A 56,932-nucleotide genomic window follows, 5' to 3' on the forward strand; every position below is an offset into this window, starting at 1 on the left:
GTATCCCTACCCTGTTGCTATTTAAAGACGGCGCAGTCGCTGCAACCAAGGTAGGCGCTCTTTCTAAAACTCAACTGAAAGAGTTCCTAGACGCCAATCTATAATTGCGATGGCGTTCACTATCCGTGTGTAACCCCGTGTTGCACACGGTTTTTATTGGTTGTTTACTAGACGATATCAACTTTTGGTGCTAAGTTTAGCGCACTTAAGCAATTCAGCATCAATGCTGCTTGACTCCGACTTTCAACCCATCCTCAGGGTTGTTCAATTTCCCTAACTCAACACGAATCCTCGATTGTGACAAACAAGAAACCCACCACAATGAACTTAACTGAATTGAAGAAACTGCAAGTCTCCGACCTGGTTACGCTAGGCGAAGAGATGGGGCTAGAAAACCTCGCTCGAATGAGAAAGCAAGATATGATCTTCGCCATTCTGAAGCAGCACGCGAAGAGCGGTGAAGACATTTTCGGTGACGGTGTTCTCGAAATTCTTCAAGATGGTTTTGGTTTCCTCCGCAGCGCTGACAGTTCTTACCTCGCTGGTCCTGACGACATCTACGTCTCTCCTAGTCAAATTCGCCGTTTCAACCTTCGCACTGGTGACAGTATTTCAGGCAAGATTCGCCCACCGAAAGATGGCGAGCGCTATTTTGCGTTGTTGAAAGTAAACCAAGTGAACTTTGACCGACCAGAGAACGCGCGCAATAAGATTCTGTTTGAGAACTTGACGCCACTGCACGCCAACGAGCGTATGGTGATGGAGCGTGGTAATGGTTCAACTGAGGATATCACTGCACGTGTGTTGGATTTGGCTTCGCCAATCGGTAAGGGTCAACGTGGTCTGATTGTGGCACCGCCAAAAGCGGGTAAAACCATGTTGCTACAAAACATCGCACAGAGCATTACCTACAACCACCCTGAGTGTGAGTTGATGGTTCTGCTGATTGATGAGCGTCCTGAGGAAGTGACTGAGATGCAACGCCTAGTCAAAGGTGAAGTGGTTGCATCAACCTTTGATGAGCCAGCAAGCCGTCACGTACAGGTTGCTGAAATGGTGATTGAGAAGGCCAAGCGTCTGGTTGAACACAAAAAAGACGTGGTGATTCTACTCGACTCCATTACCCGTTTGGCACGTGCTTACAACACAGTGGTACCAAGCTCAGGCAAGGTATTGACTGGTGGTGTGGATGCCAATGCCCTACATCGTCCAAAACGTTTCTTTGGTGCGGCGCGTAATGTTGAGGAAGGTGGTAGCTTGACCATCATCGCAACCGCATTGGTGGATACGGGTTCGAAGATGGATGAAGTGATCTACGAAGAGTTCAAGGGTACCGGTAACATGGAACTGCACTTGTCTCGTAAGATTGCTGAAAAACGCGTATTCCCAGCGATTGATTTCAACCGCTCAGGCACCCGTCGTGAAGAGCTGTTGACCAAGCCTGATGAACTTCAGAAGATGTGGATTCTTCGTAAGATTGTTCATCCAATGGGCGAAACTGAAAGCATGGAATTCCTCATCGATAAATTGGCCATGACCAAAACCAATGATGAATTCTTTGACGCAATGCGCCGCTCTTAAGTTGCCATTGCGATAGAATAAAAAGACGCCAATTTGGCGTCTTTTTATTATTTTTGCTGATTGTAAAAGATTCAATCAGCGCAGTGACCTTATCTGCAGGGAGGTGGATAAGAATGCATCGGCTGATTTGCCTATGCTGTTGCTGTTTATTGTGGTGGCCGCGGGTATGGGCCTATCAGCTGGATGAGGTTCAGCTGAACCACTATCAGCAACAAGCTCAAATGGCCTTCGCGCCTTTAAAATCCTTACTACAGGATCATGATTTTGATCGCTTAGAGCATCGTCTGCGCGGTTTTGACCGGCCGACAGAAGAGGCTCTGCGCCTGTCTTTGGTGCAAAGTATTCAGCCTGAACAGTTGAATGCAGCCTTGGTTACTTGGCTGGCTAATCAGCCCAATGTGCAGGTGATGGTGAGCGAGCAAGGTGATGGTTACGTGTTGCGTCATTTGGCATTTGACTATGCCGCGCCGCGACAATATTTATTGTCGCTGTGGTTTAAAAATGGCCAGCAGCAGCGGTTATACCAAGATATCGAAAATAACGGCCTCAGTTTATCGCTCTTTCTGATGGATGTGGAACGACGTCATTATCAGCAGCGTCGCGATAACTTGATTGCGGTAATTCCCAGCCTGTCACATCTCGCGATTCAACATTTCCGCCAGCAGTTTCTCGACCAAGGTAGCCTTATTTGGCTGCCGGATAATGGCGTGCTGTCTGCGTTGGCGCAGCGCACCGGCGATCCGGCACTCTATCATCTATTGTGGCGTCGCCGCGCCGATCATTACAGTTTAGCGGCGCTCAATGCGCTGGCGCAGCAATCCAATCAGCAATGGCAAATTCAGCAGTTATTGGTCGCCGCTGAAAATCAGGGACTGAGAAAAGCCGCGATTATGCAGCTGGCTCAGTTACAACATTTGGCACCCGCATCGACCGCGCAGTTGTTATCACAGATTAGTACCGCGCATGGTGAAGACGTCGCGGTGCTGATGCAGCAAGCGGGCCATCAGCAGTGGTTGGCTGAGCAACTGACCAAAAGTCAGGGGATGGCGCGTAAACATCTACTGAATGCATTGAATCACCCTATTCCCTGAGGGTGTTCTTACACGGTTCGGTGGTTATAATGATTGTCATTCCCTCAGCAATGGACGCCTTTTATGGTATTTACCGACCTGCGCGATTTTATCCAATACCTTGAACAGCAAGGTGAGTTGGTGCGTGTCACCACCCCTGTCGATCCCCATTTAATGATCACTGAAATTTGCGATCGCACGCTGCGCGCGCAAGGGCCGGCATTGCTTTTTGAAAATCCCATCGGCTATGAGATGCCGATTTTGGCCAACCTCTATGGCACACCAAAGCGTGTGGCTTTGGGCATGGGACAAACAGAGGTCTCAGCGCTGCGCCAAGTGGGTGAATGGCTGTCGTATTTGAAAGAGCCTGAGCCGCCACGCGGTTTAAAAGATGCTTTTGAAAAATTGCCGCTGCTGAAACAAGTACTCAATATGCCGGTGAAAAAAGTGCGCAAGCCGGCCTGCCAAGAGGTGGTTTTAACTGGTGATGCGGTTGATCTCGATAAAATTCCAGTGATGAAGTGCTGGCCCGACGATGTCGCCCCCTTGCTTACTTGGGGTTTAACCATTACCCGTGGGCCACTGAAAAAACGCCAGAACTTGGGGATCTACCGCCAGCAAAAACTGGGTAAAAATAAGATCATTATGCGCTGGTTGGCACACCGCGGCGGTGCCATTGATCTGCGTGAGTGGATGGAAGCGCATCCCGGTGAGAAATTCCCTGTGGTGGTGGCTTTTGGCGCAGATCCAGCCACCATTCTTGGTGCGGTTACGCCAGTGCCTGATTCGCTTTCTGAATATGCCTTTGCAGGCTTACTTCGTGGCGAACGTTCTCGCGTGGGTAAGGCGTTATCTTGCGATCTCGATGTACCCGCCAATGCTGAGATTGTGCTGGAGGGTTATATCGATCCGGCCGAGTTTGCCAATGAAGGTCCCTATGGCGACCATACCGGTTATTACAACGAGGTGGAATCGCACCATGTGATGACCATTACCCATATCACGCATCGCCGCGATCCCATTTATCACAGCACCTATACCGGTCGTCCGCCCGATGAGCCCGCGATTTTAGGGGTGGCACTTAATGAGGTGTTTGTGCCGATTTTGCGTAAGCAATTTCCTGAAATCGTTGATTTCTATTTGCCGCCAGAAGGTTGCTCCTACCGCATGGCTGTGGTCACCATGAAGAAGCGTTACCCAGGCCATGCCAAGCGTGTGATGATGGGGGTTTGGTCCTTCCTACGCCAGTTTATGTATACCAAGTTTATTATCGTGCTTGATGATGATGTGGATGCGCGTAACTGGGAGGATGTGATTTGGGCAATTACCACGCGCATGGACCCAAGTCGTGATACGGTGCTGATCGACAACACCCCCATTGATTCTCTGGATTTTGCTTCACCGCAGGTGGGGTTAGGTTCAAAAATGGGGCTGGATGCTACCAACAAATGGCCGGGTGAAACTGATCGTGAATGGGGGCGTCCGATAGTCAAAGATCCAGAAGTTGTGGCGCAAGTGGATGCAATCTGGGATAGTTTGGGAATCAACCTAAATCCAACAAAACAATAACAAAAAAATCGCGCAAAAGAGGAAGTTTATGACCATTGAGTGTCAGGTAAAAGCCATTGAATCTGTGGCCGCACATACCTATCAAATTACCTTATCACCTTTGGCACCCGTACCATTTTTAGCGGGTCAATATGCCATGGCTGTGATGGGTGAAAAGGATAAGCGTCCCTTTTCCATTGCCAGTGCGCCAGCCAATGCAGATGTGATTGAATTGCACATTGGTGCAGCGCAGGAAAACGCCTATGCCCTCGATGTAGTGCGTGCTATGGAAACTGCGCTTGCTTCGCAAGAGACGGTGATGCTCGACCTGCCACATGGCGAAGCTTGGCTGCGTGAAGATCAAGATAAACCTATTTTGCTGATTGCAGGTGGTACGGGTTTCTCTTATGTCTACAGCATTTTGCAGCGTCAACTGGCGCGTCAAAGTGAGCAGCCGGTTTATCTCTATTGGGGATGTCGCGATCAGTCTCAGCTCTATTACCATGACCAACTGCAAGCACTCGCAGAGCAATATCCACAGCTGCATTACCGTCCAGTGGTTGAGCATGTTGAGGGTGACTGGCAAGGGCGTCAGGGGATGGTGTTAGATGCCGTAATGCATGACTTTGATGCTATGGGCGATCTCGATATTTATATCGCCGGTCGCTTTGAAATGGCAGCCACCGCACGTGATTGGTTTAGCAGTGAAAAAGGTGCAGAGCGCGGCCGTATGTTTGCCGATGCTTACGCTTTTATTTAAACCGTCTTACTGATGAGAAAAGCCGCATCTTGCTGGGCTAGTACGCCAGCGCTATGATGCGGCTTTATTTTTATCCCATATATACTCAAACACTGTCATGTCGCACATGTCAGCAATAAGGAGTCCTCATGAATTCTGCCATTACCCTTGCGTTTGTGGCCAGTGGTGGCGCGATTGGTGCCTGTTTTCGCTTTCTCATCTCTGAGTGGTGCGTCTTGGTGTTTGGCCGTGGTTTTCCCTACGGCACGCTTACTGTGAACGTGTTGGGTTCACTGATTATGGGCTTTTTGATGGCAGCGATTGAATTAGGTTTGGTTGCCGCAGCGCCTTGGCGTCATTTGGTGGGCCTAGGTTTACTTGGCGCATTGACCACCTTCTCCAGCTTTTCCATGGAGAACGTGACCCTGCTCAATCAAGGTGAGTTTGTCAAAATGGGTCTGCATATCGTGTTGAACGTGACCCTGTGTATTTTTGCTACTTGGGCAAGTTACACCTTGATGCGTACCATTCACGGTTAATTGCGTTGCATTAATATGCACAATATTGCGCAATGACAGGTGATATGTCTGATTAAGCGCTTCACTATAAAGTCGTGTCTTTTGATGCGACTTTGTTGTTTTTGGCATCTGGATTTTGAGCGGCAATGTAGCTGAGCTGAGTGCTTAGATGGCCTCTTTTAAGACTCGGCATGGTGACTGCTTGTTTTTAGAGCGGTTGTTGTTGGCCAGTGAATTCTCTATACTGGCTGCCAACTTGTCGGAGTGCCATTGGCTGAGACCGCGCTTTTAGCGGGATCCGTTGAACCTGAAGAGGTTAATACCTACGCAGGGAACAAGATCAATAGGACGCAGTATTTATACGCAGCGCGCGTGTATCTTATGAATTGATCCGCATTCTTCCGATAAGCATTTTCCCATTCATTCAAACAAGGAAATGCGATGTCGAGCCGAAAACAAAACCGTTTAGCTGCCAAGCAGTTTATCGATTCTCTTCAAACCCAAGCTTACCCCAATTCACAAAAAGTCTATGTCGAAGGCTCTCGTCCCGATATTCGTGTGGCGATGCGTGAAATCAGTTTATCGCCATCTTTGGTGGGCGGTGATGCTGAAAATCCGCAATTTGAGGCCAATGAACCGATTCGTGTCTATGACACCTCGGGGATGTATACCGATCCCGCGCACCAGCTGGATATCTATCAAGGATTACCTCGTATTCGCCATGCTTGGATTCTTGAACGTGATGATTGTGAACAGCTGGCAGGTGCTAACTCCAGTTACACCCAAGAGCGCTTGGCTGATCGCAGCTTAGATGAATTACGCTTTGCTGATTTGCCGCCTGTACGCCGGGCCAAAACTGGCAAGCGCGTGACCCAGTTGCACTACGCGCGCCGTGGCATCATTACACCTGAGATGGAATATATTGCGCTGCGCGAAAATATGGGGCGTCAAAAAATGGCCGATGCCAGCCTCAATCAGCAGCATCCTGGGCAAAGCTTTGGTGCGCATTTGCCCGATCAAATCACCCCTGAATTTGTGCGCAAAGAGGTGGCGGAAGGGCGTGCGATCATTCCGTGTAATATTAACCACCCTGAATCAGAGCCGATGATCATCGGCCGCAATTTCTTGGTCAAAGTAAACGCCAATATTGGTAACTCTTCGGTGAGCTCCTCCATTGAAGAGGAAGTGGAAAAGCTGGTGTGGTCGACCCGTTGGGGCGGCGATACCGTAATGGACCTGTCCACTGGTCGCAATATTCATGAAACCCGCGAATGGATTCTGCGCAACAGCCCTGTACCGATCGGCACTGTGCCTATGTATCAGGCGCTAGAAAAGGTCAATGGCATTGCTGAGAACCTCACTTGGGAAGTGGTGCGCGATACCCTGATTGAGCAAGCTGAGCAAGGGGTGGATTACTTCACCATTCACGCCGGTGTGCTGCTGCGTTATGTACCGATGACAGCCAAGCGAATGACAGGCATTGTCTCTCGTGGTGGCTCGATTATGGCTAAGTGGTGCCTCTCTCATCACCAAGAAAACTTCCTCTACACCTATTTTCGTGAGATTTGTGAAATCTGCGCCGCCTATGATGTGGCGCTGTCGCTGGGTGATGGTTTGCGCCCCGGCTCCATTGCTGATGCCAACGATCAGGCGCAATTTAGTGAGCTTCACACCCTTGGCGAGCTGACCAAAATCGCTTGGCAATATGATGTGCAGGTGATGATTGAAGGCCCAGGACATGTGCCGATGCAGATGATCAAAGCCAATATGGATGAGCAGCTGAAACACTGCGATGAAGCGCCTTTCTACACATTGGGTCCACTAACCACAGATATTGCCCCTGGTTATGACCACATTACCTCGGGCATTGGGGCGGCGATGATCGGTTGGTTTGGCTGCGCCATGCTCTGTTATGTGACGCCGAAGGAACATTTAGGACTGCCCAACAAAGAAGATGTGAAAACAGGCCTCATCACCTATAAGTTATGTGCACATGCTGCGGATTTGGCCAAGGGACACCCGGGCGCGCAAATTCGTGACAATGCGCTGTCAAAAGCGCGTTTTGAATTCCGCTGGGAAGACCAATTTAACTTGGGGCTCGATCCGGATACAGCACGTGCGTTTCATGACGAAACCCTGCCGCAGGAATCGGGTAAAGTGGCTCATTTTTGCTCCATGTGTGGTCCTAAGTTCTGCTCCATGAAGATCACCCAAGAGGTGCGCGAGTACGCCGCTCAGCAGGAAGCTGTCGGCGATATCGAAGTACAAATGCTGGCTGACCCATTGGAAGGGATGCGAGCAAAAGCCGATGAATTTAATGCCATGGGGGGCGAACTCTATCATCGAGCCGATGCCCTTCAGGAACATTAAGATCGCATTGAATTGAGTATTGAGATGCAAACTGATTATCGAACGGGCGGCTTTGCCGCCATTGATCCGGCAAAGTTTTCGCTTTATCCGGTGGTGGACGACCTGTTGTGGATTCGCCGTTTATTGGCGGCTGGGGTGAAAACTATTCAGCTGCGAATTAAAAATCCCATGCAAACCGATCTTGAGCAGCAGATCATTGATGCTATTGCGCTGGGCCGTCGTTATGACGCTCAGCTCTTTATCAATGATCACTGGGCGCTGGCGATTCGTCATGGCGCCTATGGTGTGCATTTGGGGCAAGAGGATTTGGCGCACGCTGATCTAAACGCAATTCGTGATGCGGGTTTGCGTTTGGGATTGTCATCGCGCACCCAAGCTGAGCGTGAGCGCGCAGAAGCCATTGCTCCTAGTTATATCGCGCTCGGGCATATCTTCCCCACCACCACTAAGGTGATGCCGACTGCGCCGCAAGGTGTGGCGACCTTAGCGCAGCATCAAGCGGAAATCGGTTCGCGTTTTCCCACCGTAGCCATTGGTGGCATCGATTTAGAGACGGTGGATGCTGTGTGGGCCACTGGCGTGACGGGGATTGCTGTGGTGCGCGCGATCACTGAAGCGGCGGATCCGGAAGCGGCGGTGCGTGCATTTTATGCCAAGCTTGCTGCGCCGCAGCCGATTGCGTATCTTGCTCCGCAATTAAGCCCATTCGCATAACTGATGTTGCCTGCGAACTCTTGCCTGACGATATAAACGGCAAGACTCATTGATAGGAGTATACCCATGGCCCTCACTGACCAAGAATTTGCCCGCTATAGCCGTCAAATTATGGTGCCTGAATTTGCTGTTGCAGGCCAAGAGGCCCTCGGCAAAGCGCATGTTTTGGTGGTTGGTGCTGGTGGCTTAGGTGCTGCTGCACTGCCCTATTTAGCTGCGGCAGGTGTGGGGCATTTGGTGATTGCTGATCATGATGTGGTGGATGCATCCAATCTACAGCGTCAGGTTATTTACCGCGATCATCAGCAGGGTGAGTCCAAGGTGAAAAGTGCGCAGGCCAATCTCAAAGCGCTGAATCCGCATATTCAAATTCGTGCGGTGGAAGCCAAGTTAGCGGATCAACGTTTATCGCTGGAAGTGAGCATGGCTGATGTGGTGCTGGATTGTAGCGACAATCTCGCCACCCGCCATCAGATTAATGCCGCCTGTGTTGCCCATGGTAAAACGCTGATCTCTGGCGCAGCCATTGGTTGGCATGGGCAATTGATGTGTTTTGTGCGTGACCAATCGGGCAGTGATGCCGGTTGCTATCACTGTTTGTTCCCGCAAGTCGCGGGGCAAAACAATGAGCCGCGCAATTGCGCACAATCCGGTGTGATTGGGCCTGTGGTGGGCACCATGGGCACCATGCAGGCGCTTGAAGCGATCAAATATTTAGCGGGTTTGCCTTTATCGGCAGCCGGTTTTTCACAGTTTGATGGGTTGCAATGCCAGTGGCATCAGTTTGCCATTGCCAAAGATCCGCATTGCCCCGTTTGTGGTCAGGCCAAGGAGGCCTCATGCAAGTCTACGTCAATGACCAAGCCGTAGAGCTGGCGTTAGCCAGTACCCTGCAGCAGTTAATTGAACAGCTTTCAGTACCCGCGCATGCAACTGCTGCTGCCTGTAATGGCAGTATCGTACCGCGTTCGCAGTGGTCTGAAACAATTTTAAATGATGGCGATCAGATCGCCCTATTCCAAGCGATTGCTGGGGGTTAAGTTATGACATTGACGATTGCTGATCGCCATTTTTCATCGCGTTTATTTACGGGAACCGGTAAATTCTCAGATCGCCAAGTGATGGCGCAGGCCATTTTGGCGTCCAAATCAGAATTGGTCACCATGGCGCTCAAGCGGGTGGATATTCACCAGCCTGATGACGATATTCTTGCGCCGCTGATCGATGCCAGCGTGAATCTATTGCCCAACACCTCAGGTGCCAAAACGGCGCAAGAAGCGGTGCTCGCCGCTGAGCTTGCCCGTGAAGCGCTGGGTACCAACTGGTTAAAGCTTGAGATTCATCCTGATCCTAAGTACTTAATGCCCGACCCGATTGAAACCCTGAAAGCCGCAGAAATTTTGGTGCAAAAGGGCTTTATCGTGCTGCCCTATTGCCATGCCGATCCTGTGTTGTGCAAGCGTCTTGAGGAAGTGGGCTGCGCGGCTGTGATGCCTTTGGGCGCGCCTATTGGTTCCAATAAAGGCGTGGTGTCGCGTGATTTTCTTGAAATCATTATCGACCAAGCGCGAGTGCCAGTGGTGGTGGATGCGGGTATTGGCGCGCCATCTCATGCGGCGTTGGCCATGGAACTGGGCGCTGATGCGGTGTTGGTGAATACGGCCATTGCGGCGGCAGCTGATCCTGTGGCCATGGCGCGCGCTTTTGCCATGGCCGTTGAGGCGGGTCGCATCGCTTATGAGTCCGGTCTTGCCAGTCAAGGTCAGGTGGCCAGTGCATCCAGTCCACTGACCGATTTTTTGGCGACGCTGTCTTAAGCGTCCATCAAGGAAGCGATGATGAGTAGTTTTCGTGAGGTTTGGCAGCAGCTCGATTGGGATGAGGTGAAGCTGTCGATTTACAGTAAAACCACTGCTGATGTAGAGCGCGCACTGGCAAAATCCAAACGTAATTTGGAAGATTTTAAAGCTCTGATCTCTCCAGCTGCAGAAGCTTATTTGCCGCAAATGGCCACACTGAGTGCGCAGCTTACTCGCCAACGTTTTGGCAAGGTGGTGAGTTTTTATATTCCGCTTTATCTTTCCAATCTGTGCTCCAATGCATGTACCTATTGCGGCTTTTCCATGGAAAACCGGATTAAACGTCATACCCTCAATGAGGATGAGTTGGACGCGGAGCTAGCAGCGATTAAAGCGATGCACTTTGATAGCTTGCTGCTGGTGACCGGTGAGCATCAAACCAAGGTGGGCATGGATTATTTCCGTCAAGTGCTGCCCAAGGCCAAGGCGCAATTTAATTATTTAGCCATGGAAGTGCAGCCGCTTGAGCAAGCACAATATGCAGAGCTGAAAACCCTAGGTTTGGATGCGGTGATGGTTTATCAGGAAACCTATCATCCCAGCACCTACGCGCAGCATCATTTGCGCGGCAAAAAGCAGGATTTTTTCTATCGTTTGGAAACCGCTGATCGCTTGGGTCAGGCTGGTATCGATAAGATTGGCTTGGGCTCACTGATTGGCCTTGAAGAGTGGCGCACTGATTGCTTCTATGTTGCGGCGCATCTGGATTATCTACAGCGGACCTACTGGCGAAGCCGTTACTCCATCTCTTTTCCTCGTTTGCGTCCCTGCGAAGGTGGCGTGCAGCCCAAATCGGTGATGAGTGATAAGCAATTGGTGCAGCTGATCTGCGCCTATCGTTTGCTCAATGGTGAAGTGGAGTTATCGCTGTCGACGCGCGAGTCCGCCTATTTTCGCGATCATGTCTTACCATTGGGGATCACCACGCTGTCAGCGGCCTCAAAAACTCAGCCCGGCGGTTATGCCAATGATACCCCTGAGCTAGAGCAGTTTAGTGTGCATGATGATCGCAGCGCGCAAGCGGTGCGCCAAGCGGTGAAACAGGCTGGCTTTGAAGTGGTATGGAAAGACTGGGATCGCGCCTATTCAAGTGTGGATATGAGCATATAGGTATTTGATGCCATGCCTTAAAAAATAAAAAACCGTCGCAAGCGACGGTTTTTTGTTTCAAGTCATAGGGCCAATTTATTCCGCAGTGGCGGTTGGCTCAGTGCTCAATTCACTATCTTGTGCGTTATCAAGCAATACAGCGCCTGCGGCCAAGGTGCCTGCAACTGCTGGCGCTTCTGCGCTTTGGTTGAGGGCTGACATCTGCTGCGCGGCTTCAAGATCTTTTTCGTTTTGTGCCAAAGATACAGTGTTGCTGCGGCTACCCAAGAATTGCTGAATGTTGTTCAGTACTTGCTGGGCTGAGCTGCCATCTTCAGTGATATCCAAAATAGTACGTGGCGAACGAAGACCACGACCATAAAGGTTCACAAAGCTGGTGCTTTGAATCTTCGCGCACCAGAGCCAAGCAGTCATACTACAGCGCGTGATGATGTTCTCTGTCTGATGGGTATCGGTGATCTTGTTACCGCTACGCTGATGTGTGCGTGTTGCCGTACCATTCATCTCAAAGCTGATTAGGCGAGACTGCCAGCGTACTTCAGCAACGAAAGGCAGCAAAATTTTACGCATCGCGCTGGAGAGCGAAAAGGTCAGCCAAGCCAAAAGAACCCAGTTCAAGACACCAAAGCCAAAGTTACCAATATAGGTCGCAGCTTCATAATCGCTGATGCGCTGATGGCTAATAAAGATGATCTCGTCAGTGATTTCAGCCACAAATTGCATCCCTTGATACAGCATAACTGCGCCAGCAACACCCAGAATGGTGTAAAGCACAGCACTGATGATACGAAGCAGGCGGTACTGGCCGCTGGCTTCTACAGGGACCACTTGCGGTTGTGACTCAAGGATTTGGCCATATTCAAATTTACCTTCTTGCTCAGATTGCCAATCAATCTTATTGCTATTGTGGTAAACGCGGTTGGGCACGCTTTCTTCGCGATAATCGTTCCATACCAAGGCATCCATATTGTTGATCAGATCCTGTGGATGGAAGTTTTGTTGGGTGTTTTCAACACGCTCTGTCACTTTCACGCGGCAAGGGCTCTTATCGCGAGAGGCAAGCATCTGCATCGCCAGTACAGTGGCCACAGCAGCGAAAATCACGATGCCAATTAGCATTACACCGCTATACATTTGCGCGTCAAAGCCCGACGTGAGGCCATGTGCAAATGCGGGGTCGTTTTGAATTGGTCTTGAAAACGCGGCATAAACCAAAGACAAAGCCACAGGCAGAACCAACGATAAACCTAAGGTGATGGCGATGGAGCGCGTTGAAGATAGGCGGTCATCAAAGCCAATGCGGCGCCATACGAAGCTCAAGTAAGCCACTGCCGCAATGATTGCGCCGTTTTGCACAAATCCAGCCGCATCACCGACAAGACCTGCGGTGCATACAAACCACACGATCGCCAAAATGATCATGCTTAGGAGTGTTTTCGCAAGTGCAGTAAATACCCCCAAGATTACGCCGCGCACTGGACGTGGATGCACAATATAGGCTGGGTAAAGAGAGGCGATCAGGCTTGCCATCCAGCCTTGTGGCTCTTGAAAACTACTGTTAACGCCTTTTTTCAACTGCTCATGCAGAATTTGCGCACCATAGGCAAGATAGGGTTTTTCAAAGCTTTGGTCCGTGACTGAGGAGTCTGCCAAATTGCGAGCTAGTGAAATTGGCAGCGTGCGGCCAATAAACAGGCGAAAAGAGTGACGCAGACCCATGGCGATATCAAAAATACCGACACCCATCAGGCCAAAGCCAATAATGGTTGCGGTCAGGCCAAGCCAGGTTTGAATAGCTAGAAAAGGAGATACTTTAAGTAAAATGAGAGCAGCGAGAACGGTCAAAATGACTCCGCGAAGTGCCTGCATAGCACCAAGAAAGCGCATTGGGTTGGCAATGCGTGGAGCATTCTGACTGTGGTCATAAAGGCCGTCAGTCATGAATAGATTCCTAATAGGTATTGTGGTTTGTAAAAGTGGAATTATATGACACTGATTTTGCGAGTGAATATAAATATATAAAGAGTGTGACGGATTAATCGCGTTGTTATGGACGGGCTACATCCATGTCATGGAATCGTTGAGATGAAGAGTGTTTTATCAACAGTGTTCATGTGGGTATAAAAAACCACGGACAATGCCGTGGTTTTGTTTGTGCCGCGGAAATTGTACGCGTGGCTAGATGGCTTGGGTTGCCTGTGCCAACCAATCGCGGTCAGCTGCATCGTCTAGTAATGGCGACAATGTGTGCCAAACGGTTTTGTGATAATCGTTGAGCCAAGCGATTTCAGCATCGGTCATTAGTTCGCGTGCGATTAAGCGAGAGTCAATCGGCGCGCGGGTCAGGCTGCTAAAACCAAGTGTTGGGCGATCGCCATCAACATGAACCGGCACCACCACTTCAAGGTTCTCAATACGAATGCCAAAACCATTGCTGCGGTAGTAACCCGGCTCATTGGAGATCACCATGCCCGCTTTAAGCTCGGCTGTGCCCGCTTTGCTGATGCGTTGTGGGCCTTCGTGAACCCCGAGACGGTGGCCCACGCCATGACCTGTACCATGGTCAAAGTCCATGCCGTTGGCCCATAGGAATTGGCGCGCGAGTGGATCAAGCTGAGCGCCTGTGAGTCCTTGCGGGAAACGAGCGGTAGCAATCGCAATATGGCCTTTGAGCACTAAGGTAAAGGCGCGCTTCACTTGCGCGTCACATTCGCCAATGGCAACCGTGCGGGTAATGTCTGTGGTGCCATCGATGTATTGGGCGCCAGAGTCCACCAAATAGACCTCACCTTGCTGCAAGGTGGCAGGTTGGTCGCTGTTGTTGTGGTTGTAATGGCACATCGCGGCATTGCTGCCCGCAGCGGAAATGGTGTCAAAGCTTGGCTCTAGGCAGCTGTTATCGAGCTGGCGAATTTGCCATAGCTGATCGCTTAGCAGCGCTTCGTTTAGCTCAACGCCGTCGGCCACTTGGCGATCAAGTTGATGCAGGAATTTCACCATGGCCACACCATCGCGGACATGACAATCACGCATGCCTGTTAATTCCACTTCATTTTTACAGGCTTTTGGCAGCACGCATGGATCGCCATAATCCACCAACTGCGCGCCTGCGGCTTGCAGATGCTGTTGACACCAAGCGTTGCTTTGTTGCGGATCAAAGCCAATGACTTGGCCGCTCAGTTGCGCTAATTGCTCGGCCAGCTGTTCAGGTGCAAAACACTGCACACCCTCACCCACGTGTTGTTGCCAATCTTCGGGAAGGCGGCTTGGGTCAATAAACCAGCTTACTTCACCGGCTCGATTAATCAATGCATGGGAAAGCGCCACAGGTACGCAAGGGATATCACGGCCACGGATATTGAGTAGCCAAGCGATGCTGTCTGCTTGGGTCAGTAGTACGGCATCCAATTTGCTTTGTTGGAGTTGCGCCCCAATTTGCTGACGCTTGCTCAGGCTGCTTTGGCCGGTATAGCGCTCAGCAAAGCATTCCACCGCGCTTAAATTTGCGGCTGGGCGGTCATGCCAAAGTTGATCAATTGGGTTTTGCGCAAGGCTTTGCCATTCAAATTGGCTGAGCTTTTGCGCTTGCTCAAGCCAGTTGGCGCTATGCAAGCGCGGATCGATGGCAATTCGCCCTTGAGCTAGGTGCTCACTGAGCCAAGTGAGTGGTGGTGTTTCAATCAGATGGTGCTGATGACATGCTGGAGATTGCGCTTGTGCTTGCAGCGTATAACGACCATCAACAAAGAGATGCATGCCGTCCGCGGCAAGAATGGCAACACCGGCAGAGCCAGTAAAACCTGTAGCCCAAGCTAGGCGCGCTTGATCGTCGCCAGTGTACTCACCAAGATATTCATCTTCATGAGGAATAAAAAAGGCATCAAATTGATGTTCGTTCAGCCACTGTTGTAGCTGAGAAATTGCAGAAGCAGATAACATATGCGTTCCTTTCGCAAAGGACGAGAATGGCATTAACCTAGCGCTTTTTGCGCAACCCTGCAATTGTGTGCAGCTTGGTCATTCCCAGAATCGGTTGTATAGTTAATTCGAGCGCGCCCAATGTGAAGCGCAATAAGCACAATAAGATGGATTCACAGACCCTATGTCACACCCTGAAGCAGAACTTGCTCGCCTATTAAAAAATCTAGATCAATCAAAATCTTCTTCCACAACATCAAGCACTGGCCCAGACAAAATGCGTTTTAGCCAAGTGTTGATTGAGCTGGGTAAACAAAGCGACACGCGCATTCGTAGCGCAGCGCGCCAAGTGCCACTAGAAACTTTAAGCGAGCTGATTTATCAGTTTCAAACCGTACTGCGTGATCGTAAAGGTGAGCGTTTAGATCAAATTCGCCAACAACTCATCGATGACGGTATCTCTCCTGAAGAACTTAAGGCGTTCATGAACCAAGATCGCTAACCGCGCTTTTATCGCAAGCTTGTGCTGGGGCCAACCGCCGCGCGTTAGCCCACTGCTGAATCAGTAATCCACAAATGATCAATCCTAGTCCGAACAGCGTACTGGGATGGATGGTTTCGCCGATCACAAAGTGCAGCAAAATAAGCGAAATAAAAGGGGAGAGAAAAATAAGCTGGCTGAGTCGTGCCGTCTGTTGGGTCAGCTTGAGCGCGCTTAACCAAAAGACAAAGGTGATCCCCATTTCAAAAAGCCCGATATAACTCACCGCGAGCCATCCTTGCCAGCTCGCCTGTGGCCACTGGCCATCTTGCATCCAAGTCAAAAGTGCCGCAAAAGGCAGTGCCAGCATAAAATTGAGGCTCAGCCCTACCACGGCATCTTGCTGCTGTTTAGTATTGAGAATCCAATAGCCAGCCCACAACAATGTGGACAGTAGCGCCAGCATCACGCCATCCCAAGCCATGCCTTCCCATTGTAGTCCCTGTCCTTGACTGGCGATCGCCACCACCCCGCCATAGCCCAGTAAACAAGCAAGCCAATCGCTGCGTCGCATGGGTTGCTTGAGTACCAGTGCCGCCAAAACCGCGAGCGTAATCGCCCAGCTGTAGTTGATGGGCTGCGCAATACTGGCCGGCAGTTTGTCATAAGCGGCAAAGAGTACCCAGTAGTAGCACACCGGGTTAATGAGTCCGAGCATCAACGCCTGTTTTTTCTGAGTACGCAGCGCTTGTATCAATGTCGCGCATTTCCCCTGCCATGCGACGATCAACAGTAAGATAACCGTGGCAACGGCGCTGGCAAAAAATACCATTTGGCTGGGAGAGAAATCGCGCAAGGTGAGTTTAAAGGCGGTGGCGACCGTGGACCAAAGTAGGACAGCTACAAGCGCAAAGCTTAAGGCGCGAGATTCTTGATTCATCGATGAATACTCATAAAAAAATGACGCAGCGTCACTGCTGCCAAAGAAGTTTAAATGGCGCAGGAATGACTCGCTAAACTGGACATTTATCCAGTGCTTGGTTAGCCTTAAATCGCTGATTTTTACTGCGCAACATAGGAAATATTCAATGCATTTTGGTTCATTGCATTTGCTGCTGATGGTTCTTTCGAGTGTGCTCGTGACCGCTGCGATCGCCGGCCTTTTTTCTCGTCGTCGTTTACAGCAGGCCGAAGCGATGTGGCAGTCACACCATGAATTGGCACTTGCCCAACTGCAAAGCCAGTGTGAGGCTCAAAGCAAAGAGCTCGATGAAATGGATGATGCGCGAGATGCACTGTATGCCGAGCAGCGTGATAACGCTGCGATGATTGCCAGCTTGCAGGAAAAAACGCGCCAGCTTGAAGTTTATAAGCCGCAATTGGAACAGCAGCAGCAAGCCTATCAGCAGCTACAGAAGCAGTATCATCAAAGTATCACTTTGTTGCGCGAGCAGCAGGCGCGACAACAGGAGCAGCAGCGCAGTTATGAAGAGAAAATTGCACTGCTTGAAAGCGCCGAGCAGCGTTTAAGTTTGCAATTTGAGCAGCTCGCCAATCGCCTGTTTGATGATAAAAGTGCGCAGGCAAAAAATCAGCAACAGCAACAACTTGAAACCATGCTTGCGCCCTTTAAAGCGCAGTTGGAAAGTTTTCAGCAGCGCGTGGTGGAAGGCTTTGGTGAGCAAACTAAATCACGCCATCAACTGCTTCATCATATTGAAACGCTGCAAACGCTTAATGAGCGCATGGCGCAAGATGCGCTTAATTTGACCCAGGCGCTCAAGGGCGACAATAAACAGCAAGGTAACTGGGGCGAAGTGATTCTTGGCCGCGTACTGGAAGAGTCTGGTTTGCGCGAGGGCCATGAATATTTTACTCAGGTGAGCTTGAGTGATGCGCAGGGTAAGCGTTATCAGCCTGATGTGATTGTGAAATTACCGCAAAACAAAGATGTGGTGATTGACGCCAAAATGACCCTGATTGCCTATGAGCGCTACTATCATAGTGAGGATAAGGCGCAGCAAGAGCGAGCGCTTGCCGAACATGTGGCGGCTGTGCGCCAACATATCAAAGGGCTCAGCCGTAAGGATTATCACCAGCTGCATGGTATTGAAACGCTCGATTATGTGCTGATGTTCATTCCCGTCGAGCCTGCATTTCAGGCAGCTATTGGCGCAGATCCGACGCTGCTAAAAAATGCCATGGACAACAATATCATGTTGGTGAGTCCCACCACCTTGTTGGTGGCGCTGCGAACCATTCATCATCTCTGGCGGGTGGAGCGCCAGCATAGTAATGCCAAGGAGATCGCCGATCGCGCTGCGAAGTTGTATGACAAGCTGCGCCTCTTTGTTGAAGAGATGGATGGCATGGGGGTGGCGCTTGATAAAGCGCAGCAGCATTACCAAGGTGCGATGAACAAGCTGGCCTCAGGGCGCGGTAATATTCTCAGTCAGGTTCAGCGTTTTCAGCAGCTCGGTGTGGAAGTGAAAAAGCCAATCCAAAGCGGTTATTTGCCCGTGGATATGGGTGATGAATATCAAGATGAGCAAGCATCAGTAGGCGTACAGCCGATGCTGAATGAATCTCGCCCGTCCTTAGCGCAAGCGGCGGATCACGATGCATTTGAGTGAATCATGCGATTGCCATTGAGAAATTGTGATGTCGCTAGAGCCGAGTCGCAACATGCAGTACACTAGCGCTGCGTGATAGAGGATGAACAGCAATGAAATTGAGCTCAGCGGCGACTACGGATATGACCCCACAAACCAATCAAAACATCAACCAAGACACCACTCACTTCGGCTATCAAACTGTGGCTAAAGATGACAAAGTGGCAAAAGTTGCGGAGGTGTTTCATTCCGTTGCCAGCAAATATGACCTAATGAACGACTTGATGTCATTGGGCATTCACCGTCTGTGGAAGCGTTTTACCATCGACTGTAGCGGCGTTCGCCGTGGCCACAAAGTGTTAGATTTGGCCGGTGGTACGGGCGATTTAACCGCGAAATTTTCACGCCTTGTAGGCGATCAAGGTGAAGTAGTATTGGCTGACATTAACAGCTCAATGCTAAAAATGGGACGCAGCAAACTGCGTGATAAGGGCATTATTGGTAATGTCAGTTATGTGCAGGCAAATGCTGAAGCGCTCCCCTTCCCTGATGACTACTTTGATTGCATCACCATTGGTTTTGGTCTGCGTAATGTGACGGACAAAGATAAAGCGCTGCGTTCTATGTTTCGCGTGCTGAAACCAGGTGGTCGCCTATTGGTCTTGGAGTTTTCAACGCCAACCTCTAAAGCTTTGGCTAGCATTTATGATAAATATTCGTTTCATCTGTTGCCGAAAATGGGCAAACTAGTTGCAAATGATAGTGAAAGCTACCAATACCTCGCAGAATCCATTCGCATGCATCCGGATCAAGAGACCTTGAAAGGGATGATGAATGCAGCGGGTTTTGAGCAAACCCACTACCACAACTTAACGGGTGGGATTGTGGCACTACATCGAGGGTACAAATTCTAGAGGAGCACTATGCTGCTGGATGCCTTGGTTACCGCTGTAACCGAAACAGCGATCAACGGTTTGACGGCGCGTCAGCATCAAGCGCCGCAACGTTTACTCCCCTTGGCCGGCAGGCTGATTGAATTGCGTTTGCCCGAGCTTGGCAAACGTTTGCTTTTCTCTTTTTGTCCACAGCATGTCACTGTGTTGGCGGAGACTGAAGATACGCCTGATGTCCGCTTAACGCTGACCAGTAAGGCATTTACTCAGCTTCGCCAAGGTCACTCTCTGACTCAGCTGATCAAGCAAGATGCACTGGATATGGAAGGTGACCTACAGGTGGCGCAAGAGTTCGCCGCCTATTTACTGACCTTAAAGCCTGATCCAGAGCATCTTCTCGCGCAATATATTGGTGATGTGCCTGCGCACTTAATTCATCGTCAAAGCAAATCCCTTTGGTCATGGCTCAGTAGCCACGGACAAACCACGCAGCGCCATTTGCGAGAAGCTGTGGTGGAAGAGTGGCGTTTAGTGCCTAATCCACTTGAGATCGCCTATTTCGCCGATCAAGTCAGCGAACTTGCGGAGCAAGGCCAAGCGCTGACGCTGCGTGTCGAAGCCCTTCTCGCGCGCGCTGGGCAAGGAAAATAACCCATGAGACCCACAGAGATGCGCCGTTTTTATCAGATTATTCGTGTCTTTTTACGCTATGGTCTCGACCAAATTGAACCCAGTTGGCAACATCAAAAATTGCATCGCCCACTGGCTGCACGCCGCCTACTCTTTTGGCTGCGTAATCAACATGACGATAAGCCCTACGGTGTCCGGCTACGTCTCGCCTTGCAAGAGTTAGGGCCAGTTTGGATTAAGCTTGGCCAGATGCTCTCTACCCGCCGCGATCTGTTCCCGCCAGCAATTGCTGATGAACTTGCTTATCTGCAAGATAAAGTTGCGCCCTTTGATGGCGTGCAGGCGAAAGCGATCATTGAGCAATCATTGGGTGGCTCGATCGAAACTTGGTTCGATGATTTTGATATCGAGCCATTAGCCTCGGCCTCAATTGCTCAAGTACATACCGCAACTTTGAAATCCAATGGTAAAGCGGTGGTCCTGAAAGTGATTCGCCCCGATATATTGCCGCAGATTCGCGCCGATATAGGATTGATGTACCGCTTTGCTAAAATTCTACGTCGCATCGCGCCGGAAGCGCGCCGTTTGCGCCCTGTTGAAGTGGTGCGCGAATATGAAAAAACGCTGCTCGATGAGCTTAATCTGATGCGTGAAGCGGCCAATGCCATTCAACTTCGCCGCAATTTTGAAAATAGTCCCGCGCTTTATGTGCCTGAGGTCTATAGCGACTATTGCCGCGAAAATGTGATGGTGATGGAGCGCATCTATGGCATTCAGGTATCCGATATCGCGGGCCTGAAAGCCAATGGTACTAACATGAAATTGTTGGCTGAACGCGGTGTTGAGGTGTTTTTTACCCAAGTATTTCGCGACAGCTTTTTCCATGCGGATATGCATCCGGGCAATGTGTTTGTCAGCTATGATCATCCAGAGAACCCGCAATGGATTGGCTTAGATTGTGGTATTGTCGGCACGCTCAATCGCGATGATAAACGTTATTTAGCTGAAAACTTCCTCGCCTTCTTTAATCGCGATTATCGTAAAGTGGCACAGCTGCATGTGGACTCTGGCTGGGTACCTGCGTACACCAAAGTGGATGAGTTCGAATTTGCGATTCGCACGGTGTGCGAGCCGATTTTTGAAAAGCCGCTGTGTGAAATCTCTTTCGGCCATGTGTTGGTGAATCTATTCAATACCGCGCGTCGCTTTGAAATGGAAGTGCAGCCGCAATTGGTGTTACTGCAAAAAACGCTGCTTTATGTAGAAGGTTTGGGACGTCAGTTATATCCACAACTTGATTTGTGGGATACCGCTAAACCATTTTTAGAAGATTGGATGGCACGCCAAATTGGACCGCGTGCTTTCTTTGATGCGGTGCGTGAACGCGCCCCATTTTGGGCTGAAAAGCTGCCTGAATTGCCAGAGCTTATTTACGATAGTTTGCAGCAAGGTAAGGTGCTTAATCAGCGTGTGGACACGTTGTTCCAACAGATGTTGCAACAGCGCCAGCAGCAAGGCCGGGCAAAAATTATGTTTGGTATGGGCGCCACGTTCATGGTGTGTGCCGCCATACTGTTCAATCAATCTCAAGGGTGGCCAAGTGGCGTGCTTGCGGGTAGTGGCGTTTTATCTTGGCTACTAGCGTGGCGTGCATATCGTGGTTAGCCCTTTGTTTATGGTGATTTGAGGTTCTTATGGGTAGCTTTGGCATTAAAGAGTTGTTGTTGATCGCAGTGATCGTATTGTTGGTGTTTGGTACCAAAAAATTGCGCACCATGGGTGGAGATTTGGGCACCGCGATCAAAGGGTTCAAAAAGGCGATGAGTGAAGACGACAAGTCAGAAACCAAGCCTGATGAACTAGAAAAGAAAGATGCTGACTTTAACAAAGACAGCGTGAAAGACGCCGATAAAACCAAGCAAGACTAAGAGGCGCGCCAATGTTTGATATTGGCTTTTGGGAACTGCTACTGATTGCCATTATTGGCTTGGTAGTTCTTGGCCCGCAACGCTTACCGATTGCGCTTCATACTGTCGCGCGCTGGGTGGGCGCGGTGCGTCGTACCATTGATACGGTAAAAGATGAGCTCGACCAAGAGCTCAAGCTTGAAAAGCTCCGCCAAGATTTAAAAGAGGCGGAAGAGCGCGGGTTGAAAAATCTATCACCGGATCTGCAAACGTCGCTCGATGAGCTAAAAGCCGCAGCCAAAGCAGTGCAGCAGCCATTTAGCGATGCCGATGAAGCAGTGAAGCGTGAATCACAAGCAATGAATGATGAATTGCAGAGTGTGACGCGTGAGTCCGCGCCGACGAGTGTGGAGAGCAAATCATCCGCAGTGAAATCTGAATCAGTCGACAGCAAAGGTGAGCGTCATGAGTGATCATTCTGATTCCCCTTTGATTAGCCATTTACTGGAGCTGCGTACTCGCTTAATGCGCGCCGTCGCTGCGGTACTTGTGGTGTTTTTGGCACTCATCTATTTTGCCAATGATATCTATAGCTTGCTGGCTCAGCCACTGATTGAGAAGATGCCGGAAGGGGCGACGATGATCGCCACAGATGTGGCCTCGCCGCTACTCACACCGATGAAGTTAACCATGGTGTTGTCGGTGATGATCGCAATTCCAGTGATTCTTTATCAGGTGTGGGCTTTTATTGCGCCAGGGCTTTATCGCCACGAGCGACGCTTGGTGCTACCGCTGTTGGTTTCTAGTTCATTACTCTTTTATCTGGGTGTGGCCTTTGCCTATTTCGTGGTCTTTCCGCTGATTTTTGGCTTTTTCACCACCATTGCTCCTACCGGCGTGCAAGTGGCGACAGATATCGCCAGTTATCTCGATTTTGTGCTCGCGCTATTTATGGCCTTTGGCATCGCCTTTGAAGTGCCTATTGCGATCATTTTGCTTTGCTGGACGGGTGCGACATCTGTGGATAGCTTGCGTGAAAAGCGTCCCTATATTTTGGTGCTCGCCTTTGTGATTGGTATGGTTCTGACGCCGCCGGATGTGGTGTCACAAACCTTGCTAGCGGTGCCCATGTATCTGCTCTTTGAAGCGGGTTTGTGGTGCGCGCAGTTATATAGCAAAGCGCCAACACGCGCCGATGTGGATGCCGAGCAATCCTCTGATGAATAAATAAGGGCGCCAGTGTCATGCTGGCGTACATATGAAATGCTGATTGATACCCACGCACATATCTATGCTGACGCCTTTGCCAGCGATTTAGATGACACCATTTCACGCGCCAAACAAGCCGGATTAACTGCGCTGCTGATGCCCAATGTTGATGCAGAAAGTATCGAACCTATGCTCGCCGTTGAGGCCGCTTATCCTGATTATTGCTTTGCCATGATGGGATTGCACCCGACATCGGTGACTGCTGATGTGGACCAGCAGCTGGCGCAGATGCAAGCACTATGGGCGCAACGTGATTTTATTGCAGTAGGTGAAATCGGCATTGATCTTTACTGGGATGACACCTTTATTGAGCAGCAAAAGCATGCTTTTGTCACTCAAGTTGCTTGGGCCAAAGCCAAACAAAAACCAGTGGTGATCCATACTCGAGATTCCACCGATTTGGTGATTGAGCTTTTAGCGCCGCTACAAGATGGCAGCCTACGTGGCGTCTTCCATTGCTTTGGTGGCACCTTGGCACAAGCGCAGGGGATTATTGCGCTTGGCTTTCATCTGGGCATTGGTGGCGTTTCCACCTTTAAAAATGGCGGTCTGGATCAGGTGCTGCCGCATCTGGATTTGCAGCATTTGATCATCGAGACCGATTGTCCCTATTTGGCCCCTGTGCCACATCGCGGTAAACGCAATGAACCGGCGTATTGCCAGTTAGTTGCTGCGCGCATTGCTGAGCTGATGTCAGTGAATGTTGAAACCGTGGCGCAGCAGACCACCCATAATGCACAGCAGCTTTTTGTGCTTGTGCCGTGACAAAAAAGGAACTGAATGTGACTGTAACCTCATCATTTCCGGCGCGCCGTATGCGTCGTCTGCGCAAACATGCTTTTAGTCGTCGTTTGGTGGCAGAAAACAAACTGAGCGTGGATGATTTGATCTATCCCATGTTCGTGTTGATGGGTAAAAACCGTCGCGAGCCTGTGGCATCGATGCCTGGTGTTGAACGTTTTTCCATTGATTTGCTGCTGCAAGAAGCAGAAGAGCTGGTCAAATTGGGCGTGCCGATGATCGCGCTGTTCCCTGTGGTCTCGCAAGATGCCAAAAGCCTTTGCGCTTCAGAAGCACACAACCCAGAGGGTTTGGTACAACGTGCCGTGCGTGTGCTAAAAGAGCATTGCCCAGAGCTTGGCATTATGACAGACGTCGCGCTCGACCCATACACCATTCATGGCCAAGATGGCATCATCGATGAAGAAGGTTATGTGCTAAATGATGTCACCACCGAGGCTTTGATTAAGCAGGCGCTTTCTCACGCTGAAGCAGGTGCAGATATTGTGGCGCCATCAGATATGATGGATGGTCGTATTGGCGCGATTCGTGAGGCCTTGGAAGACGCGGGTTATATCAACACCCAGATCATGGCTTACTCGGCTAAATATGCATCGAACTACTATGGTCCTTTCCGTGATGCGGTCGGCTCTTCTAGCAACCTAAAAGGCGGCGACAAGAAAACCTACCAAATGGATCCGGCCAATAGCGATGAAGCGATTCACGAAGTGGCGATGGATATTCAAGAAGGTGCGGATATGGTGATGGTGAAACCTGGTCTGCCCTATTTGGATGTGGTGCGCCGAGTGAAAACTGAGCTGCAAGTGCCGACTTTTGCTTATCAGGTGTCTGGTGAATACGCCATGCATATGGCCGCAATTGCCAATGGTTGGCTTGCTGAAAAGCCAGTCATTATGGAATCGCTGCTTTGCTTTAAGCGTGCCGGTGCAGATGGCATTTTGACCTACCATGCTAAGCAAGTGGCACAGTGGCTTGCTGAAGAGGCGCAAAACTAAGGCCTGAAAATCGGCAAAGTTTGACTCATTTGAAAAGGCGCGTGATGCGCCTTTTTTAATGTCCGCAAATTTGCATTGTGTCTTGGATGTACCTTTTTTATGGCGTAGAAAAAATGAGCGTTGTTACAATTTTCAGCTAACACATGTGCGCTAAAGGTGTCATACTGAACGCCAAATTGAGCTTGAAGGAATCAAGATGTCCAATACAGCAGTGCAACCCGGATACAGCCGAGGAGAAGAGATCGCCAATAGTATCAGCCATGGGGCTGGGGTGATTTTTGCTATTGTGGGCTTGGTGTTGCTTCTGGTTGATGCGGTACATTCCGGTGCGGATACCCTGTCGATCACTAGCTTTGCCATTTATGGCAGCAGCATGATTTTGCTTTATTTGGCATCGACGCTTTATCACGCCATCCCATTTGAGCGTGCCAAGCGCGCATTAAAGACCTTTGATCATTGTGCGATTTACCTACTCATTGCTGGTACCTATACGCCTTTTCTATTGATTAGCTTACGTACGCCCTTGGCGATTACCTTAATGGCGGTGATCTGGTGTATTGCCTTGATTGGTGTGGTGCTGAAGGTGGCCTTTGTTTATCGCTTTAAAAAGCTTTCGCTAGCGATCTACCTTGCCATGGGCTGGCTTTCATTGATTGCGGTTTATCAGTTGGCTCAGGCTTTGGCATGGCCGGGAATGCTACTGCTTGCCTTGGGCGGTGTGGTCTATTCGCTAGGTGTGATTTTTTACGTGTGTAAGCGTATTCCCTACAACCATGCGATTTGGCACGGCTTTGTTTTGGGCGGCACGCTGTGCCATTTCTTTGCGATTTATCTTTATGTCGTACCGGTTTAGCCTGATTTCACTGAATATAGCCATTTGAAAAGTGCTGAAAAAAACACCTCTTGAAAACCGCGATGATTCGCGGTTTTTTCATGGAAAGTTGAGAGCGAGTGATTTGTTTTTGCTGTCTCAACGGCATGCGGCTTGTTTCAATATAAGCATGATAATATTATCTAATTAATTGATTTATATTATTTATATTATTTATATTATTTATATTATTTATATTATTTATATTTGCTTTGTTGCGAGTCATGGAATGACCGAATGAAAAATAGATGCTATCTACTGGCACTGCTACCTGTGGTGGCTTTGGCAACACAGTCTCCAGACCCCTACCTCATTACCACGAAAGCGATCAGTAAGACTGAGTTTGATGGTTATATTGCGCAGACGAAGCAGCAAAAGCCACATCAGCTGCAGTTGATATTGAATGAGCAGAAAGCCTATCAAATGATTGGCTCGCGGATGGCGGTGGTCTATGACAACCAATATGAGCAGAATAACCCCATGCGCTCGCTGACGTTGTTTGATGCTAAGGGCCAACAAATTTATCACAATGAGCAGATGTTTGAGTGCGGCTTTGATGCTTATCTACCGCAGCTGGATGTGCTGGCTCTGATTTGTGGGCATGAATCGGATTATATTTTGGATCTAAAGACAGGCCAGCAGCTGGATTATAACCCGCGTTATTTGCGTTACGCACCGAACGGTCAATGGCGTATTGCAACATGGGAAAATGGCCAATATACGGAGTTTGCGCTGCATCGACAGCTTGAGGGTGTTTGGCAGTCGGTGAATTATCGCAATGCCAAAGGGAAATATCAGTGTATGGCTGCGCCCACCACAGATGATTCGGGTGAGTCCACGCACTGTGCAGGTATGGGATTAACCCAATGGGTGAGCAATGACGCTTGGGTGTTTTATGACTGGGTCAGCGATGGTTATTTCTACAGTCAGTTGAGCGAAAAATAGCGATAGATAGGATTGATAGAAACCGCGTGATACGCGGTTTTTTCTTGTTGGCTTAGTTTATCGTGAGCTTTTGACCTATGGTGATCCAAAAGCTCAAAAGGCTGTACGTAAAGGGTGTGCTAGAAAGAAAAAGGGAGGCGAAGCCTCCCTTTTTTATTTTTAAAATCAGTGATTAATTCTTCCAAAATGCCGGGAAGAACACCACCAATACAGTCAAAATTTCCAAACGTCCCATCAACATGCCAAGGCTGAGTATCCACTTGGCGAGATCAGGCAGGCCGGCAAAATTACCAGTTGGACCGATAAACTCACCCATCCCCGGACCGACGTTGGCCACTGCGGTGATCGATGCGGTGATACTGGTGACCGGATCGATATTCATACAGGCCAGCGCTGCAGCGATAAAGATGATGGTTAAAATGTAGGTTAAACAGAACGCCAACACTGAGCGCACAATGGTATCGGTCACTGGACGGCGGTTGTAGCGCTGGACAAAGGTCGCCGATGGATGAATCAGCTGCATCATCTGTTTGCGCCACATGGAGATGGCTACTTGAATACGAAACAGCTTCAAGCCACCTGCCGTTGAACCAGAGCAAGCACCAATCAGCAAAACAACGGCAAAAATGACCGAAGGCAGTGCGCCCCAAGCAGTAAAGTCATCCAAACCAAAGCCGGTGGTGGTGATCACTGAGACCAAGTTAAACATGCTGACGCGAATCGCATCATCAATGGCATAGCCGCGTTCAACCACCAGCCAAGTACTGACGATAATGGTGGTCCAAATAACCAATTTAAAGAAGCCACGAACCTGAGCATCTTTGGTCAGCAAGCGCAATTTGCGATGGCGTAGTGCTTGCACAAAGAGCAAAAATGGCAAACCACCAGCAAACATAAAGATGGTGCCAACCCAGTGCGCACCTTCTGAAAACTTGTTCATTGAGCTATCAGAGGTAGAGAAACCACCGGTGGAGAGCGTGGTAAAGGCGTGGTTAATCGCCTCAAACCCAGTCATCCCTGTCAGCATATAACCGATGATACAAAGCAGGGTGAGCACCAAATAGACCGCCATAATGCTTTTGGCGACGGTTTTGGTGCGCGGTGAGCTTTTATCCGACCAATCTGAGGATTCAGTTTGGAATAGGCGCATACCACCCACCCCAAGCATGGGCAAAATCGCTACCCCCATGACGATAAAGCCAATACCACCAAGCCATTGCAAAATGGATCGCCAGAGCAGAATACTGGGCGCCATCTCATCAAGGCCACTGAGCACGGTTGAACCCGTGGTGGTGATCCCTGACATGGTCTCAAAGTAAGCGTTGGTAAAACTGATATGGTTGATAAAGACAAAGGGTAGCGCGGCAAAGGCGCTGGCGATGGTCCACACCAGCGTGGTGAGCAGGAACATATCGCGCACCCCCAGTGTGAATTTAGCACCACGGCCCCAAGTGAGCATTGCAAGCGCAGCGCAGTGGGTGATGATCACCGATTTACCGAAATCAATAAACCCCGGGGTACCGGTGGCTAGCGCCAGTACCGTCGGGATATACATAAATAGGGCGATCTTAGACAGCACCAAGCCTAATACAAAGGCGATTGAGCGGGCATTGACCATAACGAACTCTTATAGGAAGAAAGGACTCGGCTGGAATAGGCGCTCGACATCCGGCACATATTTTTTATCGACGAGGAACATCACCACATGGTCATTTTGTTCGATCACTGTGCGATCGTTAGCAATAATGACCGACTCACCGCGCACAATAGCGCCGATGGTGGTACCCGGTGGAAGCTTGATATCGCCAATGGCGCGTCCCACCACTTTTGAGTTGGCGCTGTCGCCATGGGCGATTGCTTCAATGGCTTCTGCTGCGCCGCGGCGAAGCGAAGACACACTGACGATATCACCACGACGAACATGGGTTAGTAGCGCCGAGATCGTGGCTTGTTGCGGTGAAATGGCGATATCAATATTGCCACCTTGCACCAAATCCACATAAGCACCACGTTGAATCAGCACCATCACTTTCTTGGCGCCCATGCGCTTGGCCAGCATCGCTGACATGATGTTGGATTCATCTTCATTGGTGACGGCGATAAACACATCCACTTGCTCAATGTTTTCTTCACTGAGTAACTCTTGATCTGCGGCATCACCACAAAAGACGATGGTGTTTTGTAGTTTCTCTGAGAGATATTCGGCGCGCGCTAAATTACGTTCAATGAGCTTCACGCTGTAATCAATTTCAAGCTGCTTAGCAAGACCGGCACCAATGTTACCGCCGCCAACAATCATGATGCGTTTGTATGGCTTTTCAAGGCGTTGCAGCTCACTCATCACATCACGAATATGACCGCTGGCAGCGACGAAGAAGACTTCATCATCAGCTTCAATCACCGTCGTGCCCTTTGGACGAATCGGTTGACCTTGACGGAAAATCGCAGCGACACGGGTGTCGATGTGCGGCATATGCTCGCGCAGTGTAGACAGTGCATTGCCCACCAGAGGGCCGCCATAATAGGCTTTAACCGCAACCAGACTGACTTTGTCTTCAGCAAAGGTCACTACTTGTAGCGCGCCAGGGTAGGCAATTAAGCGTTTGATGTAAGAGGTCACCAGCTCTTCTGGTGCAATTAAATGATCGACAGGCACTGCATCAGATAAAAACAGACGCTGTTTGGCGCGAAGATATTCTGGAGAACGAATGCGAGCAACGCGATTGGGCGTATTGAAAAGCGTAAAAGCGACTTGGCAGGCGATCATATTGGTTTCATCGGAGTTGGTGACTGCCACCAACATGTCGGCGTCGCCAGCGCCGGCTTCTTCAAGAGTTCTAGGGTGGCTGGCATAACCATTGACCACCCGTAAATCATACTTATCTTGTAACTCGCGAAGTCGTTCAGGATCTTTATCGACAATGGTGATGTCGTTATTTTCACCGACGAGGTTTTCAGCTAGGGTGCCGCCCACTTGGCCTGCACCTAAGATAATGATTTTCATGTCAACGCTCTCATAAAATGCGAAGTTGCGTGCGTGAAATTAATGCGCTTCTTTGACCAACACGGCGTAGTAGAAGCCATCCATGTTTTCTTCCCCGGGCACAATTTGTCGGCCGGGTTGACACGGATCACCGAGGGTGAGGCGTGCATCGGCGTGGCTTTGCAAAAAGCGAGCAACCTGTAAATGGTTCTCTTGAGCCATCACCGAACAAGTGGCGTAAACCAAGGTGCCACCGGGTTTGAGTTGTTGCCACATGGCGTCAAAAATAGCCTGTTGTAGCTCAGCCAGAGCGTCGATATCTTCGCCGCGACGCAGCCATTTTATATCAGGATGGCGGCGAATCACACCTGTTGCCGAGCAAGGCGCGTCTAGCAAAATGCGATCAAACTGCGGGCCATGGTGCCAAGCCGCAGGATTGCTGGCGTCAGCATGAATCACTTCGGCGTTCAGTTGAAGGCGATTTAAGTTTTCAAAAACGCGCTTTAAGCGGTTTTCATCGGCATCAATGGCGACAACTTTGGCTTCAGGCGCGCGCTCTAAAATATGGCAAGTTTTACCGCCAGGTGCGGCGCAGGCATCCAAAATATACTCGCCATTTTGTGGCTCAAGATAGTTTACGGCCAGCTGTGCTGCGGCATCTTGTACTGACACCCAGCCCTGCGCAAATCCCGGTAGCGTTTGTACATCGCAAGGCTTACTCAGCATCAAAGCATCATCTGCCTGTGAATGCGGTGTTGCTTCAATACCTTCAGCTTGCAATAGCGCTAAATATTGCGCACGACTATGGTGCTGGCGATTCACTCGCAGCCACATCGGTGCTTTGGTGTTGTTGGCTGCGACGATTTGCTGCCATTGCTCAGGATAGGTGTGCTGCAATCCTTTAAGAAGCCAGCCCGGATGACCATAACGGCCACTGTCGCGACTATCAGCTTGCGCTTCTAGCTCGGCTTGTTGGCGCTGGAAATTGCGTAGCACTGCGTTGATCAGTCCTTTGAGGCGCGGCGCTTTGAGCGCTTGCGCGGCAGCAACGGTTTCTGCAACGGCGGCATGCGCTGGAATGCGCATTTGGCTGAGCTGATAGAGCCCCACCAAAATCAGATGGTGCAATACGCGCTGCTTACCCTTCAGTGGCTTATCCATCAACTGATTGGCAATGGCCTCAAAGCGCGGTAACCAGCGAAGAACGCCATAGCAGATCTCTTGAAGCAAGGCTTGGTCACGCGGAGCGACCTGTTGTTGCGCTTGTGGCAAGGCTTGTGACAGTGATTGACCTTGGTCCACCACTTGATAGATCACTTGTGCGGCGACGGCTCGAATATTGCGACTCATAATTTTCTCGTTGGATATTGGTTTGACCGCAGCGATTGATGCTGGTGAAGCGGCTGCGGTCAATGGGGCAAAAGGGCAATGGCTTAGTTGAGGGTTTTACCAGGTTCAAACCACTCCTTGCGCGCATTGAGTAGATCGGCGCAGGACATTGCTTTTTTACCTGGAATTTGTAGCGATTGTAGCTGCAGTGCGCTGCCCTCACCACAGGCGATGGTGATGCCTTGCTTATTGGCGCTGAGCACTGTGCCTGGTACTTGGCTGTGCTGCTGATCGCTCACTTGCGCTTGCCAAACCTTAATATCTTGCTCTTGGCAGGCGAAATAACTGATCGGCCATGGGTTAAAAGCACGAATACAGCGTTCAATAAAGTCAGCTGGTTGCTGCCAATCGATTTTCGCTTCCTCTTTGCTCAACTTTTTCGCGTAGTTGGCCAATGCGTCATCTTGTTTGATGGCCGTGATTGGGCCTTGCGCCATTTGATCAAGGGTTTCCACCAGTGCCACAGGACCCAGTTCCGCTAGTTTGTGGTACAGGCTAGCGCTGGTATCAGTGGCTTCAATTGGTAGCTTGGCGATGGTGATCATATCGCCGGTATCTAGACCTACATCCATCTGCATAATGGTCACGCCCGTTTCGCTATCACCCGCCCAGAGTGAGCGTTGAATCGGTGCAGCGCCACGCCAGCGAGGCAAAATCGAGCCATGCACGTTGATGCAGCCTAAGCGTGGTGTATCAAGCACCACTTTAGGCAGTAGCATGCCATAGGCCACAACCACCATAATATCGGCATCAATGGCAGCGAGTTCTTGCTGCGCGGCTTCATCTTTTAGGCTTTGTGGCTGATAAACCGGAATTTGGTGCTGTTCAGCGAGTACTTTGACTGCGCTTGGGGTGAGCTTTTTACCGCGACCGGCTGGGCGGTCAGGGTTGGTGTAAACGGCCACAACTTGGTGCTGTGAAGACAATAACGCCGCCAAATGGTCGGCGGCGAACTCCGGTGTACCGGCAAAAATAATTTTCAAGGGAGTCATAAAAGCCTCTTAAGCACGCGCCTGTGCACGTTTCAATTTTTCTAGTTTTTGCATAATGCGTTGGCGCTTTAGTGGCGATAGGTAATCAATGAAGAGCTTACCTTCAAGGTGATCAAGCTCATGTTGAATGCAGATCGCCAACAAATCATCTGCATCTAAAGTAAAAGGTTGGCCGTTGCGATCCAGTGCTTTAATCGACACTTGCTCTGCGCGGGGAACCAATGCGCGCGCCTCTGGCACAGAGAGGCAACCTTCTTCAATTCCCGTTTCGCCGGATTGATCGGTGATTTCTGGGTTGATCAGTACTAAGGGTTGATCGCCCTCTTCCGAGACATCAATCACCACAATGCGCTGATGAATGTCGACTTGCGTCGCAGCAAGACCAATCCCCTGTTCGTGATACATGGTTTCGAGCATATCGTCGACCATGGTCTGAATTTCGGGTGTGACCTCTGCAACAGGTTGCGCGATAGTGCGAAGTCGCTCATCTGGTAGTGTTAATACTTGCAATAATGACATAATAACTCGAAAAATGTTGAACTGTGCCGAAACAAAGGAACCACTAATTCGCTCAATTCTAGACATTTTATGGTTGAAATGACAGCATCGACAAGTTATACGCGCGTACTGTAAGGGAAAAACTGTCATGCGATTCGCTCGAGTCATTTTATTTAGTTGTTTGTTTTTTCTCCCATTCATGGGCTCAGCGATTGAGCTCAAGTCGGGCCATCCTGAAAAATACACGGTCAAAAAAGGTGATACCCTTTGGGATATCGCTGGAACCTTCCTGAATGAGCCTTGGTTATGGCCAAAGCTTTGGCATGCCAACCCAGATATCGTCAACCCGCACCTCATTTATCCTGGTGATGTGATCACTTTGATTTGGGTCGATGGCAAGCCATCATTGCAAGTGAACCAAAAACCGAATGCGAGCCAAAAAGAGAGCGCTGTGCCTTCTGTGGATACGCAAGCGGTTGAACCTTACTTCCGTAAAGAACGTTTGATTGAACAAGGTATGCTCGATACCTCAGCCAAGATTGTTGGTACCAATGAAGAAAGTATCGGTTGGTATGATGATTCTATGGTGCTTTACAGCGACAAAGTGCTGCATACGGAAAACGTGGCCATCTATCGTATTGGTGAGCCTGTGACCCGTGAGCTTGAAGACGGCGAGACCGTGACAGCTTATCGCGCGATTAAAGTGGCTACGGCAACGCAAACACCAATCGACAATGGTATGGCGCAGCTGAACATTACTCAGATTCGCCAAGAGATCACCCAAAACGATATCGTGCTGCCCTATGAGAGCGTCAATACTCTCCCTGTGTATTTCCAGCTGAACCCTGCACCAAAAGGTTTGAAAGCAACATCACTAGGCGGTACTGATGCACGTCGTTACTTGGCGACAAACCAAGTGACCCTGCTTGATGTGGGTGCCAAAGATGGTGTGGAAGCGGGCGATATCATGCAAATCGCATTGCCAGGTAATGGTCTGAAGAAGAAAGACGAAGAATATTCATTCACCAAGAAAGACAAAGCACCTTTGGTATTGCCAAACAAGGTGATTGGTGAAGCGATGATCTTCAAAACCTACGACTACTTTAGCTATGCGATCATCACCAAGAGCACTGAGCCTGTGACCAGCAAATCATTGTTCGTTGCACCGCCACAGCCGAAAAAGCCAGTTGCTGACGCAGCAACAGAGCAAGCAGCCGATCAAACAGCTGCAGATAAGAAAGCCGCTCAAGCAAAAGTTGTTGATGTTGAAGCGGGTGCCGACCTTGCCGCAGCGCCTTAATGGCTGATCTGACTGCTTGGTTAACCCTATACACTGCGCCGAGAATCGGCGCAGTGTCGTTTCATCGGCTGCTTGAAAAGCATTCACCTGAATTTTGGTGTCTGCAATCCGATGATTTCCTTGCGCAAGCTGGACTTACTCAGCCGCAAATTCAAGCCATTCGACAGCCCAATAAGGCGCTGATTGATGCCTGCTTGCATTGGGCTGCGCAGCCTCACTGTCATCTACTACACTACGACCACCCACTTTACCCAGCCCTATTAAAAGAAACCGTGGCCGCGCCGCCACTGCTATTTGTTCAAGGCGATCCTCAAATTTTAGCGCTGCCACAGATTGCCATTGTTGGTAGCCGCAGCGCATCGGCAGATGGCCGTGCTCAGGCCTTTCATTTTGCCCAAGGCTTAGCGGAGCAAGGGATTGTGGTGACCAGTGGTTTAGCGCTGGGTGTGGATGGTCAAGCGCATCGCGGCGCGCTGGCCGCCAATGGATTAACTGTGGCGGTGATGGGGACAGGCTTGAACCAAATTTATCCTGCCAGACACCGCAGCTTGGCGGCCGAGATCATCGAAAGTGGTGCTTTGGTTTCTGAATTTCTACCCAACCAAGCGCCGGTAGCGCATAATTTTCCACGTCGAAATCGGGTGATCTCAGGGTTAAGTCGTGGCGTACTCGTTTTAGAAGCGGCAGCGCGAAGTGGCTCGCTGATTACTGCGCGATATGCTCTAGAGCAAAATCGTGATGTTTTTGCGGTGCCTGGCCATATTCATAATCCACTCAGTCAGGGCCCCAATCAGCTGATCAAACAAGGTGCTTATTTGGTTGAGCATGTGGATGATATTGTTCAACAAATGTCCAATCTTGTAGTGCCTGATCTGCATCGAAATTCACCCGCACCTCAGGCGCAAGGTGGGGGGATTATTTGCACAGCAAAGCCTGCGGAGCTCTTGCCATTTGCCAAGCTGTTGGATACTTTAGGCGATACAGCGACCCCTGTGGATCAAATTGCAGAACGAAGTGGTCTGCCGGTTCACGAGGTCATGGGCCAACTCCTTGAATTGGAGCTCCTTGGCGCCGTTTCAATGTTAGATGGTGGTTATATCCTCACGAGGAGTTGCAAGTCATGATGGATATTCTGATGTACCTGTTTGAAGCCTATATTCACAGCGATGTGGAGCTCTTGGTGGATCAGGATGAGTTGGCTGACGAGTTGTCGGAAGCGGGCTTTCATCACAACGATATTTTAAAAGCACTGGCTTGGTTAGAAAAACTTGGCGCGCTACAAGATGCCGAGCAGCAGCCAATGCTTGCCCAAACTGCGCAGCGCGCACAGCGCATCTATACTGAGCAAGAGTGCTATCGCATGGACTCGGAATGTCGCGGCTTTTTAATGTTCCTTGAGCAGATTCAGGTGCTTGATCCGGAAACGCGTGAATTGGTGATTGAGCGTGTGATGGAGCTGGAAACCAATGAGTTTAATCTCGATGATTTGAAGTGGATTATTCTGTTGGTGCTGTTCAATATGCCGGGTAAAGAAGGGGCTTACCAAGAGATGGAAGATCTTCTTTATGAGGAGCCTGAAGAGTGGCTGCATTAATTTTTGCTTGAGACCCATGTTCTAAGATCTATGTCAGACGATTCCCTTTTTTCCCATCACGAACACGCCCTTGAACAGCGCTGCCCTCAATGTGGCGGCGCTTTGCAATTTCGACAGAGCAAACATGGCCCATTTTTAGGCTGTGAGCATTATCCGCAGTGTGATTATATTCAGCCGCTGCACGGACAAGATGGGCAAATCATCAAAGAGCTAGATGTCCCCTGCCCCGCTTGCGCGCATCCTTTGGTCTTGCGTCGTGGCCGCTATGGCATGTTTATTGGTTGCAGTCAGTTCCCTGAGTGTCAGCACATTGAACCTATTGATAAGCCCGATGAAACTCATTTGGCCTGCCCTGAGTGTGGTCGCGGTGAATTGTTGCAACGGAAATCACGTCATGGCAAAGCTTTTTATGCCTGCAATCAGTATCCGAAATGCCGCTTTGCAGTGAATCAAAAGCCAGTGGCGGGTCGTTGTCAGCAGTGTGGTTTTGGCTTATTGGTTGAGAAAAAAACAGCAGCAGGTATCAAATTAGTGTGTGCCGAGCGCCGTTGTGGTGCGCTGCAAACCGATGCCAGCTAGCTTTTCCGAGCGCATATCAAAACGAACAAAAAACGAATATAAAAAAGCCGCGATCATTCGCGGCTTTTTCGTCTTTGCCTGCAGTGCACCGATTAATCGACGGCGTAGGCCATCTCTCTTGGCAGTGCTGGGAAGGCTTGTGCGTCAAGGTGACGACCGATGATCGCCAGTGCTTGTTCAAGATGCGCGGCACTTTCCGCAGAGACATTGATATGCCCCATCTTGCGACCGGCGCGGCGCTCTTTGCCATACCAATGCACATGGCAATTGGTTTGCGCATAGACCGCATCTGCTAGGGAATCTTCACCAAGAATGTTGATCATTGCCGTTGGGCGAATCAACTGGGTACTGCCTAGTGGCAGACCGCAAACCGCGCGCAGATGATTTTCAAATTGGCAGGTATCTGCGCCTTGCTGAGTCCAGTGACCTGAGTTATGAACGCGCGGTGCGATCTCATTGACCAGCAGATTGCCTGCGACATCAAAGAATTCAATGGCCAGCACGCCGACATAGTTCAAGCTGTTGGCGATGGCGGCAAACATATCACGCGCTTGCTGCTGCACCGCTTCATTGCCCATGACGGCTGTAGATAGGTTGAGCACACCGTTGACATGTACGTTTTCAGTAATGGGATAGACCGCCACATTGCCTTCTACATCGCGCGCACCAATGAGTGAGACTTCGCGATCAAAGGGAACGAATTCCTCCGCGACAATGGCTTGGTTCGGTGTCGCAGTGAGAAATTCTGCCATTTCATCCCAAATCGCATCGGCTTGTTCGGCGGTTTTGAGGCGCCACTGGCCTTTGCCGTCGTAACCGCCAAGGGCACTTTTCAGTACCATGGGTAGGCCAACATGGTTGATCGCTTGCTCTAAATCTTGGCGCGAAGCCACTAATTGGTATTTGGCATTGGCAACACCAGCGCGATCCAGCAGGGCTTTTTCTAAGCGGCGATCGCCGCCGGCTTTGATGGCTTCCGGATTAGGTTGGAATTTGCCACTGGCAGCGCACAGGTCGAGCACGTCATAGGGAATATGTTCAAATTCAGCCGTGATCACCTGCACCTGAGCGATGGCATCACCAAGGGTGAGGTCGTAATACGCTTGGGTGAGCGGATGGACCACACGATCTGTGGTGACATCATAGGCAATCACATCGATATTGAGCGGCGCACCGGCAAGTGCCATCATGCGTGCCAATTGGCCTGAGCCTAAAATCAGCACTTGCATCTTAGGCATCCTCAGCAGGATTTGGGTTGGCCAGCACCATATCGGTTTGCTCTTTTCTAAAGGCATCGATCTGTGTCATGAGCTCAGGGGTGTGGGTCGCAATGATTTGCGCGGCAAGTAGGCCCGCATTGGCTGCGCCAGCTTCACCGATCGCAAGGGTGCCCACGGCGACACCTTTTGGCATTTGCACGATGGAAAGCAGTGAGTCCATCCCTTTGAGTGCGCGAGATTGCACGGGCACACCAAGCACTGGCAAGCTGGTAAATGCTGCGGTCATGCCCGGCAGGTGCGCTGCACCGCCTGCGCCCGCGATGATCACCTTTATGCCACGGCTGGCAGCGCTTTCGGCATATTCTGCCAGTAAATGAGGGGTGCGATGCGCTGACACCACCTTGGTTTCGTAAGGAATATTGAAACGATCCAACATCTCTGCGGCATGCTGCATCGTTGGCCAATCCGACTTTGACCCCATGATAATTCCAACTTTCATTCCGAACTCCTTTACGCGAAACACTGGGCGATTGAACAAGAATTTGCCGCATTATACGGAAGTTCATCAGCAAGGAAAACGTTTGCGTGATGGTTGTTTCACCTCATCTGACAAGGCATATGCGTCTACATTCTGTCACATCCTAGGCATGGTGTCTGACCCCTGAAACCGCTACACTAACCCATCTTATTTGTAACCATGTGAACCAGACAATGCACAGCCACTTGATGAATCTTTCGCAAGCCGTCGACGCACTCAACGCCGATCAAGTCATTGCCTATCCAACCGAAGCTGTCTTTGGCGTGGGTTGTAACCCAGATAGTGAAGTTGCGGTGCAACGGTTACTCGCACTTAAGCAGCGTCCCGTAGAAAAGGGACTGATTTTGATTGCTGCCGATTATGCGCAGCTTGCCAATTATGTCGATGATAGCCAGCTGACTGATGCCCAGCGCCAGCAAATTTTTGCTACATGGCCTGGCCCTGTCACTTGGGTGATGCCGGCGAAACCAAGCGTGCCCGCTTTTTTAACCGGTCAGTTTGATACCATCGCGGTACGCGTGAGTCAGCATCCTTTGGTGCAAGCACTTTGCCAGCAATATGGTAAGCCGATTACCTCAACTAGTGCCAATTTGACCGGCCAGCCGGCTTGCCGTAGCGTCGAAGAGGTAAAAGCACAGCTGGGTGCCGATTTTTGTATTGTCGAAGGCGACACCGGAGCGCGCGCTAATCCCAGTGAAATTCGCGACGCCAAAACAGGACAAGTACTACGCCAAGGATAAGGCGGGTCTTTTTGATCAGATAAACAAGGAATGAAATGATGGATCAATATGCGGTCTTTGGCCATCCCATTAGCCACTCGAAATCGCCTTATATTCACACCCTATTTGCGCAGCAAACGCAGCAGCAAATGGCTTACCAAGCCATGGATCCGCATCCACAATCTTTTGAGCAGGCGGCCCGCGAGTTTTTTGCGGCTGGCGGTAAGGGTTGTAATGTCACCCTGCCCTATAAAGAAGCGGCGTTTGCTTTTGCCGATCGATTGACTGAGCGTGCGCAATTGGCCGGCGCAGTCAACACGCTAAAAAAACTCGATGATGGGGGCATTTTAGGGGACAACACCGATGGTGCTGGGTTGGTGGCCGATTTGCTTGCCCAAGGCGCACCATTAAATGGTGGTCGTATTTTATTACTCGGTGCGGGCGGCGCAGCGCGTGGTGCCCTACTTCCGCTATTGGCGGAAAAGCCAGCACAATTGGTGATTGCCAATCGCACCCATGAAAAAGCACAGCAGCTTGCGCAGCAATTTTCCCCATGGGGCCCTATTGAGGCGCTCTCTTTTGCGCAGGTGATGGGGCCATTTGATTGCATCATCAATTCAACCTCAGCCAGTATTCAAGGTGAAGTACCGCCGATTGCCTCATCAACTGTGGCTGAGCACACCCTTTGCTACGATATGATGTATGGCAAAGAAACGGCATTTATTGCTTGGGCGAAGTTGCACGGTGCTCAGCGCTGCTTTGATGGTCTTGGTATGCTGGTGGGACAAGCGGCGGAAAGTTTTATGCTATGGCGCGGATTACGCCCTGGCAGCAAGCAAGTGTTGCGTGAATTACGCAAGGCATTGGTAGTTTAATCTTGAACCACGTGCGCCCATTGAACGGCCATGATTGAAGGTATGGTTCAAGATAAGGAGACGATATGAATCAAGCGATCCTCTTTCCTGATCGTGAACAGTGGCACGAAGCTCGTCAAATGGTGATCTTTCCAGTGCAAGTTAATGGCGCCTTGTTTGAATGTCACCTTAGCGCGGCATGGTTGAATCAACAAAGTGGCCAAAGCATTGATGAGGGAAATGCCATCACTATTTTTCAGCAGCATCGATTTAGTGCTGAAGAGCTCGCAGAAGAAGCAATTGAAGATGATGCCATCGATGATGACGGCATCATTTATCTTGGCTAATTACAATTAGCTATTCATGAATGGCTTCTTTTAGATATTGTGCTTTAAGCGCCACATAGTTATCAGCTGAGCGTTGCAGCCAAGCAAGTTCGTCTTCAGTCAGGGGGCGAACTTGTTTCACCGGGCGACCCACATAAAGGTAGCCAGAGACGAGACGCTTATGCGGTGGCACTAAACTGCCGGCACCGATCAGTACTTGCGACTCAATATACGCGCCATCTAACACCACACTACTCATGCCCACTAATACTTGGTTTTCAATCGTGCAGCCATGCAGCATCGCCTGATGGCCAACTGTCACATCATCACCAATCAATAATGGATGGCCTTCAGGGTTCTCTGCATTCTTATGAGTGACATGTAGCACCGTACCATCTTGAATGTTGCTGCGCGCGCCAATACGAATATGGTTTACGTCCCCTCTTGCAGCGACCAAGGGCCAAATGCTGGCATCAGCACCAATATGAATATCGCCAACCAAAACGGCGCTGCTATCTATATAGACACGCTCACCAAGGGTGGGATAAATGGATTGAAATGAACGTAAAGAAGCATGCATTTAAAATCTCCAATAGTCGATGCGCCGCTAAAATTGGCCAAATGGGTTCGAGATGCGGTGTGGCACGGGATTTTCTGTAGTATTTATGGCTAAATAAGCACCATTTTAGCGTGATAAAATAGCGAAAATTGGCTTTTTGGGCGATTTGAGCGTCAAACACAAAAAAAAGCGGATTTTTTTCACAAAAAGGGTTGCCAAAGAAAATCGTCGCCCTATAATGCGACCCCACTGACACGGCGGACGCAAACAAAGCACGAAGCCAGAGCCAGTAAGGCTTGAAGCTGAAAAAGAAAATTCAAAAAAGTGTTTGACACTGACTTTCTTCTCAGTAGAATGGCCGCCTCGCTTAAGGGTGATGCGAATCACTAAAAAGCGAAGTCAACAAGATGTTTTTGATTTCGAGAGTGACTCGAAAATAAATTGAAAATTTCTTCTTGACTTCAAGTTAGGAAAGCGTAAGATACGCCTCCCTGACAAATCAGCGAAGCTGCTGAGTCAACGCTCTTTAACAATGTAACCAATCAATCTGTGTGGGCACTCGTTATTGATAGTCGAAAGATTTAAATCAATGAGCTGAGTGACCAAACAAATCGAAAGATTTGGCACAGTCAATTCACATTACGATAGTAATGTAATCAGTATTCATTGAGTCGGTCGAAAGACCAAAAAAACTTTTAATTGAAGAGTTTGATCATGGCTCAGATTGAACGCTGGCGGCAGGCCTAACACATGCAAGTCGAGCGGCAGCGACATAAACAATCCTTCGGGTGCGTTTATGGGCGGCGAGCGGCGGACGGGTGAGTAATGCCTAGGAAGTTGCCCAGTAGAGGGGGATAACCATTGGAAACGATGGCTAATACCGCATAATCTCTTTGGAGCAAAGCAGGGGACCTTCGGGCCTTGTGCTACTGGATACGCCTAGGTGGGATTAGCTAGTTGGTGAGGTAAAGGCTCACCAAGGCGACGATCCCTAGCTGGTCTGAGAGGATGATCAGCCACACTGGAACTGAGACACGGTCCAGACTCCTACGGGAGGCAGCAGTGGGGAATATTGCACAATGGGCGCAAGCCTGATGCAGCCATGCCGCGTGTGTGAAGAAGGCCTTCGGGTTGTAAAGCACTTTCAGCAGTGAGGAAGGTGGTAAGATTAATACTCTTGCCATTTGACGTTAGCTGCAGAAGAAGCACCGGCTAACTCCGTGCCAGCAGCCGCGGTAATACGGAGGGTGCGAGCGTTAATCGGAATTACTGGGCGTAAAGCGCATGCAGGCGGATGATTAAGCCAGATGTGAAAGCCCCGGGCTTAACCTGGGAATAGCATTTGGAACTGGTCATCTAGAGTCTTGTAGAGGGGGGTAGAATTTCAGGTGTAGCGGTGAAATGCGTAGAGATCTGAAGGAATACCGGTGGCGAAGGCGGCCCCCTGGACAAAGACTGACGCTCAGATGCGAAAGCGTGGGTAGCAAACAGGATTAGATACCCTGGTAGTCCACGCCGTAAACGATGTCTACTTGGAGGTTGTTCCCTTGAGGAGTGGCTTTCGGAGCTAACGCGTTAAGTAGACCGCCTGGGGAGTACGGTCGCAAGATTAAAACTCAAATGAATTGACGGGGGCCCGCACAAGCGGTGGAGCATGTGGTTTAATTCGATGCAACGCGAAGAACCTTACCTACTCTTGACATCCATAGAACTTAGCAGAGATGCTTTGGTGCCTTCGGGAACTATGAGACAGGTGCTGCATGGCTGTCGTCAGCTCGTGTTGTGAAATGTTGGGTTAAGTCCCGCAACGAGCGCAACCCTTATCCTTGTTTGCCAGCACGTAATGGTGGGAACTCCAGGGAGACTGCCGGTGATAAACCGGAGGAAGGTGGGGACGACGTCAAGTCATCATGGCCCTTACGAGTAGGGCTACACACGTGCTACAATGGCGTATACAGAGGGCGGCGAACCAGCGATGGTAAGCGAATCCCAAAAAGTACGTCGTAGTCCGGATTGGAGTCTGCAACTCGACTCCATGAAGTCGGAATCGCTAGTAATCGTGGATCAGAATGCCACGGTGAATACGTTCCCGGGCCTTGTACACACCGCCCGTCACACCATGGGAGTGGGCTGCAAAAGAAGTGGGTAGTTTAACCTTCGGGAGGACGCTCACCACTTTGTGGTTCATGACTGGGGTGAAGTCGTAACAAGGTAGCCCTAGGGGAACCTGGGGCTGGATCACCTCCTTACCTAAAGACTACTGACAAGTGTCCACACAGATTGATTTGGTTATAAAGTACGAGCAACGCTTATTGGGTCTGTAGCTCAGGTGGTTAGAGCGCACCCCTGATAAGGGTGAGGTCGGTGGTTCAAGTCCACTCAGACCCACCAATTCTTCTCCAGAAAGAATTGGATGTAAGCGAAATATTTGGGGCTATAGCTCAGCTGGGAGAGCGCTTGATTTGCATTCAAGAGGTCTGCGGTTCGATCCCGCATAGCTCCACCATCTTTAAACGCATTTGCTTAAGTGCTTTTAAAAATGGTTTCGAAAGAAACACATGCTCTTTAAAAATTTGGAAAGCTGACTAGTAAATTCATTTGAATGTAAGTTCAATGAATAACTAAAAATGTTTATTCATATACCCATATGAATAAACGAGTTCTCAAAAACACAATCAAGTGTCTTGAGTACGGCGAAAACTAGAAATCTTGGTGACTGTTCATATAGCCCTCTTCGGGTTGTATGGTTAAGTGACTAAGCGTATACGGTGGATGCCTTGGCAATCAGAGGCGATGAAGGACGTACTAACCTGCGATAAGCCATGAGGAGACGGTAAGAGTCATTACTACTCATGGATTTCCGAATGGGGAAACCCACTTGCATAAGCAAGTATCTTGCAGTGAATACATAGCTGTAAGAGGCGAACCGGGAGAACTGAAACATCTAAGTACCCCGAGGAAAAGAAATCAACCGAGATTCCGAAAGTAGCGGCGAGCGAAATCGGACCAGCCCTTAAGTTTTTAGTGTGCTAAGCGAACGTTCCTGGAAAGGACGGCGATACAGGGTGATAGCCCCGTAGCTGAAAGTGCACTTTGAATGAAATCGAGTAGGACGGGACACGTGGTATCCTGTCTGAATATGGGGGGACCATCCTCCAAGGCTAAATACTCCTGATTGACCGATAGTGAACCAGTACCGTGAGGGAAAGGCGAAAAGAACCCCTGTGAGGGGAGTGAAATAGAACCTGAAACCGTATACGTACAAGCAGTGGGAGCACCTTCGTGGTGTGACTGCGTACCTTTTGTATAATGGGTCAGCGACTTATATTCAGTGGCGAGGTTAACCGATTAGGGGAGCCGTAGCGAAAGCGAGTGTTAACTGCGCGTTTAGTCTCTGGATATAGACCCGAAACCGAGTGATCTAGCCATGGGCAGGTTGAAGGTTGAGTAACATCAACTGGAGGACCGAACCGACTAATGTTGAAAAATTAGCGGATGACTTGTGGCTAGGGGTGAAAGGCCAATCAAACTCGGAGATAGCTGGTTCTCCCCGAAAGCTATTTAGGTAGCGCCTCGGACGAATACTACTGGGGGTAGAGCACTGTTAAGGCTAGGGGGTCATCCCGACTTACCAACCCTTTGCAAACTCCGAATACCAGTAAGTACTATCCGGGAGACACACGGCGGGTGCTAACGTCCGTCGTGGAGAGGGAAACAACCCAGACCGCCAGCTAAGGTCCCAAAGTATTGCTAAGTGGGAAACGATGTGGGAAGGCTCAGACAGCCAGGATGTTGGCTTAGAAGCAGCCATCATTTAAAGAAAGCGTAATAGCTCACTGGTCGAGTCGGCCTGCGCGGAAGATGTAACGGGGCTAAGCAATACACCGAAGCTGCGGCAATGTACTTTAGTATATTGGGTAGGGGAGCGTTCTGTAAGCTGTTGAAGGTGAACTGAGAAGTTTGCTGGAGGTATCAGAAGTGCGAATGCTGACATGAGTAACGACAAAGGGAGTGAAAAACTCCCTCGCCGGAAGACCAAGGGTTCCTGTCCAACGTTAATCGGGGCAGGGTGAGTCGGCCCCTAAGGCGAGGCTGAAAAGCGTAGTCGATGGGAAACGGGTTAATATTCCCGTACTGCTGATAACTGCGATGGGGGGACGGAGAAGGCTAGGTGGGCCAGGCGACGGTTGTCCTGGTTCAAGGGTGTAGGTTGAGTGTTTAGGCAAATCCGGACACTTAAGACTGAGACCTGATGTCGAAGCCACTACGGTGGTGAAGTCATTGATGCCATGCTTCCAGGAAAAGCCTCTAAGCTTCAGGTTATCAGGAACCGTACCCCAAACCGACACAGGTGGTCGGGTAGAGAATACCAAGGCGCTTGAGAGAACTCGGGTGAAGGAACTAGGCAAAATGGTACCGTAACTTCGGGAGAAGGTACGCTCTTGATGGTGAAGTCCCTTGCGGATGGAGCTGCTGAGAGTCGCAGATACCAGGTGGCTGCAACTGTTTATTAAAAACACAGCACTGTGCAAATTCGAAAGAAGACGTATACGGTGTGACGCCTGCCCGGTGCCGGAAGGTTAATTGATGGGGTTAGAGGTAACTCGAAGCTCTTGATCGAAGCCCCGGTAAACGGCGGCCGTAACTATAACGGTCCTAAGGTAGCGAAATTCCTTGTCGGGTAAGTTCCGACCTGCACGAATGGCGTAATGATGGCCACGCTGTCTCCACCCGAGACTCAGTGAAATTGAAATCGCTGTGAAGATGCAGTGTACCCGCGGCTAGACGGAAAGACCCCGTGAACCTTTACTACAGCTTGGCACTGAACATTGAGCCTACATGTGTAGGATAGGTGGGAGGCTTTGAAGCAGAGACGCTAGTTTCTGTGGAGCCGACCTTGAAATACCACCCTTGTATGTTTGATGTTCTAACTTGGCCCCATTATCTGGGGTGAGGACAGTGCCTGGTGGGTAGTTTGACTGGGGCGGTCTCCTCCCAAAGAGTAACGGAGGAGCACGAAGGTGGGCTAATCACGGTCGGACATCGTGAGGTTAGTGTAATGGCATAAGCCCGCTTGACTGCGAGAATGACGGTTCGAGCAGGTGCGAAAGCAGGTCATAGTGATCCGGTGGTTCTGAATGGAAGGGCCATCGCTCAACGGATAAAAGGTACTCCGGGGATAACAGGCTGATACCGCCCAAGAGTTCATATCGACGGCGGTGTTTGGCACCTCGATGTCGGCTCATCACATCCTGGGGCTGAAGTCGGTCCCAAGGGTATGGCTGTTCGCCATTTAAAGTGGTACGCGAGCTGGGTTTAGAACGTCGTGAGACAGTTCGGTCCCTATCTGCCGTGGGCGTTGGAAGATTGAGAGGGGCTGCTCCTAGTACGAGAGGACCGGAGTGGACGAACCTCTGGTGTTCGGGTTGTCACGCCAGTGGCATTGCCCGGTAGCTAAGTTCGGAATCGATAACCGCTGAAAGCATCTAAGCGGGAAGCGAGCCTCAAGATGAGTCTTCCCTGAGACTTTAAGTCTCCTAAAGGGTTGTTCGAGACTAGAACGTTGATAGGCAGGGTGTGTAAGCGTTGTGAGACGTTGAGCTAACCTGTACTAATCGCCCGTGAGGCTTAACCATACAACACCCAAGAGGGTTTTACGTACACAAGCTTGATTGTGTTGAGAACGAAGCAAGAACTAGTCGAATAAAGCTTTCCAGATTTAACAAATTTGCTTGGCGGCCATAGCGCTGTGGACCCACCTGATTCCATGCCGAACTCAGAAGTGAAACGCAGCTGCGCCGATGGTAGTGTGGGGCTTCCCCATGTGAGAGTAGGTCACCGCCAGGCTTCAAATTCGAAAAAGCCCTTCACGAAAGTGAAGGGCTTTTTTTCGTCTTCGATTTCTGCTCGCATCGTAATATGCGTCGTGGTTTTACTTTTCATCCTCTATTTTTATCTAGATTTGTGTTTTTTGAAGGAAATTGATGTTTCAAACATTCAGCGGATGCGTGATTTGTATCACTTTCTGAAGGATTGGCGATCATGATTTCAGTGATTGAATTCGCTAAACTGACAGCGGCTAATTTCTTTGGGCCCAAGTTAATTTGAGGACGTCATGTATAAAATTATCGCATCTGATCTCGATGGCACCTTGTTAAATCAAGACCGCATCATTGCCCCATTCACTAAATCTGTTCTATCAGAGCTCGTTGCTGCGGGTAAGATTTTTGTGTTTGCAACTGGGCGTCATTATGTTGATGTTGCGAATTTCCGCAGAGAGCTGGGCTTGCCTGCATATATGATTACCTCAAATGGTGCGCGAGTGCATGGCCCTGATGATGAGGTGGTCAAGCAGCATGACTTACTACCGCAGCAGGTTGAGCCTGTGGTTGCAATTGCTGATGGCGATGACAATATCCATATTCATATCTATACCGATCAGGGTTGGTTGATCAGTGAAGATGACCCTGAGTTACGTCACTTCCATGATGATAGTGGCTTCTATTATGAAGTGTTTGATCGTCACAACTTGCCGACCGAATCCGTATGCAAAATCTTCTTTATCAGTAAAGATCGCAGTCATGAAGCACTGCTAGATCTTGAAAAACGTTTGTTAGCGACTTTTGGTGATGATTTGGCGATCTGTTTTTCAACGCCAAATTGCCTTGAAGTGAACGCCAAAGGTGTGTCTAAAGGTAGTGCATTGGCTGAGGTAGCCGCGCGCCATGGTTGTACGCTTGCGGATTGCATTGCCTTTGGCGATGGGATGAATGACGAAGTGATGCTCGCGAGCACCGGTAAGGGGCTGATTATGGCTGACGCGCATGATCGCTTAAAAGCTGCATTACCCAATCATGAAGTGATTGGTAGCAACAAAGAGGAAGGCGTTGCCCAATATCTACAGGCACATTTTCTGAAATAATTGCTTGGTTTTGGTGCAATAAAAAAGGCGCATAGGCGCCTTTTTTGTTGCTCTAAATTGATGCTTATCGATTATATCGCTTATTGCGAAAGGGCTCGTTTGGCTTTACGCATCCGTTTATGCTGGCGCAGTGCATCCAGACTAAAGACCAGCAATGCAGCCCAAATAAAGACAAAGGTGAAGCCCTTAGAAAGCGAAAAAGGTTCGTTGTAGACCAAAATGGCTAGCATAAACATCAAGCTTGGACCGATATATTGGAAAAATCCTAAGGTCGAAAGCGGCAGTCGAGTCGCAGCTGCGGTAAAGCAAAGCAGTGGCAGCATGGTGATTAAGCCGGCACTGAGTAGTAATAGGTTCAGCGTCCAGCTGTTTTGACTCAGATCGCTGGTCGGGCTATTGGCAAAGAGCGCGAGATAGCCCAGCGCCACTGGAAAGAGCACTAAGGTTTCGATAAATAGACCACTTTGCGCGCCTAAATTGACCTTTTTACGTAACAAACCATAGATGCCAAAGCTGCAGGCAAGTACCAAAGCAACCCAAGGAAGGGAACCAAATTGATAGAGCTCGAGACTCACCCCAGTTGCAGCAAGTGCTACGGCACCCCACTGCCAAGGCCGCAAGCGTTCGCCAAGAAATAGCATCCCTAGCACCACATTAACCAGCGGGTTGATAAAATAGCCTAGGCTGGCATCTATCATATGACCATGGTTGACCGCCCAAATAAAGACCAGCCAGTTGACGCCGATAATACAGGCACTCACAAAGAGAATCGCCATCTGCTTGGGTTGGCGGAGTAATTGGCGAATATAGCCCCAATTGCGTCCGCAGCTGATCAGCACAATTAACAGAATGAGTGACCAAATGATGCGGTGGCTCACCACTTCAAGGGCGGGGACTTGTTCCAGAGCGCGAAAATAGATGGGCGCAATACCCCACATGGTATAAGCCGCTAATGCCAGTAGCACGCCTTGTCGCGTGGATGCTTCTTGTGTCATAGAAAATGTTATAAAAACAGGGATTAGATTCTATTTTGCACCAATTGGGGTGATTTGCCTTTATATATCGTATAGTGCTCGGCAGAAAAAATGCACAGCTGTTGGTTGGAGCCAGCGACGATGCTCGCTACAATACGCCGCTGCAATCTCAATCAATGGCTCTCATGTTCTGCGAAACCCCAATCGATACCACGCCTGATCTCAGTGCTGCTCAGCATGCTCTCTCCCAAGTATTTGGTTATGACGTATTTCGTCCTGGCCAAGTGGAGGCGATCTCGGCGGTGCAATCAGGACAGGATTGTCTGGTGATTATGCCCACTGGCGGCGGTAAATCGCTGTGCTACCAAATTCCAGCCTTGATTCGTGATGGTTTGACCTTGGTGATTTCACCGCTGATTTCACTGATGAAAGATCAGGTAGATCAGCTTCTGGCCAATGGCGTGGAAGCGGCCTGTTTAAACTCATCGATGACGGCTGAAGCGGTACAGCAGACCTATCGTCAAATTAATCAGGGCAGTTTAAAGCTACTTTATATCTCACCTGAGCGCGCGCTGAGTCGCGATTTTCAAGAACGTATTCCTTATCTGCCCATTAGTTTAATTGCCATTGATGAAGCGCACTGTATTTCCCAGTGGGGACATGATTTTCGTCCTGAATATGCGGCGCTGGGCAGCTTGAAATCATGGATTCCTGATGCGCCGGTGATGGCGCTGACAGCAACGGCTGATGATGCCACTCGCCAAGATATTATTGCTCGTTTAGAACTTAATGTGCCGCAGCAATATGTGGGCAGCTTTGATCGTCCCAATATTCGCTACACCTTGGTGGAAAAGCACAAACCCATGGGGCAGTTGATTCGTTATATCAAAGACAATCCGGGTCAATCTGGCATTGTTTACTGTAACAGTCGCAAGCGAGTGGAGCAGATCAGCGAAAAATTACGTGATAACGGTTTTTCTGCCGCTGGCTATCATGCAGGCATGGAAACTGATGCCCGCGCCTTTGTGCAAGAAGCTTTTCAACGTGATGATATTCAAATCGTCGTAGCGACAGTTGCCTTTGGTATGGGGATCAACAAGCCCAATGTGCGTTTTGTCGTGCACTTTGATGTGCCGCGAAATATAGAGTCCTACTATCAGGAAACGGGTCGTGCCGGACGTGATGGGGTGCCAGCAGAAGCACGTTTACTTTTTGACCCCGCCGATATGGCCTGGCTGCGTCGCTGTTTAGATGAAAAGCCAGAAGGGCCACAAAAGGCAGTGGAACAGCATAAGTTGCAGGCCATGAGTGCTTTTGCTGAAGCGCAAACCTGCCGCCGACAAGTGCTATTGAACTACTTTGGCGAGTATCGCGAAAAGCCCTGCGGTAACTGTGATATTTGTTTGGATCCACCACGTCATTTTGATGCCACAGAGCAGGCACAAAAAGCACTCTCTTGTGTGTATCGCTTAGGTCAAACCTTTGGTATTGGTTACGTGGTGGAGATTTTGCGTGGAATGCAAAACCCAAGGGTGCGTGAATATGGTCATGACCAGCTATCAACCTATGGCATCGGCCGTGAATATAGCCATGAATATTGGGTCAGTATTTTGCGCCAACTCATCCACCGCGGTTATTTGATTCAAAATATCACGCGTAATTCCACCTTGCAGCTTACCGAAATGGCGCGACCTTTATTGCGTGGCGAGCAGCGTTTGGAGTTAGCGGTACCACGATTGGACATTCAAACGCGCAGTGGTCGCGCAGAAAAAGTGTCGCCGAAAAATTATGATCGCCAGCTATTTGCAAAATTGCGTCAGCTACGCAAAGAGCTGGCCGATGAAGCAGATATTCCACCTTATGTGGTGTTTAACGATGCCAGCTTGATGGAGATGGCGGAGATGCTACCGACATCGCATGGTGAATTTTTGGCGGTGAGCGGTGTGGGTGAGCGTAAGCTTGAACGCTTTGGCGATGCCTTCCTTGATTTGATCGAAGCGCATCTGTTATCGCCACAGGCTTAAGCGATGAAAGCACAAAAAAAGCCGAGTCTTTCGACTCGGCAATAGGTATCAGCATACGATGTGGCTGTATGTGTCGATAACCGTTGTTTCATAAACAGTAAAAATGAAGGTGCTATTGATAGGTTGGGTCTGACATCTTAACCTCAGCATCCTTAGGGGTATTAGATGCAATTACCCCTGATATTTCTAGGGATTAGAGATATCCCATTACGCTTTGTCGCGCTTTGTTACAGTTCAGGAGGGGAGATGAGAACATTTTCACAGTGTTATCCAGATTATATCCAGCTGAGCGATGGTGATGAGACGGTATTTTGCGACTGGCTCACAACGCGCTTGGGGCATTGGTACTGTCAACTTCAAGATCAGGAGCAGCACGCTGATCTCTTTCAGTGGCGGGTATTATGGCAACAGCAATCTTGGCTGATTTGCTATCAACCGCTGCTTAATCAACTTTGGGTCGAACCTTTTGCGCCGAATACAGCGTCAGGCCGCGCTTTGTTAACCCATCTTTGGCAATGCGAACAGGCGGAAATCTTGCACTGAAAATCGATGTAAAATTGCGCGTTTTTCATTTCATTTGCAGACAAGTGTGCGTATAATCGCGCACCTCAGCGACTGCTATGAGCAGGCTGAGACGAGACAATTTGTTGGGTTCCCTCGCCCCCATTGACAAAAAGGTATGTTATGACCACTTTTTCCGTGGCGCAGCAGCGCCGTGCCCTGACCTCTTTGGTTGCCTTTCACCTATTGGTGATCGCATCAAGCAACTACTTGGTTCAAATCCCCTTTACCATTTTTGGCTTCCATACCACTTGGGGCGCATTCACTTTTCCATTTATTTTTTTGGCCACTGATTTAACCGTACGAATTTATGGTGCTGCCATGGCGCGTCGTATTATTTTTATGGTGATGATGCCTGCGTTGCTGATCTCCTATCTGCTTTCTGCATTGTTCTTTGAAGGTCAGTTTCAGGGGCTCAGCCAGCTTGCCCACTTTAATACCTTTGTTGGTCGCATTGCGCTCGCAAGCTTTATGGCTTATCTCTGTGGTCAAGCCCTCGATATCTTAGTGTTTAACCGCCTGCGCCAAATGAAGCAATGGTGGGTCGCGCCAAGTGCATCGACGCTATTTGGTAATGGTTTTGATACCGTGGTGTTTTTCTCCATCGCATTTTATCAAAGCGCTGATCCTTTTATGGCTGAGCACTGGGTTGAGATCGCGTTGGTCGATTACAGCTTTAAATTGATCATTAGCTTGGGGCTATTTGTGCCTATGTATGGCGTGCTACTGAATGCGCTGGTGAAACGTCTGACCGCTGAGCCTGAGATGAGTACGGGGCAAGAGCAGCCCTTGGCAAGCAAGGCCTAATGGATAATACATCCTATTGATAAATAAAAAGGCGCGAATATCGCGCCTTTTTTGATCCCGAAAAATGCGTTGTAAAAATCAGATCTAAGCAAGACCGAGTGCAGTAAATAGCGCTTTGAGATCCGCATTGTCGTGGTCATTGAGGGGTTGCGGTTGACCTAGCTGGCGCAAGGTATCTTGCACTAAATAGGTGGCGACGCCTCGGCGACGGGTGATGGGATGAACGCAGATTTGGCTCAGTCCCTGCGCATCGAACAACAGCGCGCCTAATTCGCGGCCATTAAAACGAGCGACAAAAATGGCTTGCTCGGCAACCCAGTCATGTAGTTGCTGAGCTTGGCAGTGAGGCCAGAGCGTGAGAAGGTCCTGCTCACTTTGTGCAGTTAAATTACACAGACGATGAATGGTTAAACGCATAACAAACTCCTTTGCGACGGCGCATTTTAGCACGCGGTAGGATCCACTCCAAGATAAGTTATGCACAGCTTTTTCAGTGCGGCGTACTAGATGTAGTGGATCCTTTTACTGGATCACCCTTTATTAACGCAATCCACAGTTTTTTCCACAGCCGATCAAAATAGCAACAACCCTCCATTCTGTCTGTCTTTATCTGGGCTGCTTTGGGGTAAACTGGTTCAAAAGAAGGAGATAACATGGATACTTTTGCACATTTGTCGGTTGATGAATTAGCCCTTTGGTTGGCGCAAAAGGATCGCCCAGCGATCCTTGATATTCGCGATCCGCAAAGCTATGCCGCAGGTCATATTGATCAAGCCTGGCACCTGACGCAAGAGACGCTGCAAGCGTTTTTAGCGCAGCACGATTGGGATCGCCCTGTGGTGGTGGTGTGTTATCATGGCCACAGCAGTCAGGGTGCGGCGCAGTACTTACTTGGCCAAGGCTTAGATCAGGTCTATAGCTTGGATGGCGGGTTTGAAGCGTGGCGACGCATTCACCCCTTTGTTCAGTCGGAGTAACTATGCAAGCCATCACCCGTTTTCGAAATCCTCGAGCGGCGCAAGCCTTTGCTGACTATCTGTTGGCGCAGGGATATCAAGTTCAGCTCGAAGTTGAAGACGACCAGTTGGTTCTCCTTGCACCGCAAGTGGATCAAGCCAATATTGAGCGCGAGCTTGAAGCCTTTATTCGTAATCCGCAGGACCCTAAATATTTGGATGCTTCATGGCAGGTGGGTCAAACACGTAATCGTCGCTGGGAGATGCGCACTTCAGGCAATCCAATTTTGCAAAATATCGTCAGCCAAGGTGGTGTGCTGACCTTTATTTTGATGGCGATGCCCGTTCTCTCGTATCTGTTACTTCACTTGGTTCCCGGTGATTTTATTTCGCTCATTCACTTTCCAGTCAATAGCGATCAGCTGTGGCAGGTGTGGCGTTTGGTTTCCTATGTGATGGTCGCCCCCGATTTTCTCACCGTGATCTTTGCCGTGCTTTTTGTTTGGTACCTCGGTGGTCAGGTGGAACGTCAGTTGGGTAGCAATAAGCTGATGCAGCTGATTTTAATGATTTCACTGTTTTCAGGTTTTAGCCAAGTGCAATTTGAAACCTTGCCGCTTGCGACCTTTGATATTTGGATTTACGGCCTTGCTGCCTATGTTTGGTTAACAGGTTTATTGCGTCCACAAACAGCAGTGCAAGTGCCTGGTATTTTGCTGCTGTTCTTTATCTTTTGGATGGGCATTGGCGCAATGCAGCAAGAGAACCTCTTTAGCATTGCATCGAGCTTGCTCACTAGTATGCTTGCAGGTAGTGGTTTTGCATTGTGGGATTATTATCGCGATAAGCGCGCCTAATCTCTGAAAACTTACCGCAATGACTGTTCAACAGTCGAGAAACGCCAGCAAATGCTGGCGTTTTTTATCTCAATCTTCCACGCGCCTCACTTGTTTTAGCTATCGTTTAGAGAAAGCAGGAGGCGGTGATGACGCAACAGCGAATTTCAGTGGATATAGCCATCATTGGTGGTGGCATTAATGGTGCCGGCATTGCTGCAGATGCGGCGCGCCGTGGTTTGCGCGTTGCTCTTTTTGAGGCCAAGGATTTTGCTGGCGCGACCTCATCAGCGAGCTCAAAATTAGCACATGGTGGGTTGCGCTATCTCGAACAGTATCAATTTCGCCTTGTGCGAGAGGCACTGAAAGAGCGAGAAACGCTGCTGCATATTGCGCCGCATTTGGTTTCACCGCGCCGTTTTTGTCTGCCCTATGTTCCGCAAATGCGCCCGGCGTGGCTGATCCGTTTGGGGCTTTTTCTTTATGATCATTTAGCGCGTCGCCAGCATCTGCCCAGTAGTACAAAGGCGCCATGTCGTAACGATGGTTTGCGCGGTGAGGTGCCTTTTTGTTTTGAATACACCGATTGTTGGATGGATGATGCGCGCTTGGTGCTGGCCAATATGCTTGCCGCGCAGCAATGTGGCGCCTACGTTCATAACTATTGCCCGGTGACCCATGCTGAGGTGCAAGAAGGCCATTGGCAGCTCTCTTTGGCGGACAACCGTTTTGGCCTTCAACAGTGCCAGGCTAAGGTGCTCATCAATGCCGCTGGACCATGGGCAGCCAAGCTCTATCAAAATGTATTGCCGATGACGCTGGGGGAAACCCCGCAACCGCTGCGTTTGGTGCAAGGTTCACACATCGTGGTGCCCAAATTATATGATGGTGAGCATGCTTATATTTTGCAAAATCCCGACCATCGGGTGGTGTTTGTGATCCCCTATCTTAAGGATTATGCGTTGGTTGGCACCACGGATTGTGATTTTGAGGGTGACCCGTATCAGTGCCAAATGCAGCCGCAGGAGCAGGCCTATCTATTGGCGACATTGCAGCGCCATTTTCAATGTGACTATGACAGTGAGTCGGTGATCGCCAGTTTTAGCGGTGTGCGGCCCTTATGTGATGATGACAAAGGGATGGCGCAGTCCGCCAGTCGGGATTACCAAATCAAGCTGCAGCGGCATCAAGGCGCGCCGATTTTGTCGGTTTTTGGCGGTAAACTCACCACTTACCGACATTTAGCTGAGAAGGTGGTGGATCAGTTGGATAGCTTTGTTTCTTTGCTACGTCCTTGTGAAACGGCCACTGAGCCGCTACCGGGCGGGCGTCCTAATCAAGATCGCTTAGCACGACTGCAAGTGGCCTATCCGCAGATTGACCCGAACTTACTGGCGCATTATCAAGCGCATTATGGCGAGCGGGTGTGGCATCTGTTGCAAGGGGTGCGATGTACACAGGATTTAGGACCGCAGTTTGCACCGCTGTGTTATGGCCGAGAGGTCGATTTTTGGTTTGAAAATGAGTGGGCGCTTACCCTAGAGGACGTATTGTGGCGAAGAAGTAAGTGGGGACTAACTTTTGACCAACAAGCACAGCAAGCATTGAAGGCTTACTGTGCTCGCTATGCGCCGCAACCCGTTATTGATAGAGATACTTGGTAAACAGTAGCTCGGTCACGACTTTTTTATTGGCCTCAGCCAAAAGCAATTCATTTACTTTCTGAAGGCAAGCGAGACGAATCGCTTCGCGTCCTGCGATGGATTTGATTTGCGCTTCATTTTGCTCGGTGAGCACCTCAATGATGGCATCGCGAATGAGTGGCACATTGTGCTCTACGATGCTGACATCGGCAGGATTTTCAATCATCAGATCGACACTCACTCGGACAAATCCGAGATCATCGCCATTAGTATGGAAGTTGGTGGTGATGTCAGGGGTGAGGCTAAAGTAGCGGTAACCCGTTTCTGCTTGCGCTGCTGCTGGGTCCTCAGATTCAGCCCAGCTGGTGGTGCTAAAGGTCAGTAGTGCAAGGATAAGAAAGAAGGGTTTCATAGAAAGTGTCATCCCTTGGCTCCTTGTTCAATTGAGTGAAGATAATCATACGCCTCGTGCAATGGCACTGTTACAATGGCGCAAATGTTTCAAAAAAGTAGCCAAACTAGATTGGCTCAAGCGCTATCGATTTGATACTAGGATGCCCTGTTCCGTTGAGCAATACCGAGCCCAATTAGCGCAAGCGCGTTGGTTGTCAGCCAAACAAGCCACTTCAATGCCGAGCCCGTTGTCCGATTGGCTCTGGTCTGTTGATTCTCTGTCCCAGCGCCTTAGCCAGCATTGTGACCAATTTTCTGTGGAATTAATACAACAGCGCGAGCTAAGTGCTGGAGAGTTAACAGAAAATGAGCGCGAGCTGCTGGGGGATTCTCCCTGTATTGAGCGCCAAGTATTGCTGCTGGGTGATGGTCAACCTTGGGTATTTGCACAAAGCCTATTGCCCCTTTCAACCTTAACCGGTGAGGAGCAAGATTTGGCAATCTTGGGTAATCAAGCTTTGGGATTTCGTGTGTTTCGCCATCCTCTGGCGCGTCGAGATGCGATACAAGTCGCATCCCTTTCGCAAGGTTTATGGGCGAGGCGCTCGCGGTTGTGGATTGCAGACAAACCTTTGCTGGTTCACGATCTCTTTTTACCTCAAGCGCCGCTATACTGAGTTCGCGCGAACATATAACGATAAGATCAGGACGCTGGATGGAAATGAGTAAATTGCAGGCCTATTGGCAGCTGACACGGATGGATCGCCCCATCGGCTCATTGTTATTGCTATGGCCTACGCTATGGGCGCTGTGGATTGCCGCCCAAGGGTTGCCATCATGGCAAATTCTCATCACTTTTGTGCTTGGGGTGCTGTTGATGCGCTCGGCGGGTTGTGTGATCAATGATTTTGCCGATCGCCATGTTGATGGTCATGTAAAGCGCACCGTCAACCGCCCATTGCCTTCAGGAAAAGTGACAAGCCGTGAGGCGATTGCGCTATTTGCGCTCTTGGTGCTGTGCGCCTTTGCCTTGGTGATGACCCTTAATTGGTTGACTATTCAACTCTCTGTAGTGGCATTGGCATTGGCTGCGATTTACCCTTTTATGAAGCGGGTTACTCATCTTCCTCAGTTGGTGCTGGGCTTAGCATTTAGCTGGGCAATTCCCATGGCTTTTGCGGCGCAAGCTGGCGCTGTGTCATCGGTGACATGGTGGTTATTTGCTGCCAATGTGTTGTGGACCATCGCCTATGACACCTTGTATGCCATGGTCGATCGTGATGATGATTTGAAAATTGGGGTGAAATCCTCCGCGATTTTATTTGGCCGATTTGATAAGCGCATTGTCGGTGCATTGCAGCTATTGACCCTATTGATTCTTGCCGGAGTTGGTCAGCAATTGCAGTTCCACTTGGTCTATTTCTGGGCGCTACT

At 49.8% G+C, this 56,932-nt stretch carries 54 protein-coding genes, 2 tRNA genes, 3 rRNA genes and 1 riboswitch (2 of these 60 only partly in view); of the genes, 45 read left to right on the plus strand and 14 right to left on the minus strand.

Annotated elements, in window-relative coordinates; all coding sequences use genetic code 11:
• The 12 genes from trxA to thiH all read left to right on the plus strand — a co-directional run.
• Positions 1-104, plus strand: partial view of a thioredoxin TrxA gene (gene trxA / locus L9P36_RS00270; protein ID WP_237464037.1) — the 3' portion only. Its footprint begins 223 nt before the window's first position; 104 of the gene's 327 nt are visible here — the last part of the coding sequence; its start codon lies beyond the left edge, outside the window; its stop codon occupies positions 102-104.
• Between the two features lie 217 nt (positions 105-321).
• Positions 322-1,581 carry a transcription termination factor Rho gene (rho, locus tag L9P36_RS00275; RefSeq protein WP_237464038.1) on the plus strand — a complete coding sequence of 420 codons (1,260 nt, stop codon included), beginning with the start codon at positions 322-324 and terminating at the stop codon, positions 1,579-1,581.
• Between the two features lie 113 nt (positions 1,582-1,694).
• The gene (locus tag L9P36_RS00280; RefSeq protein ID WP_237464039.1) at positions 1,695-2,672 is read left to right on the plus strand and encodes a hypothetical protein; all 978 of its coding nucleotides are present in this window, start codon (positions 1,695-1,697) and stop codon (positions 2,670-2,672) included.
• Between the two features lie 63 nt (positions 2,673-2,735).
• Positions 2,736-4,220, plus strand: a complete 1,485-nt coding sequence (ubiD, locus tag L9P36_RS00285; protein ID WP_237464040.1) for a 4-hydroxy-3-polyprenylbenzoate decarboxylase — start codon at positions 2,736-2,738, stop codon at positions 4,218-4,220.
• A 28-nt stretch (positions 4,221-4,248) separates the two neighbouring features.
• Complete coding sequence (gene fre, locus L9P36_RS00290; protein ID WP_237464042.1) at positions 4,249-4,959, plus strand: NAD(P)H-flavin reductase; 711 nt, start codon at positions 4,249-4,251, stop codon at positions 4,957-4,959.
• 128 nt (positions 4,960-5,087) lie between these two features.
• A complete protein-coding gene (gene crcB / locus L9P36_RS00295; RefSeq protein WP_237464045.1) occupies positions 5,088-5,477 on the plus strand; it encodes a fluoride efflux transporter CrcB in 390 nt (129 codons plus the stop codon).
• A gap of 229 nt (positions 5,478-5,706) precedes the next feature.
• A riboswitch (TPP riboswitch) is annotated at positions 5,707-5,807 on the plus strand.
• Between the two features lie 90 nt (positions 5,808-5,897).
• Entirely contained in the window at positions 5,898-7,826 is a 1,929-nt protein-coding gene (thiC, locus tag L9P36_RS00300; protein WP_237464046.1) for a phosphomethylpyrimidine synthase ThiC, read from the plus strand.
• Positions 7,827-7,850: 24 nt separating this feature from the next.
• Positions 7,851-8,540 carry a thiamine phosphate synthase gene (thiE, locus tag L9P36_RS00305; RefSeq protein WP_435532717.1) on the plus strand — a complete coding sequence of 230 codons (690 nt, stop codon included), beginning with the start codon at positions 7,851-7,853 and terminating at the stop codon, positions 8,538-8,540.
• 66 nt (positions 8,541-8,606) lie between these two features.
• Positions 8,607-9,410 carry a HesA/MoeB/ThiF family protein gene (locus tag L9P36_RS00310; RefSeq protein WP_237464048.1) on the plus strand — a complete coding sequence of 268 codons (804 nt, stop codon included), beginning with the start codon at positions 8,607-8,609 and terminating at the stop codon, positions 9,408-9,410.
• Complete coding sequence (gene thiS, locus L9P36_RS00315; protein WP_237464050.1) at positions 9,380-9,580, plus strand: sulfur carrier protein ThiS; 201 nt, start codon at positions 9,380-9,382, stop codon at positions 9,578-9,580. Before L9P36_RS00310 ends, thiS begins: the two co-directional genes overlap by 31 nt.
• A 3-nt stretch (positions 9,581-9,583) precedes the next feature.
• Positions 9,584-10,357 carry a thiazole synthase gene (locus L9P36_RS00320; RefSeq protein WP_237464052.1) on the plus strand — a complete coding sequence of 258 codons (774 nt, stop codon included), beginning with the start codon at positions 9,584-9,586 and terminating at the stop codon, positions 10,355-10,357.
• A gap of 21 nt (positions 10,358-10,378) precedes the next feature.
• Positions 10,379-11,509: a 2-iminoacetate synthase ThiH gene (gene thiH / locus L9P36_RS00325; protein ID WP_237464053.1), complete on the plus strand. Its 1,131-nt coding sequence runs from the start codon at positions 10,379-10,381 to the stop codon at positions 11,507-11,509.
• Between the two features lie 75 nt (positions 11,510-11,584).
• Here the strand turns inward: thiH and L9P36_RS00330 are convergent, their stop codons facing one another.
• Together L9P36_RS00330 and L9P36_RS00335 are read right to left on the minus strand one after the other, a co-directional pair.
• A complete protein-coding gene (locus tag L9P36_RS00330; protein WP_237464054.1) occupies positions 11,585-13,450 on the minus strand; it encodes a hypothetical protein in 1,866 nt (621 codons plus the stop codon).
• A gap of 237 nt (positions 13,451-13,687) precedes the next feature.
• The gene (locus tag L9P36_RS00335; protein ID WP_237464056.1) at positions 13,688-15,448 is read right to left on the minus strand and encodes an aminopeptidase P family protein; all 1,761 of its coding nucleotides are present in this window, start codon (positions 15,446-15,448) and stop codon (positions 13,688-13,690) included.
• A gap of 163 nt (positions 15,449-15,611) precedes the next feature.
• Here L9P36_RS00335 and tsrA point away from each other — a divergent pair, with 163 nt between their 5' ends.
• Complete coding sequence (gene tsrA / locus L9P36_RS00340; protein WP_237464058.1) at positions 15,612-15,929, plus strand: H-NS-like global regulator TsrA; 318 nt, start codon at positions 15,612-15,614, stop codon at positions 15,927-15,929.
• On the opposite strand, the gene L9P36_RS00345 is transcribed toward tsrA, so the two are convergent.
• On the minus strand, positions 15,910-16,848 hold the full coding sequence (locus tag L9P36_RS00345) for a DMT family transporter (protein ID WP_237464059.1): 939 nt from the start codon (positions 16,846-16,848) through the stop codon (positions 15,910-15,912). The genes tsrA and L9P36_RS00345 overlap by 20 nt on opposite strands.
• A 148-nt stretch (positions 16,849-16,996) precedes the next feature.
• Between L9P36_RS00345 and rmuC the strand changes: the two genes are divergently transcribed.
• From rmuC to L9P36_RS00400, 11 genes are all read left to right on the plus strand, one after another.
• Positions 16,997-18,541 carry a DNA recombination protein RmuC gene (rmuC, locus tag L9P36_RS00350; RefSeq protein ID WP_354004712.1) on the plus strand — a complete coding sequence of 515 codons (1,545 nt, stop codon included), beginning with the start codon at positions 16,997-16,999 and terminating at the stop codon, positions 18,539-18,541.
• A 122-nt stretch (positions 18,542-18,663) separates the two neighbouring features.
• Entirely contained in the window at positions 18,664-19,434 is a 771-nt protein-coding gene (ubiE, locus tag L9P36_RS00355; RefSeq protein ID WP_237467807.1) for a bifunctional demethylmenaquinone methyltransferase/2-methoxy-6-polyprenyl-1,4-benzoquinol methylase UbiE, read from the plus strand.
• A gap of 9 nt (positions 19,435-19,443) precedes the next feature.
• Positions 19,444-20,064 (plus strand): ubiquinone biosynthesis accessory factor UbiJ, encoded by a 621-nt coding sequence (locus L9P36_RS00360; protein WP_237464060.1) that lies wholly within the window; start codon positions 19,444-19,446, stop codon positions 20,062-20,064.
• A 3-nt stretch (positions 20,065-20,067) separates the two neighbouring features.
• Positions 20,068-21,708, plus strand: a complete 1,641-nt coding sequence (gene ubiB / locus L9P36_RS00365) for a ubiquinone biosynthesis regulatory protein kinase UbiB (protein ID WP_237464062.1) — start codon at positions 20,068-20,070, stop codon at positions 21,706-21,708.
• 29 nt (positions 21,709-21,737) lie between these two features.
• Entirely contained in the window at positions 21,738-21,971 is a 234-nt protein-coding gene (tatA, locus tag L9P36_RS00370; protein ID WP_237464064.1) for a twin-arginine translocase TatA/TatE family subunit, read from the plus strand.
• A gap of 11 nt (positions 21,972-21,982) precedes the next feature.
• Positions 21,983-22,423: a Sec-independent protein translocase protein TatB gene (tatB, locus tag L9P36_RS00375; protein WP_354004713.1), complete on the plus strand. Its 441-nt coding sequence runs from the start codon at positions 21,983-21,985 to the stop codon at positions 22,421-22,423.
• The gene (gene tatC / locus L9P36_RS00380; RefSeq protein ID WP_237464065.1) at positions 22,416-23,177 is read left to right on the plus strand and encodes a twin-arginine translocase subunit TatC; all 762 of its coding nucleotides are present in this window, start codon (positions 22,416-22,418) and stop codon (positions 23,175-23,177) included. The genes tatB and tatC overlap by 8 nt, the downstream gene beginning before the upstream one ends.
• Positions 23,178-23,216: 39 nt before the next feature.
• Positions 23,217-23,984: a TatD family hydrolase gene (locus tag L9P36_RS00385; RefSeq protein WP_237467808.1), complete on the plus strand. Its 768-nt coding sequence runs from the start codon at positions 23,217-23,219 to the stop codon at positions 23,982-23,984.
• Between the two features lie 50 nt (positions 23,985-24,034).
• Entirely contained in the window at positions 24,035-25,015 is a 981-nt protein-coding gene (gene hemB / locus L9P36_RS00390) for a porphobilinogen synthase (RefSeq protein ID WP_494338354.1), read from the plus strand.
• A 196-nt stretch (positions 25,016-25,211) separates the two neighbouring features.
• On the plus strand, positions 25,212-25,868 hold the full coding sequence (gene trhA, locus L9P36_RS00395; RefSeq protein ID WP_237464067.1) for a PAQR family membrane homeostasis protein TrhA: 657 nt from the start codon (positions 25,212-25,214) through the stop codon (positions 25,866-25,868).
• Positions 25,869-26,123: 255 nt separating this feature from the next.
• Positions 26,124-26,831: a hypothetical protein gene (locus tag L9P36_RS00400; protein WP_237464069.1), complete on the plus strand. Its 708-nt coding sequence runs from the start codon at positions 26,124-26,126 to the stop codon at positions 26,829-26,831.
• A 172-nt stretch (positions 26,832-27,003) separates the two neighbouring features.
• Here the strand turns inward: L9P36_RS00400 and L9P36_RS00405 are convergent, their stop codons facing one another.
• From L9P36_RS00405 to def, 5 genes are all read right to left on the minus strand, one after another.
• Complete coding sequence (locus tag L9P36_RS00405; RefSeq protein WP_237464070.1) at positions 27,004-28,449, minus strand: TrkH family potassium uptake protein; 1,446 nt, start codon at positions 28,447-28,449, stop codon at positions 27,004-27,006.
• Positions 28,450-28,458: 9 nt separating this feature from the next.
• Positions 28,459-29,835, minus strand: coding sequence for a Trk system potassium transporter TrkA (gene trkA, locus L9P36_RS00410; RefSeq protein ID WP_237464071.1), 1,377 nt, complete (start codon positions 29,833-29,835; stop codon positions 28,459-28,461).
• 39 nt (positions 29,836-29,874) lie between these two features.
• Positions 29,875-31,164: a 16S rRNA (cytosine(967)-C(5))-methyltransferase RsmB gene (gene rsmB / locus L9P36_RS00415; protein ID WP_237464072.1), complete on the minus strand. Its 1,290-nt coding sequence runs from the start codon at positions 31,162-31,164 to the stop codon at positions 29,875-29,877.
• Between the two features lie 83 nt (positions 31,165-31,247).
• Complete coding sequence (gene fmt, locus L9P36_RS00420) at positions 31,248-32,195, minus strand: methionyl-tRNA formyltransferase (RefSeq protein WP_237464073.1); 948 nt, start codon at positions 32,193-32,195, stop codon at positions 31,248-31,250.
• A 9-nt stretch (positions 32,196-32,204) separates the two neighbouring features.
• Positions 32,205-32,714 carry a peptide deformylase gene (gene def / locus L9P36_RS00425; protein WP_237464074.1) on the minus strand — a complete coding sequence of 170 codons (510 nt, stop codon included), beginning with the start codon at positions 32,712-32,714 and terminating at the stop codon, positions 32,205-32,207.
• A gap of 127 nt (positions 32,715-32,841) precedes the next feature.
• On the opposite strand from def, the gene L9P36_RS00430 reads away from it, so the two are divergent.
• Genes L9P36_RS00430 through L9P36_RS00445 form a run of 4 tightly spaced genes read left to right on the plus strand, consistent with a single transcriptional unit; the run spans position 32,842 to position 36,166 of the window.
• Positions 32,842-33,993, plus strand: coding sequence for a LysM peptidoglycan-binding domain-containing protein (locus L9P36_RS00430; protein ID WP_237464075.1), 1,152 nt, complete (start codon positions 32,842-32,844; stop codon positions 33,991-33,993).
• Positions 33,993-35,117, plus strand: coding sequence for a DNA-processing protein DprA (dprA, locus tag L9P36_RS00435; protein ID WP_237464076.1), 1,125 nt, complete (start codon positions 33,993-33,995; stop codon positions 35,115-35,117). The genes L9P36_RS00430 and dprA overlap by 1 nt, the downstream gene beginning before the upstream one ends.
• Positions 35,114-35,587, plus strand: coding sequence for a DUF494 family protein (locus L9P36_RS00440; protein ID WP_237464078.1), 474 nt, complete (start codon positions 35,114-35,116; stop codon positions 35,585-35,587). Before dprA ends, L9P36_RS00440 begins: the two co-directional genes overlap by 4 nt.
• Positions 35,588-35,617: 30 nt before the next feature.
• Positions 35,618-36,166, plus strand: a complete 549-nt coding sequence (locus tag L9P36_RS00445) for a DNA topoisomerase family protein (RefSeq protein WP_237464079.1) — start codon at positions 35,618-35,620, stop codon at positions 36,164-36,166.
• A 92-nt stretch (positions 36,167-36,258) separates the two neighbouring features.
• On the opposite strand, the gene L9P36_RS00450 is transcribed toward L9P36_RS00445, so the two are convergent.
• Both L9P36_RS00450 and purE read right to left on the minus strand, forming a co-directional pair.
• Positions 36,259-37,395, minus strand: coding sequence for a 5-(carboxyamino)imidazole ribonucleotide synthase (locus tag L9P36_RS00450; protein ID WP_237464081.1), 1,137 nt, complete (start codon positions 37,393-37,395; stop codon positions 36,259-36,261).
• Position 37,396: 1 nt separating this feature from the next.
• Positions 37,397-37,885, minus strand: a complete 489-nt coding sequence (gene purE / locus L9P36_RS00455) for a 5-(carboxyamino)imidazole ribonucleotide mutase (RefSeq protein ID WP_237464083.1) — start codon at positions 37,883-37,885, stop codon at positions 37,397-37,399.
• Positions 37,886-38,109: 224 nt separating this feature from the next.
• Between purE and tsaC the strand changes: the two genes are divergently transcribed.
• The 3 genes from tsaC to L9P36_RS00470 all read left to right on the plus strand — a co-directional run bounded on the left by tsaC (position 38,110) and on the right by L9P36_RS00470 (position 39,844).
• Entirely contained in the window at positions 38,110-38,664 is a 555-nt protein-coding gene (gene tsaC, locus L9P36_RS00460; protein WP_494338355.1) for an L-threonylcarbamoyladenylate synthase type 1 TsaC, read from the plus strand.
• Between the two features lie 35 nt (positions 38,665-38,699).
• Positions 38,700-39,518 (plus strand): shikimate dehydrogenase, encoded by an 819-nt coding sequence (gene aroE, locus L9P36_RS00465; protein ID WP_237464086.1) that lies wholly within the window; start codon positions 38,700-38,702, stop codon positions 39,516-39,518.
• A gap of 65 nt (positions 39,519-39,583) precedes the next feature.
• Positions 39,584-39,844: a DUF1488 family protein gene (locus tag L9P36_RS00470; RefSeq protein WP_237464087.1), complete on the plus strand. Its 261-nt coding sequence runs from the start codon at positions 39,584-39,586 to the stop codon at positions 39,842-39,844.
• A 10-nt stretch (positions 39,845-39,854) separates the two neighbouring features.
• Here L9P36_RS00470 and L9P36_RS00475 read toward each other — a convergent pair whose 3' ends face one another.
• Complete coding sequence (locus L9P36_RS00475) at positions 39,855-40,403, minus strand: gamma carbonic anhydrase family protein (RefSeq protein ID WP_237464089.1); 549 nt, start codon at positions 40,401-40,403, stop codon at positions 39,855-39,857.
• A gap of 675 nt (positions 40,404-41,078) precedes the next feature.
• On the opposite strand from L9P36_RS00475, the gene L9P36_RS00480 reads away from it, so the two are divergent.
• The 6 genes from L9P36_RS00480 to L9P36_RS00505 all read left to right on the plus strand — a co-directional run bounded on the left by L9P36_RS00480 (position 41,079) and on the right by L9P36_RS00505 (position 47,304).
• A 16S ribosomal RNA gene (locus L9P36_RS00480) occupies positions 41,079-42,631 on the plus strand.
• 65 nt (positions 42,632-42,696) lie between these two features.
• Positions 42,697-42,773, plus strand: a tRNA-Ile gene (locus L9P36_RS00485).
• Positions 42,774-42,812: 39 nt separating this feature from the next.
• A tRNA-Ala gene (locus L9P36_RS00490) sits at positions 42,813-42,888 on the plus strand.
• A 239-nt stretch (positions 42,889-43,127) separates the two neighbouring features.
• A 23S ribosomal RNA gene (locus L9P36_RS00495) occupies positions 43,128-46,018 on the plus strand.
• 95 nt (positions 46,019-46,113) lie between these two features.
• Positions 46,114-46,229, plus strand: a 5S ribosomal RNA gene (rrf, locus tag L9P36_RS00500).
• The 16S, 23S and 5S rRNA genes sit together here with 2 tRNA genes alongside, the layout of an rRNA operon.
• 268 nt (positions 46,230-46,497) lie before the next feature.
• Positions 46,498-47,304: a Cof-type HAD-IIB family hydrolase gene (locus L9P36_RS00505; protein WP_237464091.1), complete on the plus strand. Its 807-nt coding sequence runs from the start codon at positions 46,498-46,500 to the stop codon at positions 47,302-47,304.
• Between the two features lie 80 nt (positions 47,305-47,384).
• Here the strand turns inward: L9P36_RS00505 and rarD are convergent, their stop codons facing one another.
• Complete coding sequence (gene rarD / locus L9P36_RS00510) at positions 47,385-48,299, minus strand: EamA family transporter RarD (RefSeq protein WP_237464093.1); 915 nt, start codon at positions 48,297-48,299, stop codon at positions 47,385-47,387.
• A 164-nt stretch (positions 48,300-48,463) separates the two neighbouring features.
• On the opposite strand from rarD, the gene recQ reads away from it, so the two are divergent.
• The 3 genes from recQ to L9P36_RS00525 all read left to right on the plus strand — a co-directional run bounded on the left by recQ (position 48,464) and on the right by L9P36_RS00525 (position 51,670).
• Positions 48,464-50,302 carry an ATP-dependent DNA helicase RecQ gene (gene recQ / locus L9P36_RS00515; RefSeq protein ID WP_237464094.1) on the plus strand — a complete coding sequence of 613 codons (1,839 nt, stop codon included), beginning with the start codon at positions 48,464-48,466 and terminating at the stop codon, positions 50,300-50,302.
• Positions 50,303-50,548: 246 nt separating this feature from the next.
• Positions 50,549-50,845, plus strand: coding sequence for a hypothetical protein (locus L9P36_RS00520; protein ID WP_237464096.1), 297 nt, complete (start codon positions 50,549-50,551; stop codon positions 50,843-50,845).
• A gap of 141 nt (positions 50,846-50,986) precedes the next feature.
• On the plus strand, positions 50,987-51,670 hold the full coding sequence (locus L9P36_RS00525) for a 7-cyano-7-deazaguanine/7-aminomethyl-7-deazaguanine transporter (RefSeq protein ID WP_237464098.1): 684 nt from the start codon (positions 50,987-50,989) through the stop codon (positions 51,668-51,670).
• Positions 51,671-51,754: 84 nt separating this feature from the next.
• Here L9P36_RS00525 and panM read toward each other — a convergent pair whose 3' ends face one another.
• Complete coding sequence (gene panM / locus L9P36_RS00530; protein ID WP_237464099.1) at positions 51,755-52,087, minus strand: aspartate 1-decarboxylase autocleavage activator PanM; 333 nt, start codon at positions 52,085-52,087, stop codon at positions 51,755-51,757.
• A 236-nt stretch (positions 52,088-52,323) separates the two neighbouring features.
• Between panM and glpE the strand changes: the two genes are divergently transcribed.
• From glpE to glpD, 3 genes are all read left to right on the plus strand, one after another.
• Positions 52,324-52,647, plus strand: coding sequence for a thiosulfate sulfurtransferase GlpE (gene glpE, locus L9P36_RS00535; RefSeq protein WP_237464100.1), 324 nt, complete (start codon positions 52,324-52,326; stop codon positions 52,645-52,647).
• A gap of 2 nt (positions 52,648-52,649) precedes the next feature.
• Positions 52,650-53,483, plus strand: coding sequence for a rhomboid family intramembrane serine protease (locus tag L9P36_RS00540; RefSeq protein WP_237464101.1), 834 nt, complete (start codon positions 52,650-52,652; stop codon positions 53,481-53,483).
• 128 nt (positions 53,484-53,611) lie between these two features.
• Positions 53,612-55,126, plus strand: a complete 1,515-nt coding sequence (glpD, locus tag L9P36_RS00545; RefSeq protein ID WP_237464103.1) for a glycerol-3-phosphate dehydrogenase — start codon at positions 53,612-53,614, stop codon at positions 55,124-55,126.
• On the opposite strand, the gene L9P36_RS00550 is transcribed toward glpD, so the two are convergent.
• Entirely contained in the window at positions 55,104-55,529 is a 426-nt protein-coding gene (locus L9P36_RS00550; RefSeq protein ID WP_237464105.1) for a flagellar basal body-associated protein FliL, read from the minus strand. The genes glpD and L9P36_RS00550 overlap by 23 nt on opposite strands.
• 130 nt (positions 55,530-55,659) lie before the next feature.
• Here L9P36_RS00550 and L9P36_RS00555 point away from each other — a divergent pair, with 130 nt between their 5' ends.
• Positions 55,660-56,175, plus strand: coding sequence for a chorismate lyase (locus L9P36_RS00555; protein WP_237464106.1), 516 nt, complete (start codon positions 55,660-55,662; stop codon positions 56,173-56,175).
• A gap of 38 nt (positions 56,176-56,213) precedes the next feature.
• On the plus strand, positions 56,214-56,932 hold the 5' portion of the coding sequence (gene ubiA / locus L9P36_RS00560) for a 4-hydroxybenzoate octaprenyltransferase (protein WP_237464108.1). 142 nt of this gene lie beyond the right edge of the window; the window shows 719 of its 861 coding nt (coding positions 1-719); its start codon is at positions 56,214-56,216; its stop codon lies beyond the right edge, outside the window.

This window comes from Vibrio stylophorae (genome assembly GCF_921293875.1).
Taxonomy (GTDB): domain Bacteria; phylum Pseudomonadota; class Gammaproteobacteria; order Enterobacterales; family Vibrionaceae; genus Vibrio_A; species Vibrio_A stylophorae.

What these genes read in the sequence shown, in the direction of transcription:
- rho (WP_237464038.1), top strand. Translation starts at nt 322, where the DNA reads ATGAACTTAACTGAATTGAAGAAACTGCAAGTCTCCGACCTGGTTACG.
- thiS (WP_237464050.1), top strand. Translation starts at nt 9,380, where the DNA reads ATGCAAGTCTACGTCAATGACCAAGCCGTAGAGCTGGCGTTAGCCAGT.
- thiE (WP_435532717.1), top strand. Translation starts at nt 7,851, where the DNA reads ATGCAAACTGATTATCGAACGGGCGGCTTTGCCGCCATTGATCCGGCA.
- trhA (WP_237464067.1), top strand. Translation starts at nt 25,212, where the DNA reads ATGTCCAATACAGCAGTGCAACCCGGATACAGCCGAGGAGAAGAGATC.
- L9P36_RS00405 (WP_237464070.1), bottom strand. Translation starts at nt 28,449, where the DNA reads ATGGTCAATGCCCGCTCAATCGCCTTTGTATTAGGCTTGGTGCTGTCT.
- ubiD (WP_237464040.1), top strand. Translation starts at nt 2,736, where the DNA reads ATGGTATTTACCGACCTGCGCGATTTTATCCAATACCTTGAACAGCAA.
- L9P36_RS00505 (WP_237464091.1), top strand. Translation starts at nt 46,498, where the DNA reads ATGTATAAAATTATCGCATCTGATCTCGATGGCACCTTGTTAAATCAA.
- L9P36_RS00520 (WP_237464096.1), top strand. Translation starts at nt 50,549, where the DNA reads ATGAGAACATTTTCACAGTGTTATCCAGATTATATCCAGCTGAGCGAT.
- glpE (WP_237464100.1), top strand. Translation starts at nt 52,324, where the DNA reads ATGGATACTTTTGCACATTTGTCGGTTGATGAATTAGCCCTTTGGTTG.
- L9P36_RS00335 (WP_237464056.1), bottom strand. Translation starts at nt 15,448, where the DNA reads ATGTTATCTGCTTCTGCAATTTCTCAGCTACAACAGTGGCTGAACGAA.
- rarD (WP_237464093.1), bottom strand. Translation starts at nt 48,299, where the DNA reads ATGACACAAGAAGCATCCACGCGACAAGGCGTGCTACTGGCATTAGCG.
- L9P36_RS00555 (WP_237464106.1), top strand. Translation starts at nt 55,660, where the DNA reads ATGCCCTGTTCCGTTGAGCAATACCGAGCCCAATTAGCGCAAGCGCGT.
- L9P36_RS00360 (WP_237464060.1), top strand. Translation starts at nt 19,444, where the DNA reads ATGCTGCTGGATGCCTTGGTTACCGCTGTAACCGAAACAGCGATCAAC.
- tatC (WP_237464065.1), top strand. Translation starts at nt 22,416, where the DNA reads ATGAGTGATCATTCTGATTCCCCTTTGATTAGCCATTTACTGGAGCTG.
- purE (WP_237464083.1), bottom strand. Translation starts at nt 37,885, where the DNA reads ATGAAAGTTGGAATTATCATGGGGTCAAAGTCGGATTGGCCAACGATG.
- L9P36_RS00330 (WP_237464054.1), bottom strand. Translation starts at nt 13,450, where the DNA reads ATGACTGACGGCCTTTATGACCACAGTCAGAATGCTCCACGCATTGCC.
- L9P36_RS00540 (WP_237464101.1), top strand. Translation starts at nt 52,650, where the DNA reads ATGCAAGCCATCACCCGTTTTCGAAATCCTCGAGCGGCGCAAGCCTTT.
- L9P36_RS00320 (WP_237464052.1), top strand. Translation starts at nt 9,584, where the DNA reads ATGACATTGACGATTGCTGATCGCCATTTTTCATCGCGTTTATTTACG.
- def (WP_237464074.1), bottom strand. Translation starts at nt 32,714, where the DNA reads ATGTCATTATTGCAAGTATTAACACTACCAGATGAGCGACTTCGCACT.
- L9P36_RS00280 (WP_237464039.1), top strand. Translation starts at nt 1,695, where the DNA reads ATGCATCGGCTGATTTGCCTATGCTGTTGCTGTTTATTGTGGTGGCCG.
- L9P36_RS00440 (WP_237464078.1), top strand. Translation starts at nt 35,114, where the DNA reads ATGATGGATATTCTGATGTACCTGTTTGAAGCCTATATTCACAGCGAT.
- L9P36_RS00310 (WP_237464048.1), top strand. Translation starts at nt 8,607, where the DNA reads ATGGCCCTCACTGACCAAGAATTTGCCCGCTATAGCCGTCAAATTATG.
- ubiE (WP_237467807.1), top strand. Translation starts at nt 18,664, where the DNA reads ATGACCCCACAAACCAATCAAAACATCAACCAAGACACCACTCACTTC.
- trkA (WP_237464071.1), bottom strand. Translation starts at nt 29,835, where the DNA reads ATGAAAATCATTATCTTAGGTGCAGGCCAAGTGGGCGGCACCCTAGCT.
- dprA (WP_237464076.1), top strand. Translation starts at nt 33,993, where the DNA reads ATGGCTGATCTGACTGCTTGGTTAACCCTATACACTGCGCCGAGAATC.
- recQ (WP_237464094.1), top strand. Translation starts at nt 48,464, where the DNA reads ATGTTCTGCGAAACCCCAATCGATACCACGCCTGATCTCAGTGCTGCT.
- rmuC (WP_354004712.1), top strand. Translation starts at nt 16,997, where the DNA reads ATGCATTTTGGTTCATTGCATTTGCTGCTGATGGTTCTTTCGAGTGTG.
- panM (WP_237464099.1), bottom strand. Translation starts at nt 52,087, where the DNA reads ATGCGTTTAACCATTCATCGTCTGTGTAATTTAACTGCACAAAGTGAG.
- rsmB (WP_237464072.1), bottom strand. Translation starts at nt 31,164, where the DNA reads ATGAGTCGCAATATTCGAGCCGTCGCCGCACAAGTGATCTATCAAGTG.
- thiC (WP_237464046.1), top strand. Translation starts at nt 5,898, where the DNA reads ATGTCGAGCCGAAAACAAAACCGTTTAGCTGCCAAGCAGTTTATCGAT.
- tatA (WP_237464064.1), top strand. Translation starts at nt 21,738, where the DNA reads ATGGGTAGCTTTGGCATTAAAGAGTTGTTGTTGATCGCAGTGATCGTA.
- aroE (WP_237464086.1), top strand. Translation starts at nt 38,700, where the DNA reads ATGATGGATCAATATGCGGTCTTTGGCCATCCCATTAGCCACTCGAAA.
- tatB (WP_354004713.1), top strand. Translation starts at nt 21,983, where the DNA reads ATGTTTGATATTGGCTTTTGGGAACTGCTACTGATTGCCATTATTGGC.
- glpD (WP_237464103.1), top strand. Translation starts at nt 53,612, where the DNA reads ATGACGCAACAGCGAATTTCAGTGGATATAGCCATCATTGGTGGTGGC.
- tsrA (WP_237464058.1), top strand. Translation starts at nt 15,612, where the DNA reads ATGTCACACCCTGAAGCAGAACTTGCTCGCCTATTAAAAAATCTAGAT.
- L9P36_RS00470 (WP_237464087.1), top strand. Translation starts at nt 39,584, where the DNA reads ATGAATCAAGCGATCCTCTTTCCTGATCGTGAACAGTGGCACGAAGCT.
- L9P36_RS00345 (WP_237464059.1), bottom strand. Translation starts at nt 16,848, where the DNA reads ATGAATCAAGAATCTCGCGCCTTAAGCTTTGCGCTTGTAGCTGTCCTA.
- L9P36_RS00430 (WP_237464075.1), top strand. Translation starts at nt 32,842, where the DNA reads ATGCGATTCGCTCGAGTCATTTTATTTAGTTGTTTGTTTTTTCTCCCA.
- fre (WP_237464042.1), top strand. Translation starts at nt 4,249, where the DNA reads ATGACCATTGAGTGTCAGGTAAAAGCCATTGAATCTGTGGCCGCACAT.
- hemB (WP_494338354.1), top strand. Translation starts at nt 24,035, where the DNA reads ATGCGTCGTCTGCGCAAACATGCTTTTAGTCGTCGTTTGGTGGCAGAA.
- L9P36_RS00450 (WP_237464081.1), bottom strand. Translation starts at nt 37,395, where the DNA reads ATGCAAGTGCTGATTTTAGGCTCAGGCCAATTGGCACGCATGATGGCA.
- L9P36_RS00550 (WP_237464105.1), bottom strand. Translation starts at nt 55,529, where the DNA reads ATGACACTTTCTATGAAACCCTTCTTTCTTATCCTTGCACTACTGACC.
- L9P36_RS00400 (WP_237464069.1), top strand. Translation starts at nt 26,124, where the DNA reads ATGAAAAATAGATGCTATCTACTGGCACTGCTACCTGTGGTGGCTTTG.
- ubiB (WP_237464062.1), top strand. Translation starts at nt 20,068, where the DNA reads ATGAGACCCACAGAGATGCGCCGTTTTTATCAGATTATTCGTGTCTTT.
- fmt (WP_237464073.1), bottom strand. Translation starts at nt 32,195, where the DNA reads ATGACTCCCTTGAAAATTATTTTTGCCGGTACACCGGAGTTCGCCGCC.
- thiH (WP_237464053.1), top strand. Translation starts at nt 10,379, where the DNA reads ATGAGTAGTTTTCGTGAGGTTTGGCAGCAGCTCGATTGGGATGAGGTG.
- L9P36_RS00475 (WP_237464089.1), bottom strand. Translation starts at nt 40,403, where the DNA reads ATGCATGCTTCTTTACGTTCATTTCAATCCATTTATCCCACCCTTGGT.
- L9P36_RS00525 (WP_237464098.1), top strand. Translation starts at nt 50,987, where the DNA reads ATGACCACTTTTTCCGTGGCGCAGCAGCGCCGTGCCCTGACCTCTTTG.
- L9P36_RS00445 (WP_237464079.1), top strand. Translation starts at nt 35,618, where the DNA reads ATGTCAGACGATTCCCTTTTTTCCCATCACGAACACGCCCTTGAACAG.
- crcB (WP_237464045.1), top strand. Translation starts at nt 5,088, where the DNA reads ATGAATTCTGCCATTACCCTTGCGTTTGTGGCCAGTGGTGGCGCGATT.